Annotated in this window: 53 protein-coding genes and 2 tRNA genes (2 of these 55 cut by a window edge); 29 read left to right on the plus strand and 26 right to left on the minus strand. The window is 74.4% G+C overall.

Annotated elements, in window-relative coordinates; translation table 11 throughout:
* The 6 genes in view from OOT42_RS12705 to OOT42_RS12730 are tightly spaced (at most 34 nt apart) and all read right to left on the minus strand, a layout consistent with a single transcriptional unit that may run on beyond the window.
* A protein-coding gene (locus OOT42_RS12705; RefSeq protein WP_273651570.1) for an ABC transporter permease crosses the window boundary here: on the minus strand, positions 1-397 show its 5' portion. It extends 380 nt beyond the left edge of the window; the window shows 397 of its 777 coding nt (coding positions 1-397); its start codon is at positions 395-397; the stop codon falls past the left edge of the window.
* Positions 394-1,281: an ABC transporter ATP-binding protein gene (locus tag OOT42_RS12710; RefSeq protein ID WP_273651571.1), complete on the minus strand. Its 888-nt coding sequence runs from the start codon at positions 1,279-1,281 to the stop codon at positions 394-396. The genes OOT42_RS12705 and OOT42_RS12710 overlap by 4 nt, the downstream gene beginning before the upstream one ends.
* Positions 1,278-2,156 carry an ABC transporter permease gene (locus tag OOT42_RS12715; protein WP_273651572.1) on the minus strand — a complete coding sequence of 293 codons (879 nt, stop codon included), beginning with the start codon at positions 2,154-2,156 and terminating at the stop codon, positions 1,278-1,280. Before OOT42_RS12715 ends, OOT42_RS12710 begins: the two co-directional genes overlap by 4 nt.
* A complete protein-coding gene (locus tag OOT42_RS12720; RefSeq protein ID WP_273651573.1) occupies positions 2,153-3,184 on the minus strand; it encodes a TIGR03842 family LLM class F420-dependent oxidoreductase in 1,032 nt (343 codons plus the stop codon). The genes OOT42_RS12715 and OOT42_RS12720 overlap by 4 nt, the downstream gene beginning before the upstream one ends.
* A gap of 34 nt (positions 3,185-3,218) precedes the next feature.
* Positions 3,219-4,643, minus strand: coding sequence for a dihydropyrimidinase (gene hydA / locus OOT42_RS12725; RefSeq protein ID WP_273651574.1), 1,425 nt, complete (start codon positions 4,641-4,643; stop codon positions 3,219-3,221).
* Positions 4,644-4,669: 26 nt separating this feature from the next.
* Positions 4,670-5,518 carry a nitrilase-related carbon-nitrogen hydrolase gene (locus OOT42_RS12730; RefSeq protein WP_273651575.1) on the minus strand — a complete coding sequence of 283 codons (849 nt, stop codon included), beginning with the start codon at positions 5,516-5,518 and terminating at the stop codon, positions 4,670-4,672.
* A 259-nt stretch (positions 5,519-5,777) separates the two neighbouring features.
* Between OOT42_RS12730 and OOT42_RS12735 the strand changes: the two genes are divergently transcribed.
* From OOT42_RS12735 to OOT42_RS12765, 7 genes are all read left to right on the plus strand, one after another.
* On the plus strand, positions 5,778-7,115 hold the full coding sequence (locus tag OOT42_RS12735; RefSeq protein WP_273651576.1) for an aminotransferase class I/II-fold pyridoxal phosphate-dependent enzyme: 1,338 nt from the start codon (positions 5,778-5,780) through the stop codon (positions 7,113-7,115).
* Between the two features lie 434 nt (positions 7,116-7,549).
* Entirely contained in the window at positions 7,550-8,563 is a 1,014-nt protein-coding gene (locus OOT42_RS12740; protein ID WP_273651577.1) for a putative F420-0 ABC transporter substrate-binding protein, read from the plus strand.
* Positions 8,560-9,639, plus strand: coding sequence for a putative F420-0 ABC transporter permease subunit (locus tag OOT42_RS12745; RefSeq protein WP_423775896.1), 1,080 nt, complete (start codon positions 8,560-8,562; stop codon positions 9,637-9,639). Before OOT42_RS12740 ends, OOT42_RS12745 begins: the two co-directional genes overlap by 4 nt.
* Complete coding sequence (locus OOT42_RS12750; RefSeq protein ID WP_273651578.1) at positions 9,630-10,442, plus strand: putative F420-0 ABC transporter ATP-binding protein; 813 nt, start codon at positions 9,630-9,632, stop codon at positions 10,440-10,442. Before OOT42_RS12745 ends, OOT42_RS12750 begins: the two co-directional genes overlap by 10 nt.
* On the plus strand, positions 10,439-11,425 hold the full coding sequence (cofD, locus tag OOT42_RS12755) for a 2-phospho-L-lactate transferase (protein WP_273651579.1): 987 nt from the start codon (positions 10,439-10,441) through the stop codon (positions 11,423-11,425). Before OOT42_RS12750 ends, cofD begins: the two co-directional genes overlap by 4 nt.
* Entirely contained in the window at positions 11,422-12,051 is a 630-nt protein-coding gene (cofC, locus tag OOT42_RS12760; RefSeq protein ID WP_273651580.1) for a 2-phospho-L-lactate guanylyltransferase, read from the plus strand. Before cofD ends, cofC begins: the two co-directional genes overlap by 4 nt.
* Positions 12,048-12,623 carry an HhH-GPD-type base excision DNA repair protein gene (locus OOT42_RS12765; protein WP_273651581.1) on the plus strand — a complete coding sequence of 192 codons (576 nt, stop codon included), beginning with the start codon at positions 12,048-12,050 and terminating at the stop codon, positions 12,621-12,623. The genes cofC and OOT42_RS12765 overlap by 4 nt, the downstream gene beginning before the upstream one ends.
* A gap of 158 nt (positions 12,624-12,781) precedes the next feature.
* On the opposite strand, the gene OOT42_RS12770 is transcribed toward OOT42_RS12765, so the two are convergent.
* Positions 12,782-14,884, minus strand: coding sequence for a carbohydrate-binding module family 20 domain-containing protein (locus tag OOT42_RS12770; protein WP_337251871.1), 2,103 nt, complete (start codon positions 14,882-14,884; stop codon positions 12,782-12,784).
* Between the two features lie 260 nt (positions 14,885-15,144).
* Here OOT42_RS12770 and OOT42_RS12775 point away from each other — a divergent pair, with 260 nt between their 5' ends.
* Positions 15,145-15,531: a YbjQ family protein gene (locus OOT42_RS12775; RefSeq protein WP_273651582.1), complete on the plus strand. Its 387-nt coding sequence runs from the start codon at positions 15,145-15,147 to the stop codon at positions 15,529-15,531.
* A 12-nt stretch (positions 15,532-15,543) separates the two neighbouring features.
* On the opposite strand, the gene OOT42_RS12780 is transcribed toward OOT42_RS12775, so the two are convergent.
* The 3 genes from OOT42_RS12780 to OOT42_RS12790 are packed head-to-tail and all read right to left on the minus strand — an operon-like array spanning position 15,544 to position 18,616.
* The gene (locus OOT42_RS12780) at positions 15,544-16,722 is read right to left on the minus strand and encodes a glycoside hydrolase family 3 N-terminal domain-containing protein (RefSeq protein WP_273651583.1); all 1,179 of its coding nucleotides are present in this window, start codon (positions 16,720-16,722) and stop codon (positions 15,544-15,546) included.
* A gap of 44 nt (positions 16,723-16,766) precedes the next feature.
* Positions 16,767-17,645, minus strand: a complete 879-nt coding sequence (locus tag OOT42_RS12785; RefSeq protein ID WP_273651584.1) for a coenzyme F420-0:L-glutamate ligase — start codon at positions 17,643-17,645, stop codon at positions 16,767-16,769.
* Positions 17,645-18,616, minus strand: a complete 972-nt coding sequence (locus OOT42_RS12790) for a TIGR03557 family F420-dependent LLM class oxidoreductase (RefSeq protein ID WP_423776015.1) — start codon at positions 18,614-18,616, stop codon at positions 17,645-17,647. The genes OOT42_RS12785 and OOT42_RS12790 overlap by 1 nt, the downstream gene beginning before the upstream one ends.
* Positions 18,617-18,824: 208 nt before the next feature.
* Between OOT42_RS12790 and valS the strand changes: the two genes are divergently transcribed.
* Positions 18,825-21,494, plus strand: coding sequence for a valine--tRNA ligase (gene valS, locus OOT42_RS12795; RefSeq protein ID WP_273651586.1), 2,670 nt, complete (start codon positions 18,825-18,827; stop codon positions 21,492-21,494).
* A 48-nt stretch (positions 21,495-21,542) separates the two neighbouring features.
* Positions 21,543-23,360 (plus strand): AMP-dependent synthetase/ligase, encoded by a 1,818-nt coding sequence (locus OOT42_RS12800; protein WP_273651587.1) that lies wholly within the window; start codon positions 21,543-21,545, stop codon positions 23,358-23,360.
* 36 nt (positions 23,361-23,396) lie between these two features.
* Here the strand turns inward: OOT42_RS12800 and OOT42_RS12805 are convergent, their stop codons facing one another.
* On the minus strand, positions 23,397-24,596 hold the full coding sequence (locus tag OOT42_RS12805) for a hypothetical protein (protein ID WP_273651588.1): 1,200 nt from the start codon (positions 24,594-24,596) through the stop codon (positions 23,397-23,399).
* Between the two features lie 138 nt (positions 24,597-24,734).
* The gene (locus OOT42_RS12810) at positions 24,735-25,061 is read right to left on the minus strand and encodes a chorismate mutase (protein WP_273651589.1); all 327 of its coding nucleotides are present in this window, start codon (positions 25,059-25,061) and stop codon (positions 24,735-24,737) included.
* A 374-nt stretch (positions 25,062-25,435) separates the two neighbouring features.
* Here OOT42_RS12810 and OOT42_RS12815 point away from each other — a divergent pair, with 374 nt between their 5' ends.
* Positions 25,436-26,443: an ABC transporter substrate-binding protein gene (locus OOT42_RS12815; protein ID WP_273651590.1), complete on the plus strand. Its 1,008-nt coding sequence runs from the start codon at positions 25,436-25,438 to the stop codon at positions 26,441-26,443.
* A gap of 79 nt (positions 26,444-26,522) precedes the next feature.
* A complete protein-coding gene (locus OOT42_RS12820; protein ID WP_273651591.1) occupies positions 26,523-29,240 on the plus strand; it encodes a cation-translocating P-type ATPase in 2,718 nt (905 codons plus the stop codon).
* Positions 29,241-29,336: 96 nt separating this feature from the next.
* Here the strand turns inward: OOT42_RS12820 and clpX are convergent, their stop codons facing one another.
* From clpX to OOT42_RS12855, 7 genes are all read right to left on the minus strand, one after another.
* Positions 29,337-30,614, minus strand: a complete 1,278-nt coding sequence (gene clpX / locus OOT42_RS12825; protein WP_273651592.1) for an ATP-dependent Clp protease ATP-binding subunit ClpX — start codon at positions 30,612-30,614, stop codon at positions 29,337-29,339.
* A 236-nt stretch (positions 30,615-30,850) separates the two neighbouring features.
* Complete coding sequence (locus tag OOT42_RS12830; RefSeq protein ID WP_273651593.1) at positions 30,851-31,558, minus strand: ATP-dependent Clp protease proteolytic subunit; 708 nt, start codon at positions 31,556-31,558, stop codon at positions 30,851-30,853.
* Between the two features lie 49 nt (positions 31,559-31,607).
* Positions 31,608-32,225: an ATP-dependent Clp protease proteolytic subunit gene (locus tag OOT42_RS12835; protein WP_423775897.1), complete on the minus strand. Its 618-nt coding sequence runs from the start codon at positions 32,223-32,225 to the stop codon at positions 31,608-31,610.
* A gap of 240 nt (positions 32,226-32,465) precedes the next feature.
* On the minus strand, positions 32,466-33,866 hold the full coding sequence (gene tig / locus OOT42_RS12840) for a trigger factor (RefSeq protein ID WP_273654838.1): 1,401 nt from the start codon (positions 33,864-33,866) through the stop codon (positions 32,466-32,468).
* Between the two features lie 175 nt (positions 33,867-34,041).
* Positions 34,042-35,382: a glycosyltransferase gene (locus OOT42_RS12845; protein WP_273651594.1), complete on the minus strand. Its 1,341-nt coding sequence runs from the start codon at positions 35,380-35,382 to the stop codon at positions 34,042-34,044.
* A 93-nt stretch (positions 35,383-35,475) separates the two neighbouring features.
* Positions 35,476-36,360: a DUF6234 family protein gene (locus OOT42_RS12850; RefSeq protein WP_273651595.1), complete on the minus strand. Its 885-nt coding sequence runs from the start codon at positions 36,358-36,360 to the stop codon at positions 35,476-35,478.
* A 113-nt stretch (positions 36,361-36,473) separates the two neighbouring features.
* Positions 36,474-36,547, minus strand: a tRNA-Pro gene (locus OOT42_RS12855).
* Positions 36,548-36,644: 97 nt separating this feature from the next.
* On the opposite strand from OOT42_RS12855, the gene OOT42_RS12860 reads away from it, so the two are divergent.
* The 4 genes from OOT42_RS12860 to OOT42_RS12875 all read left to right on the plus strand — a co-directional run bounded on the left by OOT42_RS12860 (position 36,645) and on the right by OOT42_RS12875 (position 38,986).
* Positions 36,645-36,715 (plus strand) — tRNA-Gly (locus OOT42_RS12860).
* Between the two features lie 94 nt (positions 36,716-36,809).
* Entirely contained in the window at positions 36,810-37,634 is an 825-nt protein-coding gene (locus tag OOT42_RS12865) for a toxic anion resistance protein (RefSeq protein ID WP_273651596.1), read from the plus strand.
* 2 nt (positions 37,635-37,636) lie between these two features.
* Complete coding sequence (locus tag OOT42_RS12870; RefSeq protein ID WP_273651597.1) at positions 37,637-38,425, plus strand: hypothetical protein; 789 nt, start codon at positions 37,637-37,639, stop codon at positions 38,423-38,425.
* Positions 38,426-38,569: 144 nt separating this feature from the next.
* Entirely contained in the window at positions 38,570-38,986 is a 417-nt protein-coding gene (locus tag OOT42_RS12875) for a CBS domain-containing protein (RefSeq protein ID WP_273651598.1), read from the plus strand.
* Between the two features lie 64 nt (positions 38,987-39,050).
* Here OOT42_RS12875 and OOT42_RS12880 read toward each other — a convergent pair whose 3' ends face one another.
* Both OOT42_RS12880 and OOT42_RS12885 read right to left on the minus strand, forming a co-directional pair.
* Positions 39,051-40,424: a GntP family permease gene (locus OOT42_RS12880; protein ID WP_273651599.1), complete on the minus strand. Its 1,374-nt coding sequence runs from the start codon at positions 40,422-40,424 to the stop codon at positions 39,051-39,053.
* 23 nt (positions 40,425-40,447) lie between these two features.
* Entirely contained in the window at positions 40,448-40,963 is a 516-nt protein-coding gene (locus OOT42_RS12885) for a gluconokinase (RefSeq protein ID WP_273651600.1), read from the minus strand.
* 135 nt (positions 40,964-41,098) lie between these two features.
* Here OOT42_RS12885 and OOT42_RS12890 point away from each other — a divergent pair, with 135 nt between their 5' ends.
* The 8 genes from OOT42_RS12890 to OOT42_RS12925 all read left to right on the plus strand — a co-directional run bounded on the left by OOT42_RS12890 (position 41,099) and on the right by OOT42_RS12925 (position 47,809).
* Positions 41,099-41,533, plus strand: a complete 435-nt coding sequence (locus tag OOT42_RS12890) for a YdeI/OmpD-associated family protein (protein WP_273651601.1) — start codon at positions 41,099-41,101, stop codon at positions 41,531-41,533.
* 279 nt (positions 41,534-41,812) lie between these two features.
* Positions 41,813-42,205, plus strand: a complete 393-nt coding sequence (locus OOT42_RS12895; protein WP_273651602.1) for a PASTA domain-containing protein — start codon at positions 41,813-41,815, stop codon at positions 42,203-42,205.
* 130 nt (positions 42,206-42,335) lie between these two features.
* Positions 42,336-42,977 carry an SGNH/GDSL hydrolase family protein gene (locus OOT42_RS12900; RefSeq protein ID WP_273651603.1) on the plus strand — a complete coding sequence of 214 codons (642 nt, stop codon included), beginning with the start codon at positions 42,336-42,338 and terminating at the stop codon, positions 42,975-42,977.
* Between the two features lie 410 nt (positions 42,978-43,387).
* The gene (gene cysK, locus OOT42_RS12905; protein WP_273651604.1) at positions 43,388-44,323 is read left to right on the plus strand and encodes a cysteine synthase A; all 936 of its coding nucleotides are present in this window, start codon (positions 43,388-43,390) and stop codon (positions 44,321-44,323) included.
* Between the two features lie 40 nt (positions 44,324-44,363).
* Complete coding sequence (gene epsC / locus OOT42_RS12910; protein WP_273651605.1) at positions 44,364-44,948, plus strand: serine O-acetyltransferase EpsC; 585 nt, start codon at positions 44,364-44,366, stop codon at positions 44,946-44,948.
* Positions 44,949-45,032: 84 nt separating this feature from the next.
* On the plus strand, positions 45,033-45,380 hold the full coding sequence (locus OOT42_RS12915) for a GntR family transcriptional regulator (protein ID WP_273651606.1): 348 nt from the start codon (positions 45,033-45,035) through the stop codon (positions 45,378-45,380).
* Positions 45,377-46,363: a DUF1648 domain-containing protein gene (locus tag OOT42_RS12920; RefSeq protein ID WP_273651607.1), complete on the plus strand. Its 987-nt coding sequence runs from the start codon at positions 45,377-45,379 to the stop codon at positions 46,361-46,363. The genes OOT42_RS12915 and OOT42_RS12920 overlap by 4 nt, the downstream gene beginning before the upstream one ends.
* Positions 46,364-46,450: 87 nt before the next feature.
* On the plus strand, positions 46,451-47,809 hold the full coding sequence (locus OOT42_RS12925; protein ID WP_273651608.1) for a GntR family transcriptional regulator: 1,359 nt from the start codon (positions 46,451-46,453) through the stop codon (positions 47,807-47,809).
* Positions 47,810-47,879: 70 nt separating this feature from the next.
* Here OOT42_RS12925 and OOT42_RS12930 read toward each other — a convergent pair whose 3' ends face one another.
* Entirely contained in the window at positions 47,880-48,887 is a 1,008-nt protein-coding gene (locus OOT42_RS12930; RefSeq protein ID WP_273651609.1) for a hypothetical protein, read from the minus strand.
* A 145-nt stretch (positions 48,888-49,032) separates the two neighbouring features.
* Here OOT42_RS12930 and OOT42_RS12935 point away from each other — a divergent pair, with 145 nt between their 5' ends.
* From OOT42_RS12935 to OOT42_RS12945, 3 genes are read left to right on the plus strand one after another with little or no spacing between them, the layout of a single operon-like run.
* Positions 49,033-49,344 carry a hypothetical protein gene (locus OOT42_RS12935; RefSeq protein ID WP_273651610.1) on the plus strand — a complete coding sequence of 104 codons (312 nt, stop codon included), beginning with the start codon at positions 49,033-49,035 and terminating at the stop codon, positions 49,342-49,344.
* Positions 49,345-49,394: 50 nt separating this feature from the next.
* Complete coding sequence (locus tag OOT42_RS12940; RefSeq protein ID WP_273654839.1) at positions 49,395-50,438, plus strand: LLM class F420-dependent oxidoreductase; 1,044 nt, start codon at positions 49,395-49,397, stop codon at positions 50,436-50,438.
* Position 50,439: 1 nt separating this feature from the next.
* Positions 50,440-50,769 carry an MGMT family protein gene (locus OOT42_RS12945; protein ID WP_273651611.1) on the plus strand — a complete coding sequence of 110 codons (330 nt, stop codon included), beginning with the start codon at positions 50,440-50,442 and terminating at the stop codon, positions 50,767-50,769.
* 54 nt (positions 50,770-50,823) lie between these two features.
* Here the strand turns inward: OOT42_RS12945 and OOT42_RS12950 are convergent, their stop codons facing one another.
* Entirely contained in the window at positions 50,824-51,909 is a 1,086-nt protein-coding gene (locus tag OOT42_RS12950; RefSeq protein ID WP_273651612.1) for a PP2C family protein-serine/threonine phosphatase, read from the minus strand.
* A gap of 107 nt (positions 51,910-52,016) precedes the next feature.
* Here OOT42_RS12950 and OOT42_RS12955 point away from each other — a divergent pair, with 107 nt between their 5' ends.
* Entirely contained in the window at positions 52,017-53,285 is a 1,269-nt protein-coding gene (locus OOT42_RS12955) for a GNAT family N-acetyltransferase (RefSeq protein ID WP_273651613.1), read from the plus strand.
* Between the two features lie 27 nt (positions 53,286-53,312).
* Here OOT42_RS12955 and OOT42_RS12960 read toward each other — a convergent pair whose 3' ends face one another.
* Positions 53,313-53,765, minus strand: coding sequence for a ribose-5-phosphate isomerase (locus OOT42_RS12960; protein WP_273651614.1), 453 nt, complete (start codon positions 53,763-53,765; stop codon positions 53,313-53,315).
* Positions 53,766-53,824: 59 nt separating this feature from the next.
* On the opposite strand from OOT42_RS12960, the gene OOT42_RS12965 reads away from it, so the two are divergent.
* Positions 53,825-55,810, plus strand: coding sequence for a M13 family metallopeptidase (locus OOT42_RS12965; RefSeq protein WP_273651615.1), 1,986 nt, complete (start codon positions 53,825-53,827; stop codon positions 55,808-55,810).
* A gap of 99 nt (positions 55,811-55,909) precedes the next feature.
* On the opposite strand, the gene OOT42_RS12970 is transcribed toward OOT42_RS12965, so the two are convergent.
* Positions 55,910-56,416, minus strand: a complete 507-nt coding sequence (locus tag OOT42_RS12970) for a hypothetical protein (RefSeq protein WP_273651616.1) — start codon at positions 56,414-56,416, stop codon at positions 55,910-55,912.
* A gap of 148 nt (positions 56,417-56,564) precedes the next feature.
* Positions 56,565-56,812, minus strand: partial view of a DsbA family protein gene (locus OOT42_RS12975; RefSeq protein ID WP_273651617.1) — the 3' portion only. 367 nt of this gene lie beyond the right edge of the window; only the last 248 of its 615 coding nucleotides appear in the window; the start codon falls outside the window, past its right edge; it ends in the stop codon at positions 56,565-56,567.

Consider the following 56,812-nt stretch of genomic DNA (forward strand, 5'->3'; position numbering starts at 1 on the left):
ACACCACGACCGCGACGACGAGCCGGCGCGGGGTCGTCGACGTCGTGCCGAACAGCGTGTTGAGCGCCGGGGCGAGCGCGACGATCGGCATGACCGACAGCGCGGCGGCCGTGGGCGACATGAGCCCGTCGACGATGCGGCTGCGTGCCGCGACGATCGCCGCGAGCACCGCTGTCACCGCACCGACCAGCAGCCCGACCAGCACGTTCGCGCCGGTCGCCAGCGCCGCCGACCACACGAGCGGCACGACCTGGCGCAGCTGCTCGACGATCGCCGTCGGGCTGGGCAGCAGGTACGGCGGCAGGTCCGCGGCGACGACGACGACCTGCCACGTGACGAGCGCGAGCACGCCGACCAGGACGGGTGCGACCCACCGGCCGACCCGGGCGGCGGTCACCGGACGTCCACGCCGCGCGTCGGGACGCCGGACCCGTGGCCGCCGTGCAGCGCCTCGCGGACCGCGGTGACCGCCGCGAAGAACGCGGCGTCCTCGCGCAGGTCGTCGGTGCGCTCGTCGGCCCGCGCGAGGTCCACGGGCACGACCTGCGCGATCCGGCCCGGCCGCGGCGACATGACGACGACCCGCTGGGACAGGAACACGGCCTCGGGGATCGAGTGCGTGACGAACACGACGGCCGCCCCCGACTCGGCGCACAGCCGCACGAGCTCGGTCTGCATGCGTTCGCGCGTCATCTCGTCGAGCGCGCCGAACGGCTCGTCCATGAGGAGCAGGCTCGGGCTCTCGGCGAGCGACCGGGCGATCGCGACGCGCTGCTGCATGCCGCCCGAGAGCTGGTGCGGGAAGTGCCCCGCGAACTCGGTGAGCCCGACGAGTGCGAGCAGCTCGGCGGCCCGCGCGGCGCGCTCGCGGCGGCCGACGCCGTGCAGCTCGAGCGGCAGCTCGACGTTGGCGGTGACGCTCCGCCATGGCAGGAGCCCGGCCTGCTGGAACGCGATCCCGTAGTCCTGGGCCTCCCGAGCGACGCGAGGTGAACGGCCGAACACCGCGATCTCGCCCGACGTCGGCTGGTCCAGGTCCGCGACGAGGCGCAGCAGCGTCGACTTGCCGCACCCGGACGGGCCGATGAGGGACACGAACTCCCCCGCGGCGACGGTCAGGTGGATGTCGTCGAGCGCGGTGACGGTGCCGGCCTTCGTGCCGAACACCTTGGACACCCCGCGCACGTCGACGGCGGTGGCGGGTCCGGCAGGCGTCGGCCCGGCCGACACGGCGGACGGCGACGCGCCGGTCGCATCGGGGGCGGTGGTGACGTCGCTCATGAGACCTCCGCGTGGCGGTAGCGGCCCAGGCCGAGCCCGAGCAGGGTGACGAGTCCGGCGGCGACGAGTCCGAGCACCGCGGCGGCGAGGATGGCCGCCCACGGCTTGGCGGGGTCACCGCTCGCCGCCTGGGCGTACGCGATGACGAGCCGCCCGATGCCGCCCTTGGTGCCGGTGGACACCTCGGCGACGATGGCGCCGACAACGGCCGTGGCTGCCGCGAGCCGCAGCGCGGGCAGCAGGTACGGGACGGACGCGGGCAGCCGCAGCGAGACGAGCGTGCGCCCCCACGAGGCGGCCTGCGCCCGGAACAGCTCGACCTGCGCCGTGGTCGGCGACTGCAGGCCGCGCAGCATCCCGACCGCGACGGGGAAGAACGCGAGGTAGGACGCGATGAGGGCGACCGACATCCACTTCTGCCACTCGAGCGCGCCGAGGTGGATGCGCCCGCCCCACCCGACGACGAGCGGCGCGAGCGCGACGAGCGGCACGGTCTGCGACAGCACGACCCACGGCAGCAGCGCGGACTCGACGAGCCGCGAGCGCTGCATGACCACCGCGACCACGACCCCGCCGACGACGCCCAGCACCCACCCGGCGGCGGCGACGCGCAGCGTGAACCAGCACGCCTGGAGCATTGCTTCGAGCACGGTCGGCGCGCCGGTCGCGGACGTCTCGGGCTCGCCGATGCGGGCGACGACGTCCCACACGTGCGGCATCGCGACGTCGTCGGTGCGCGGCAGGACGCTCGCCTCGCCGACGTGCCACCCGGTGTCGGGCACGACGGCCTTGACGACCTCCCACAGCACGACGAGGAGCACGAGCGCCGCGGCGCCCCAGAGCGCCGACCGGGCGGCGCGCGGGCCCGTCGTCATGCGGTCGCCACGACGGTGTCCGCGAGCGCGGGGATGACGCGCTCGCCGTAGAGCCGCATGGTCTCCTCCTTGTTGTCGTGCTGGAGGTAGGCGGCGAACTGGGTGACGCCGAGGTCGCGCAGAGCCTCGAGCTTCTCGACGTGCTCGCGCGGGCTGCCGAGCAGGCAGAACCGTTCGACGATCTCGTCGGGCACGAACGACGTGTGCGAGTTCCCGGCACGGCCGTGCTCGTTGTAGTCGTAGCCCTCGCGCGCCTTGATGTAGTCGGTGAGGGCCTTCGGGACGGTGCTGTCGCTGCCGTAGCGGGCGACGATGTCGGCGACGTGGTTGCCGACCATGCCGCCGAACCAGCGGCACTGCTCGCGCATGTGCGCGCGGGCGGCGGGCGAGTCGCCGTCGCCGACGTACGCGGGTGCGGCGACGCAGAACTGGATCGCGTCGGGGTCGCGCCCGGCGGCCTCGGCGGCGTCCCGGACGACCTTGATCGTCCACGCGGCGATGTCGGGGTCGGCGAGCTGGAGGATGAACCCGTCGCCGACCTCGCCGGTGAGCTGGAGCGCGAGCGGCCCGTACGCGGCGACCCACACGTCGAGCGCGGAGCCCTTGGCCCACGGGAACCGGACGGTGCGGCCGTTGACCTCGACGGCCCGGTCGTTCGCGAGCTCGCGGATCACGTGGATCGACTCGCGCAGCGTCGCGAGGTTCGACGGTCGGCCGTTGAGCGTGCGGACCGCGGAGTCGCCGCGGCCGATGCCGCACACGGTCCGGTTGCCGAACATCTCGTTGAGCGTCGCGAACAGCGAGGCCGTGACGGTCCAGTCCCGCGTCGCGGGGTTGGTGACCATCGGCCCGACGACCACCTTGCGCGTCGCGGCGAGGATCGCGGAGTACACGACGAACGGCTCCTGCCACAGCAGGTGCGAGTCGAACGTCCACACGTAGTCGAAGCCGTGCGTCTCGGCCTGGCGGGCGAGCTCGACGGTGCGCCAGGCGGGCGGGTTGGTCTGCAGGACGACACCGAAGTCCACGGGCGGTCCTCCTTCCGGGGCGTGGGGACGCGGGTCAGACGAGGTACTGCGAGAGGTCGCGCTTGAGGTAGCGCCCGTGGCCGGCCCGGCCGTGGTACCCGTCGGCGTCGACGACCACCGACCCGCGGGACAGGACGACGTCGACGTGCCCGTCGACCTCGAAGCCCTCCCACGCGGAGTGGTCCATGTGCATGTGGTGCGTCTTGCCCTCGCCGACCCCGATGGACGTGTGCCCGGCCGGGTCGTACACGACGACGTCCGCGTCGGCGCCGGGCGCGATGACGCCCTTGCGGCCGTACAGCCCGAACATGCGCGCGGGCGTCGTCGAGGTGAGCTCGACCCAGCGCTCGAGCGTGATCTGGCCCGTCACGACGCCCTGGTACATGAGGTCCATGCGGTGCTCGACGGACCCGATGCCGTTGGGGATCGCGCGGAAGTCGGACAGCCCGAGCTCCTTCTGGCCCTTCATGCAGAACGGGCAGTGGTCGGTCGACACCATCTGCAGGTCGTTGGTGCGCAGCGCCTGCCACATGTGGTCCTGGTGCCCCTCGGCCCGCGAGCGCAGCGGCGTCGAGCAGACCCACTTCGCCCCCTCGAAGCCCGGCGCGCCGAGCTGCTCCTCGAGCGACAGGTAGAGGTACTGCGGGCAGGTCTCGCCGAACACGTTCTTGCCGTTGTCGCGCGCCCAGGCGAGCTGCTGGACGGCCTGCTTGGCGCTCACGTGCACGACGTAGAGCGGCGCGTTCGTGAGGTCGGCGAGCATGATCGCGCGGTGCGTGGCCTCCTCCTCGAGCTGCCAGGCGCGGGCGATCCCGTGGAAGTAGGGGTCGGTCTTGCCCTGCTCGACGAGCTGCGCCGCGAGGACGTCGATCGCCGGACCGTTCTCGGCGTGCATCATCGTGAGCAAGCCGAGGTCGGCGGCCTTCTGCATGGCCCGGACGATCTGCGCGTCGTCGGCGTAGAAGACGCCGGGGTACGCCATGAAGAGCTTGTAGCTCGTGACGCCCTCCGCGACGAGGCCCTCCATCGCCTTGAGGCTGTCGTCGTCGACGCCGCCGACGATCTGGTGGAACGCGTAGTCGACCGCGCACTTCCCGGCCGCCTTGTCGTGCCAGGCGGCCAGCCCGTCCATGACCCGCTCCCCCGCCCGCTGGACCGCGAAGTCGACGATCGTCGTCGTGCCGCCCCACGCCGCGGCGCGGGTGCCGGTCTCGAACGTGTCCGACGCGGCCGTGCCGCCGAACGGCAGCTCCATGTGGGTGTGCGCGTCGACGCCGCCCGGGATCACGTACTTGCCGGTCGCGTCGATCACGCGGTCGACGTGCGCGGCCAGGTCGAAGCCGAGCAGCGTCGAGCCGGGTGCGAGCACCGCGGCGATCGTCTCGCCGTCGACGAGCACGTCGGCCGGGGTGCGGCCCGTCGCGCTGACGACGGTCCCGCCGATGATGAGGGTCTTCACTCGTGGTCCTCTCCGCTGCGTCCGGGTCAGGGGGCGACGATCGCGCCGTAGGCGTCGGGCCGGCGGTCGCGGAAGAACTGCCAGCGCTCGCGGACCTGCCGGATCTGGTCGAGGTCGAGGTCGCGGATCAGGAGCTGGTCCTCGGTCGAGGAGCCGACCTCGCCCACGTAGTTGCCGTCCGGACCGACGGCGTACGACGAGCCGTAGAACGCGACCGCCTCGTCGCCGTACTCGTTGTCCTCGCGGCCCACGCGGTTGTTCGCGACGACGAAGTACCCGTTCGCGACGGCTGCCGCGGGCTGCTCGATCTCCCACAGCTTGTTGGAGATGCCGGGCGCGGTGGCGTTGGGGTTGAAGACGATCTCGGCGCCGTTCAGCGCGAGCACGCGCCAGCCCTCGGGGAAGTGCCGGTCGTAGCAGATGTTGACGCCGATCTTCCCGACGGCCGTCTCGAACACCGGGTACCCGAGGTTGCCGGGCCGGAAGTAGAACTTCTCCCAGAACTTCGGCAGGTGCGGGATGTGGTGCTTGCGGTACTTGCCGAGGTAGGTGCCGTCCGCGTCGATCACCGCGGCCGTGTTGTAGAGGACGCCCGGCTGGTCCTCCTCGTAGACCGGCAGCACGATCACGATGCCGAGCTCGGCGGCGAGCGACGCGAACCGCTCGGTCGTCGGGCCCGGGACGGACTCCGCGTAGTCGTAGTAGGCGGTGTCCTGCGTGATGCCGAAGTACGGCCCGTAGAACAGCTCCTGGAAGCAGATCACCTGCGCGCCGGCCGACGCGGCCTCGCGCGTCCAGGCCTCGTGGAGCGCGATCATCGACTCCTTGTCGCCGGTCCAGGTGGCCTGGGTGAAGGCGACGCGTACGACGGTCATGGGGTTCCTCCGGTCCTCGGTCGGCCGGCGGCGGGAACCCGGCCGCGGTGCCGCGGTCCCACGTCGTGCGACGGGTCCTGCCTGCCGGGCCGGGCCCCGTCGCCTGGAATGTGACTGTCGGCGTTGAACATTTCTGCGGGGTTACCCCTCGTTTCCGCCGCGCGAACAACGACGGGCCGCGTGTAAACACCTGCGACCGGCGCCCGGTTCGTCCGGTGCTTCGTCCGGTCAGCGTCGTCGCCCCGGGCATGCTGCGGCCATGGACCTGGCCACCCACGTCGACGACCGGTCGCCGCGCGGCATCGCGGCCGCGGTGGCGCGGCTGGTCCACGGCGGCGAGCTCGTCCCCGGCGACCGCCTGCCGACCGTGCGCGCGCTCGCCGTCGACCTCGGCGTGAGCCCCGCGACGGTGAGCGGCGCGTTCCAGGCGCTCGCGACCGTCGGGCTCGTCGCGTCGCGCGGGCGCGCAGGCACGTTCGTGCTGCCGCCGCCCGCCGCGTGGCTCCCCCCGCGCTACCGCGACCTCGCCGGGGGCGCACCCGCCCGGCTCGACCTGTCGACGGGCACGCCCGACCCCGACCTGCTGCCGCCGCTCGGCCCGGCGCTCGCGCGCGTCGCGGCCCGGACGCCCGCCGCCGAGGCCGGCACCTACCTGTCGACGCCGCTCGTGCCCGAGCTCGAGTCGCTGCTGCGCGAGTCGTGGCCGTTCGTGCCGCAGCGGCTCACGGTCGTCGACGGTGCGGTCGACGCGATCAGCCGCACGCTCGAGCAGGTCGCGTCGTTCGGCGACCGCGTCGCCGTCGAGGACCCCGGCTTCCCGCCGCTGTTCGACCTCCTCGACCAGCTCGGCCTCCAGCGCGTGCCCGTCGCGCTCGACCGCAACGGCATGCGCCCCGACTCGCTCGCGCGCGCCCTGGCCGCCGGCGCGAGCGTGGTCGTGCTGCAGCCCCGCGCCCAGAACCCGACGGGCGTCTCGCTGACCCCGACCCGGGCCCGTGAGCTCGCGGCCGTCGTCCGGCGCGTCCCCGCCGCGACCGCCGTGACCGTCGTCGAGGACGACCACTGCGGGCAGATCTCCTCCGCGCGCGACGTCTCGCTCGGCACCTGGCTGCCCGACGCGACCGTGCACGTCCGGTCGTACTCGAAGTCGCACGGTCCCGACCTGCGGCTCGCGGCCGTCGGCGGGCCCGCCCGCGTGCTCGACGCGCTCGTCGCGCGCCGCATGCTCGGCCCCGGCTGGACGAGCCGCCTGCTGCAGCACGTGCTCGTCGACCTGCTGACCGACCCCGCCGCGATCGACGCCGTCGAGCACGCGCGCCGCGTGTACTTCGCGCGCCGCCGGGCGCTCACGACCGCGCTCGCGATGCTCGACGTGCACGTCGACGGCGGCGACGGCATCAACCTGTGGCTGCCCGTGCACGACGAGCGCACGGCGCTCCTGCGACTCGAGGCCGCCGGGATCCGCGCCGCGCCGGGTACGCCGTTCGTCGCCAACGGCGCGGAGGACGGGACCGCGCACCTGCGCGTCACCGTCGGCCTGCTGTCCGCCGACGTCGCCGAGGTCGCCCAGGCCCTCGCCCTCGCCGCCCGCCCCTGACTCCTCACGGACGTCACCGTCGACCCGGGTCTGGTGACCGGAGACTCCTTCTGGGCGGCAACCAGACCCGGGTCGTGCGCACACGGCCGGCCGTTGCGCGCGTCGACCCGGGGCTCGTGACCGGAAGGGACGGTTGAGCGGTACCGAGACCCGGGTCGTCGGGTGACGGGTCGTCCGAGGGGCGGGTCGCGTGCAGCGGCGTCCCGTCAGGTCGCAGGGTGGCGGGTGTGCAGGTCGGCGCGTGGACGCCGGGTTGCGGAACCGGTGCGGGAGCGGCCTAGGGTGGGATCCGGAACCTGGTCGTGCTGACCGGGTCGAGCCGCCCGGCACTCGGCGGCCCTCCGGGGTGCGACGTGCACCCGTCCCGTCGTGCGCACCGCCGCGCACCCCCGCCCGCGCAGGGGTCGCCGCCTGCGCCCAGCCCCGGAGTGTCGATGCCCCGCACCACCCGTCGTCCCCTCGTGCCCCTCGTCGCCGTCGCCGCGCTCGCCCTCGGGCTGTCGGCCTGCGCGTCCGACGCGTCCGGCAGCGCGTCCTCGCCGACCGCCGCCGCGTCGCAGCCCGGCGGGTTCGCGCCCGTCGAGCTCGACAACTGCGGCACGCCCGTGACCGTCGACGCCCCGCCGGAGCGTGTCGTGACCGTCAAGTCGACGTCGACCGAGATGCTGCTCGCCCTCGGCCTGGAGGACAGGCTCGTCGGCACCGCGTTCGCCGACGGTCCCGTCCCGGAGCAGTGGGCCGACGCGTACGACGCCGTCCCCGTGGTGTCGGACAAGGTCCCCGGCCAGGAGGCGCTGCTCGCGCTCGAGCCGGACTTCGTCTACGCCGGGTGGGAGTCGAACTTCTCCGCCGACGGCGCCGGCGACCGGTCCGGTCTCGCGGCGCTCGGCATCGCCACGTACGTCTCGCCCGCGGCGTGCAAGGAGGAGGGCTACCAGCCCGACCCGCTGACGTTCGACGTCGTCGAGGACGAGATCCGCGAGGTTGCGTCGCTGTTCGGCGTGCAGGACCGCGCCGAGGAGCTGATCGCCGCGCAGCGCGACACGCTCGCGGAGGTCGAGCAGCCCGCCGAGGCGACGACCGCGCTCTGGTACTCGTCGGGCACGGACAGCCCGTACGTCGGCGCCGGGATCGGCGCGCCGCAGATGATCATGGACGCCGCCGGGCTGACGAACCTGTTCGCCGACGTGCACGACACCTGGACGTCGGTCGGCTGGGAGCAGGTCGTCGCCGCCGACCCCGACGTCATCGTCCTGGTGGACGCGTCGTGGAACACTGCGGACAGCAAGATCGCGCTGCTCGAGTCCAACCCCGCGACGTCGCAGCTCACCGCGGTGCGCGACGGCCGGTACGTGACCGTGCCGTTCGCCGCGACCGAGGCGGGCGTGCGCAACGCCGAGGCCGTCGCGTCGATCGCCGAGCAGGTCGCCGCGCTGGACGAGGGGTGACGACGACGACCGCCACCGTCCCCCGCACCGCCCCGTCCGCCGCGCCACCCGCGGCGGCCCCGGCGCGCACCCGGCTCGCGCTGCTCGTCGCCGTGGGCGTGGCGGCGCTCGTCGGCACGGTGCTCGTGACCGTGACGATCGGACCGGCCGACCTGGGAGTCGGCGAGGTCGCGCGCAGCATCGCCGCGCACCTCGGGTTCGACGTCGCGCCCGTCGCGCCGCTGCACGACGCGATCGTCTGGGAGCTGCGACTCCCCCGCGTGCTGACGGCTGCCGCGGTCGGCGCGGGTCTCGCGCTCGCCGGGGCGGTCATGCAGAGCCTCACGCGCAACCCGCTCGCCGACCCGTACCTGCTCGGGCTGTCGTCGGGCGCGTCGCTCGGGGCGGTCGCGGTGCTCGTCGTCGGCGTCGCGGTGCTGCTGCCGGTCGCCGCGTTCGTCGGGGCGATGGCCGCGCTCGTCGCGACGCTCGCGCTCGCCCGCTCGGGCGGCACGCTCACGCCCGGCCGCACGGTGCTCGCCGGCCTCGCCGTGTCGCAGCTGGCCGCGGCGGGCACGTCGTTCGTCATCTTCTGGACCGCGACCGGCGACTCGTACCGGGAGATCCTGTCGTGGCTGCTCGGGTCGCTCGCGGGCGCGACGTGGACGTCGGTCGCGATCGCCGGGGGTGCGGTGCTCGTCGTCGGGACGCTCGTCGTGCTCGCCGGCGTCCGGCTCGACGCGTTCGCGTTCGGCGACACGGCCGCGGCGGCGCTCGGCGTCGGTGTCGACCGGACGCGGTGGACCCTCATGACGCTCGTCGCGCTGCTCACGGGCGCGATGGTCGCGGTCAGCGGCGCGATCGGGTTCGTCGGGCTGGTCCTGCCGCACGCGGTCGGGTCGCTCACGGGTCCCGCGCACCGCCGCCTGCTGCCCGTCGCGGCGCTGGCCGGCGCGGTGTTCCTCGTGTGGGCCGACACCCTCGCCCGCACGCTGTTCGACCCACGCGAGCTGCCCGTCGGCATCGTCACGGCCCTCATCGGCGTGCCGGTCTTCGCGGTGCTCCTGCGCCGGGGACGGGGGTCGGCGTGGACCTGACGATCGACGGTGTCGGCACGCGGCTCGGCGGCCGGTGGGTCGTCGACGGCGTCGACGCGACCCCGCCGCCCGGACGGCTCACCGGGCTGCTCGGCCCGAACGGCGCGGGCAAGACGACGCTGCTGCGCCTCGTCGCCGGGCTGCTGACGCCCGAGCGCGGCGCGGTGCTCGTCGGGTCCGGACCGAGCGCGACGCCCGTCGCGGCGATGCCCCGCCGCGAACGCGCGCGCCGCATCGCGCTGCTCGAGCAGGAGTCGTCGAGCAGCGTGCCGCTCACCGTCCGCGAGGTCGTCGCGCTGGGCCGCATCCCGTACCGGTCGCTGTGGGGCGCCGACCCCGACGACGACGCCGTCGACCGTGCCCTCGTGGCCGCCGACGCCGCGCACCTCGCCGGTCGCGCGTGGTCGTCGCTGTCCGGCGGAGAGCGTCAGCGCGTGCACGTCGCGCGCGCGCTCGCGCAGGAGCCCGAGCTGCTGCTGCTCGACGAGCCGACCAACCACCTCGACGTGAGTGCCCAGCTCGCGCTCCTCGCGTTCGTCCGCGACCTCGGCACGACGACGGTCGCCGCGCTGCACGACCTCAACCTCGCGGCCGCGTTCTGCGAGCACGTGATCGTGCTGTCGGACGGTCGGCTGGCCGCGGCGGGCCACCCGCGCGAGGTGCTGCGGCCCGGGCTGCTGCGCGACGTGTACGGCGTCGACGCCGACGTCCTCGAGCACCCCCGCACCGGGCGGCCCGTCATCGCGTTCCACGAGCCCGCGCCCCGCCCGGCGCCGGCTCCCGTCACCGCGGGAGAAGCATGAGGATCACCGTCCTGTCCGGTGGCGTCGGCGGCGCGCGCTTCACGCGCGGGCTGCTCGCGCTGCTGCGCGACCGGCTCCCCGACGGCTCCGGCGGCACGACCGCGCAGGTCACCGTCGTGGCGAACACCGGCGACGACCTGTGGCTGCACGGCGTGCGCGTCTGCCCGGACCTCGACACCCTCATGTACACCCTGGGCGGCGCGGTGCACGAGGAGCAGGGCTGGGGCCGCCGCGACGAGAGCCGCCGCGTGTCCGACGACCTTGCCGCCTACGGGCTCGGCTGGGAGTGGTTCACGCTCGGCGACCTCGACCTCGCGACGCACCTGGCCCGCACCGAGCTGCTGCTGTCGGGCGTCCCGCTGTCGACCGTCACGGCCCGCCTTGCGGAGCGGTGGAAGCCCGGCGTGACGCTGCTCCCGATGACGGACAGCGAGGTCGAGACCTCCGTCGAGACCGTCGACGGGCGCACCATGCACTTCGAGGAGTGGTGGGTGCTGCACCGCGCCGGGATCCCCGCACGTGCGTTCCACCAGGCCGATGTCACCGTCGCCGAGCCGGCGCCCGGCGTGCTCGACGCGCTCGCCGACGCCGACGTCGTCGTCGTGCCGCCGTCGAACCCTGTGGTGTCCGTCGGCACGATCCTCGGCGTGCCCGGCATCCGCGACGCTCTGCGCGTCACGCCCGCGCCGGTCGTCGGGGTCAGCCCGGTGATCGGCGGCGCGCCCGTGCGCGGCATGGCCGACGCGTGCCTCACGGCGATCGGCGTCGAGACCGCCGCGGACGCGGTCGCCCGCCACTACGGCCGCCGGGCCGACGGCGGGGTGCTCGACGCGTGGCTCGTCGACGACGCCGACGCCGCGGTCGTCGAGCCGCTGCGCGCCGAGGGCTGGCGCGTCGAGTCCGCGCCGACGCTCATGACCGACGTCCCCGCGACGGCCGCGATCGCCGCCCGCGCGCTCGCCCTCGTGGACCGGGCGCCGTGACCGGCTGGTGGGTCGTCGTGCCCGTCAAGGACGCCGACCGCGGCAAGTCCCGGCTCGCCGACGTGCTCGGGCCCGGCGAACGCGGTCGGTTCGTGCGCTCGATGGCCCTCGACACGCTCGCCGCGGCGTCGGCGGCGGACGCGGTCGCGGGGGTGGTCCTCGTGACGCCCGACCGCGTCCTCGCGTCGTGGGCGCAGCGCGGCGGCGCTCTCGTGGTCGACGAACCCGCCGGCGGCGGTCTCGACGCGGCGGTCGTCGCGGGCGAGGCGTTCGTGCGCACCCGCACACCCGACGCACCGGTCGCCGCGCTGCTCGGCGACCTGCCCGGCCTGCTGCCCGCCGACCTCGACGCGGCCCTCCGGCTCGCCTCGGCGCACCCCCGCGCGCACGTCCCCGACGTCGCCGGCACGGGGACGACGCTGCTCACCGCGGTCGCCGGGTCGACGCTGCGACCTGCCTTCGGGGCGGGGTCGTCCGCGCGGCACGCCGCAGCCGGGCACCTCGCCCTCGACGTGCCGCCCGACTCCTCGCTGCGGCACGACGTGGACGAGCCCGCCGACCTCGACACGCTGCTCGACACCCCGGGTGCCCGCGCACCCGGTGCGCACGCCAGGATGGGGGCATGACGCTCTGGCTGACCGGCGACGACGCCGCCGACCGACTGCTCTCCGAGGACCCGTTCGCGCTCCTGATCGGCATGCTGCTCGACCAGCAGGTGACGATGGAGAGCGCGTTCGCGGGTCCCGCGAAGATCGCCGAGCGGATGGGCGGTCTCGACGTCCACGAGGTCGCGGACGCCGACCCCGAGCAGTTCGCCGCGCTCTGCGCGACCCCGCCCGCGGTGCACCGCTACCCGGGCTCGATGGCGGGCCGCATCCAGGCGGTCGCGCGCGAGGTCGTCGAGACGTACCACGGCGACGTCGCTCGCATCTGGACGACCGGCGACCCGGACGGCGCGACCGTCCTCCAGCGCCTCAAGGCGCTGCCCGGGTTCGGCGACCAGAAGGCGCGCATCTTCCTCGCGCTGCTGGGGAAGCAGTACGGCGTCGAGCCCGCGGGCTGGCGCGAGGCGGCCGGCGCGTACGGCGACGTCGACGCGCGCCGGTCGATCGCCGACGTCACGGACCCGACGTCGCTCGCCGAGGTCCGGGCCACGAAGCAGGCGGCCAAGGCCGCCGCGAAGGCCGCGAAGGCCTGAGCGCCGGCGCGGGCACGTCACCTCGGACGCGCGCGTGGTCGGGCGCCGGCCCGCGTGGGCCTGACGGCGCTCGGCACGTCGTCCGCCCGGGACCTCCGCGCAGGGCCGTCCCGCGAGCGCGCGGCCCGCCCGAGCGAGGGCGGGCCGCGCGTCGTGCGTCAGCGCCAGGTGTCGTTCAGCGTGAGCGTCCCCGACGACGGCACGGTGACCGTGCGGTTCGCCCCGCTCTCCCACGTCACGACGCCCGCGGCGTCCTTGCGGACGTACTTGTACTGGACCGTCGAGCCGGCAGGCAGCGTGACCGACGCCCGCCACACGGGGTAGGCCGCCGACGAGAGCGGCACGGCACGCGCCGGGTCCCAGCCGCCGAGCACGGCCGCGTCGCCGACGACGAACACGTTCTGGCCCCAGGCCGTCGTGGCCTGCACGCCGAACGACACGGCGGCCGTCGACGACGTCGGCGTGGACGTCGGTGTGGGCGTCGGCGTCGGGGTGGTGCCGCACGGGCTGCCCGGCGTGACCACGCCACCCGCGACCCGGACGGCCGCACCGGTGAGCGTGTAGTCCCGCCCGCCGTTGTTGTCCCACGTCCCGGTGCCGTCGGTGAACGCGGCCGTCAGGGCGGCGCCGCCCGTCGACACCTCGCGCGACACCCACCCGCCGCACGCGGGGGTCATCTCGACCCCGGGCACCGCGGTCCAGGCGCCGGAGCCGACGCGGTAGTGGATCCGGTACGCCGACCAGCCGGGCGTCGTGGCGTAGTAGACGGTCGTGGTCGCGGTGGGCTGCCCGCCCGGCCGTCCGACGTGGATCGCGAGCGCGCCGTGCGCCGGCACGGTCGCGGTGAACGTCCCCGACGACGAGACGGTGACGGTCGACGCGCACGTCGCGGACGCGACGACGTCGCAGTACGTGCCCGCGGGCATCGACGTCTGGAACGTGCGGGTGACCGGCTGGTCGTGGTCGTTGAGCGCGACGTACCCGCGGTCGCCGCGGCCGAACCCGACCAGCTGCGAGCCGTCGTCGGTCCACTGCACGAGCGGTGCGCTGCCGACGCTGTTGTGGAAGCCGACCATGCCCTGCACCTCGGTCCACCGCTGCGTGCAGACCCAGCGGCTGTCCGCGCACGACGCGTCGGGCACGCTCGTGGCGCTCGCGCCGGGTGCACCGGCGTCCTTGTCGTCCCACGTGTAGCCGCTGTACACGGACGGCGCGCCGTACGGGTGCGCGAGGAGGAACACGTTCGCGAGCCGGTACTCGGCGCCGCGCTTGTAGCTGAGCGTCTCGCCGTTGCGCTCGGTGTCGTGGTTGTCGACGAACGTCCCGGCGGACGCGGAGGGCAGCAGCCCGTCGGCGATCGTGCGCAGGTTCGCGAGGTTCCCGTCGAACGCGGCCTTGAGCCGTCGGCCGTAGAAGAACTCGTGCGAGTCGCCGCTGCCGAGGTACTCGGACGGCTGGACGGGCTCGCCGCTCGCGCCGATGACCTCGTGCACCCAGAAGACGTCGGGGTTCGTGAGCCGGCTCTTGATCGCGGCGAGGTCGGCGGCGGGGATGTGCTTGGCGGCGTCGATGCGGAAGCCCGCGACGCCGAGGCTGAGCAGGTCGTTCAGGTAGGCCGCGAGCCGGTCCCGCACGTACGCGGAGCCGGTGCGCAGGTCCTGCAGCGAGACCAGGCGGCAGTTCTGCACCTGGTAGCGGTCGCCGTAGTTCGAGATGTTCGACCGGCAGTCGTTGAAGTCCGCCGCGCCGTAGATCCCGGGGAACGAGTCGACGCCGAACGACGACCCGGCGACGCCCGTGCCGCTCGCCCGGTCCGCCCCGGTCGTGTGGTTGAGCACGGCGTCGGCGACGACGCCCACGCCCGCCGCGCGGCAGGTCGCGACCATCGCGCGGAACTCGTCACGTGTGCCGAGCTTCGACTCGATGCGGTAGCTGACGGGCTGGTACGACGTCCACCACTGCGCGCCGGTGACGTGCTCCTGCGGCGGCGACACCTGCACGTACCCGAACCCGGCAGGCCCGATCGTCGAGGTGCACTCGCGCGCGACGGCGTCCCAGGTCCACTGGAAGAGGTTGAGGATGACGTCGCCGCGCCCGTTCGCGGACGGGACGACGGGCTGCGGGACGGGCGGTGCCGCGCCGGTGGGTCCGGCGGCGACGGCCATGCCGGCACCCGCGACGAGGAGCGCGGCGAGGGCGGCGACGGTGCGGCGCAGGCGTGGTCGGACGGCACGCGCGGGCGTGCGGGGGGTGGCGGTCACGGAGGGGCTCCGATCGGGCTCGGCGCACGTCGTCGTGCGCGGTCGTGGCGTGGGCGGGCGGTCCGGACGTCGAGCTGCGCTGCTCGCCGGGTGGGCGTGGCGTCGGACCGGTTCCGGGTCGCGGAACGGCAGCAAACTCTTGCTGCAACTTGCAACAACGCGTTGCGAGCGAACGTACCACCGGGTCAGCGCCGCGGACAGGGGATGAATCCGGGCCGTGGTCCTGCCGCACCGCGGCGCTCGCGTGGCACGATGCGCGCGTGATCGTGGTGACGACGAACGAGATCCCCGGCTACCGCGTGCAGGCCGTCCTCGGCGAGGTCATGGGCCTGACGGTCCGCTCGACGAACATCGGCGGCAGCTTCACCGCGAGCCTGCGCTCGATCGGCGGCGGCGAGATCCCCGAGTACACCAAGATCATGTACGAGAGCCGGCACGAGGTGATGCGCCGCATGGTCGACGAGGCCGCGCAGCGTGGCGCGAACGCGATCGTCGCGATGCGGTTCGACACCGGCTCGGTCGGGCAGTTCAGCGAGGTCTGCGTCTACGGCACGGCCGTGGTCGCCGAGCCGATCCCGGCGGGCGAGGCGGGCGCCACCGCCCAGTCCGCGCACGTCGCCGCCGGTCAGGCGTCCCCGACCGCCTGACGTGCACGCGGCTCACGACGCCGGCGGCCACGCCCCCTTGGCCCGCAGCACCCGCTCCGCGGACGCCCGCACCTGCGCGGCGAACACGTCGTCGTCACGCGCCCGCTCGACGACCGCCTCCACCATCTCGTGCGCGACGTCCGGCACCTTCGACACCAGGACGAGGTCGACGCCCGCCTCGATCGCGCGGACGGCACGCTCCCCGGGCTCGACGTCCGCCACCTGCTCCGCACCCGACAGGTCGTCCGTGACGACGACCCCGTCGAAGCCCAGGTCACCACGCAGCAGGTCGGTGACGACGGTCGACGAGAACGCGGCCGGCACGTCGGGGTCGATCCGCTCGTAGACCGCGGTCGAGACCATGACGTACCGCGCACCGGCCTCGATGCCGTCGCGGAACACCCCGACCGCGGCGTCGTCGCGCGTCGTCACGGTGTCGGTCACGTCGGCGGTCGTGTCGGGGTTGGCGTCGACGCGCCCGAGCCCCGGGAAGTGCTTGATCGCCGTCTCGACACCCGCGTCGCGCATCCCCGCGGAGAACGCCTCGGCGTGGCTCGTGACGCTCTGCGGCGTGAAGCCGTACGCACGGTCCAGCGCACCGACCGGTGGGTTGTCCGCGGGGTCGCCGTCGACGAGGTCCATGACGGGCGCGAGGTCGAGGTCGACCCCGACCGCGGCGAGCTCGGCACCCCACGTCGCGGCCTGCACGCGGAGGTTCGCCGGGTCGGTCGACGCCTGGTCGAGCGCCGACGGGATCGCCGAGAATCCCGGACCCTGCAGGACCTGGACCCGGCCGCCCTCCTGGTCCGTGGCGACCAGCAGCGGCGCCCGTCCCGCGCGCGCGGTGAACGAGTCGACGAGCGCGCGCACGGGTGCGGCACCGTCACGCGTCCGCCCGTGCAGGAACAGGTTGCCGACATGGTCGTCGACGACGGCGTCGGTGCTGACCTGCGCCGGCGACGTCACGTCGACGCCGACCATGAACACCTGCCCCACCTGCTCCTCGAGCGTCCACCCGGCCCACGGGTCGGCGGACGCCGAGGGTGTCGGCGACGACGACGGCGTCCGGGTGCCCGTCGCGACCGGCGACGCGTCGCCCGAGCCCTCGACCGGACTGCGCAGCGCCGCCCACAGCGCGACACCACCCCCGGCCAGCAGCACGACGGCGATCCCCGCGACCCAGGGCGCCACCCGACGGGGTCCCGGGCGGGCGTGCTCGGGCGTCACCCGACGTGTCACTGCGCGCTGCCGCCCGGCGCGCCCGGGACGTCACCGCCACGGACGCCCGGGACGTCGTCGTCGCCACGCTCGCCCGGGACGTCGTCGCCGAGCGCGTCCTTCCAGCCCTGCGCGTACGCCTCGGCGCTGCCGAGCCGGAACATGTCGTCGTCACCCACGCGCACGAGCACCCGTGCACCGGGCCCGTCGTCGGTCGTCACGGAGTGCGCGAGCCCCCGCACGACGGCGAGCGGCCGGCCGCTCGCCTTGCCCTTGACGAGCTCCGCCGCCGCGGCGATCTCGTCGGCGACCGCCGTCACGGTCATGGTCAAGGACCGTCCGAACGAGTCGACCTGACCGCGCAGGTCCTCGAGCACCGCGACGCCCGCCGCGCCGATCGCAAGGTCCGCGACGCCCTGCCGCCACGGCCGCCCGGCGGTGTCCGACACGACCACCCCGACCGTCACCCCGAACGCGCCCGTGACGGCCGCGCGCACCGCCCGCGCCGACGCGTCCGGGTCGACCGGCAGCAGCAGCACCGTGCCCTCGGGGGTGTTGCTCGCGTCGACCCCCGCGGCCGCCATCACCAGGCCGAGCCGGTTCTCGACGATCCGCGTGACCCCCGCCGCGTGCTCGCGCGTCGCGACGACGCGCACCGTCTCGTCGGTGATCGCCTGCTCGCGGTCGGTCGCGGCGACGACGCGCCCCTCGGCCTTCGACACGACCTTGCTGGTGAGCACGAGCACGTCCCCGTCGGCGACCGCACGGTCCGGGCGGGCCGCGGCGTCCGCACGCAGCAGGTCGACGAGCAGCGCCGGCAGGTCGTCGCCCGGCCGCACCTCGCCGAGCCCGTCGGGCGCCCAGACCCGCAGCTCGTCCGTCGGCCCCGTCGGCATCAGCGCACCAGCTTCGGCAGCACGTCGGCCCCGAAGACCTCGATCCACTCGCGCTGGTTGCGGCCCACGTTGTGCAGGTAGACCCGGTCGAAGCCGAGGTCGACGTACTTCTGGATCTCGGCGCGGTGCACGTCGGGGTCGGACGAGATGACCATGCGGCCCTCGAAGTCCTCGGGGCGCACGAGCCGGGCCATCTGCTCGAAGTCGAACGGCGACCGGATGTCGGCCTTGGGGAACTTCATGCCGCCGTTGGGCCACTCGCGCATCGCGTTGGCCAGGGCCTCCTCGTCGGTGGGCGCCCAGGACATGTGCAGCTGCAGCACCTTGGGCATCGCGTCGGCGTCCCGCCCGGCCTCCCGCGCACCCTCCTCGAACTTGCCGAACAGGCCGCTGATCTTCTCCAGCGGCGCACCGACGGTGATGAGGCCGTCGGCGTGCTTGCCGGCGCGCTTGGCGGTGACGGGACCGGCCGTGGCGACGAGGATCTCGGGCGCCTCCTCCGGCATGGTCCACAGGCGCGTCGACTCGAGCTTGTAGAACTGCCCCGCGTGCTTGACGTCGCGGCCCGCGAGCGACGCGGTGAAGAGCTTCTTGATGATGTCGATGGCCTCGAACATACGGTTGATCCGCTCAGGCGCCTCGGGCCAGTACTCGGCGATGATGTGCTCGTTGAGCGCCTCGCCGGACCCGAGACCCAGCCAGTGCCGGCCCGGGTACATCGCCGCGAGCGTCGCCGACGCCTGCGCGACCATCGCCGGGTGCCACCGGAACGTCGGCGCCGTCACGCCGGGCCCGAAGTCGCCGCGCGTGCGCTCGCCGACCGCCGTCAGCACGTTCCACACGAACGAGGACTGCCCCTGCGCGGGCACCCACGGCTGGAAGTGGTCGGCCGCCATCACCCCGGAGAAGCCGTGCTCCTCCGCGTACGCCGAGAGCGCCACCGCCTCCGTGGGGTGGAACTGCTCCAGCATCGCCGCGTAGCCGACCGTCAGACCGTTCGCCGTCACACCGCTCACCCGCGTCGCTCTCCCTCGTCGTGCCGGGCGGCCCGCCTCGTGCGGGTGGCCCTCCGGCGACACTAACCCCGCCATGTGTCGCGCGTGTTCCCCCGCGCACAGGCGGGCCGGGCTGTGGAAACCCGCACGGGACGCGGTCGCGGATCTGGGAGGATGTGTGCCCATGAGCGACCTGAACCCGACCGCCCCCTCGACGACCCCTGGCACCACGGGCACGCGGGCGGTACCGGACAAGGTCTCGCTCGACGGGCTGGAGGACCGCTGGGACGCCGCGTGGACGGCCCAGGGCCTCTACGCGTTCGACCGCTCGCGGACGCGCGAGGAGATCTACTCGATCGACACCCCGCCCCCGACGGTCTCCGGCTCGCTGCACGTGGGCCACGTGTTCTCGTACACGCACACCGACGTCGTCGCGCGCTTCCGCCGCATGCGCGGGCGCGAGGTGTTCTACCCGATGGGCTGGGACGACAACGGCCTGCCGACCGAGCGCCGCGTGCAGAACTACTTCGGCGTGCGCTGCGACCCGTCGCTCCCCTACGTCGAGGGCTTCGTGCCGCCGCACGAGGGGACCGACGGCAAGCCCGTCAAGCCCGCGGACCAGGTGCCCGTGAGCCGCCGCAACTTCGTCGAGCTGTGCGAGCGCCTGACGGCCGACGACGAGCGCCAGTTCGAGGCGCTCTGGCGTCACCTGGGCCTCTCGGTCGACTGGTCGATGACCTACCAGACGGTGTCCGCGGAGGCCCGCGCGGTCGCGCAGCAGGCGTTCCTGCGCAACCTCGCGCGCGGCGAGGCGTACCAGGCCGAGGCCCCGGGCCTGTGGGACGTGACGTTCCAGACGGCGGTCGCGCAGGCCGAGCTCGAGGCCCGCGACTACCCGGGCGCGTTCCACCGCGTGGCCTTCCACCGTGCTGGTGCGGCTGACGCCGCCGAGCCCGTCTACATCGAGACCACGCGCCCGGAGCTGCTGCCCGCGTGCGTCGCGCTCATCGCGCACCCCGACGACGAGCGCTACCAGCACCTGTTCGGCACGACGGTGACGTCGCCGCTCTTCGGCGTCGAGCTGCCCGTCCTCGCGCACCCCGCCGCCGAGCCCGACAAGGGCGCGGGCATCGCGATGTGCTGCACGTTCGGCGACCTGACCGACGTGCAGTGGTGGCGCGAGCTCCAGCTCCCCACGCGCTCCGTCGTGGGCCGCGACGGCCGGATCGTCCGGGAGACACCGGAGTGGCTGACGACCGCCGAGGGCCGCGCCGCGTTCGACGAGCTCGCGGGCAAGACGACGTTCTCCGCGCGGGAGGCCGTCGTCAACGGGCTGCGCGCGTCGGGCGACCTCGACGGCGAGCCGCAGGCGACGCAGCGCAAGGCGAACTTCTACGAGAAGGGCGACAAGCCCCTCGAGATCGTCACGAGCCGCCAGTGGTACATCCGCAACGGCGGCCGCGACGCCGACCTGCGCGAGGGCCTCCTCGCGCGCGGTGCCGAGCTCGACTTCCACCCGGACTTCATGCGCGTGCGCTACGAGAACTGGGTCGGCGGCCTCAACGGCGACTGGCTCATCTCGCGGCAGCGGTTCTTCGGCGTCCCGTTCCCGGTCTGGTACCGGCTCGACGAGAACGGCGATCCCGACTACGACGCGCCGCTGCTGCCGTCCGAGGACCAGCTCCCGATCGACCCGTCGTCCGACGTGCCCGCGGGCTACACGGCCGACCAGCGCGGCGTGCCGGGCGGCTTCGTCGGCGACCCGGACGTGATGGACACCTGGGCCACGAGCTCGCTGACCCCGCAGATCGTCGGCGGCTGGCGCACCGACCCCGACCTGTTCGCGCGCGTCTTCCCGATGGACCTGCGCCCGCAGGGCCAGGACATCATCCGGACCTGGCTGTTCTCGACGGTGGTCCGCTCGCACCTGGAGCACGGCACGCTGCCGTGGACGGACGCGGCGATCAGCGGCTGGATCCTGGACCCCGACCGCAAGAAGATGTCGAAGTCCAAGGGCAACGTCGTGACGCCCATGGGCCTGCTGGAGGAGCACGGCTCCGACGCCGTCCGGTACTGGGCGGCGTCCGCGCGGCTCGGCACCGACGCGGCGTTCGAGGTGGGCCAGATGAAGATCGGGCGCCGGCTCGCCATCAAGATCCTCAACGCGTCGAAGTTCGCGCTGTCGTTCGGCACCGCGGAGCTCGACCCGGCGCTGGTGACCGTGACGCTCGACCGCGCGATGCTGGCCGGCCTGGCGGACGTCGTCGAGAAGGCGACGGAGGCGCTCGAGTCGTACGACCACACGCGCGCGCTGGAGCTCTCGGAGACGTTCTTCTGGACGTTCTGCGACGACTACCTCGAGCTCGTGAAGGACCGCGCGTACGGCGCGGGCGCCGAGCAGGTGTCGGCCGAGACCGCGTCCGCCCGGGCGGCGCTCGGCATCGCGCTCGACACGATGCTGCGCCTGTTCGCACCGGTCCTGCCGTTCGCGACCGAGGAGGTCTGGTCGTGGTGGCGCGAGGGCTCCGTGCACCGCGCGCCGTGGCCGGACGCCGCGCCGCTGCGCTCGGCCGCGGGCGACGCCGACCCGGGCGTGGTCGCCGCCGCCGGCGCCGCGCTCGCCGCGCTGCGCAAGGTGAAGTCCGAGGCCAAGGTGTCGATGCGCACCGAGATCACCGCGGTCACGCTCGCGGTCCCGGCGGCGCTCCGCGCCGGCGTCGACGTCGCGTTGGACGACGTGCGGGCCGCGGGCCGTGCGGTCGGCGCGCTCGACGTCGTCGAGCAGGACGGTGAGCAGGTCGTCGCGCGCGACGCCGTGCTCGCCGACCCCCAGCCCAAGGCCGCGCAGGTCTGACCCGCTCGACCACCACCGCGACCAGCGACCACCGACAGGAGCGCCGACGTGCGCGAGTTCTCCTCCCCCAGCCCGGTCGACCTCGACCCGCGCGCCAACATCCCGGGCCTGCTCGCGCAGCGGCTCGCCCGGGACCCGGACGGCGTGCTCATCGAGCGGTCCACGGGCCTGGGCGGCACATGGGCGCCCGTGACGGTCCGGGCGTTCGCGGCCGAGGTGCGGGCCGTCGCCAAGGGTCTCGTCGCGCGCGGGCTCGAGCCCGGCGACCGCGTCGCGCTCATGTCACGGACCCGCTACGAGTGGACGCTGCTCGACTTCGCGATCTGGGCCGCGGGCGGCGTCGGCGTCCCCGTCTACGAGACGTCGTCACCCGAGCAGGTGCGGTGGATCGCCGCCGACACCGGCGCGCGCATCGCGCTCGTCGAGACCGCGGCGCACGCGAGCGTCGTGGGGCAGGTCCGCGACGACCTGCCGGGGCTCGCGCACGTGCTCGTCATCGACGAGGGCGCGGTCGACGGGCTCGTCGCCGAGGGCGCCGACGTGCCGGACGCGGAGATCGAGCGCCGCTCCACGCTGGCCGGTGCGGACGACCTCGCCACGGTCATCTACACGTCGGGCACGACCGGCCGCCCCAAGGGCGTCGAGCTGACGCACGGCAACTTCGTCGCCCACACGCTCAACGGCGCATCGGGGCTCGCCGAGGTCTGCGCGCAGCCGCACTCCCGCACGCTGCTGTTCATGCCGCTCGCGCACGTCTTCGCGCGGTACATCGAGGTGCTGTGCATCCCGTCGGGCGCGGTGCTCGGCCACACGCCCGACACGCGCAACCTGCTGCCCGACCTCGCCGCGTTCCAGCCGACGTTCGTGCTGGCCGTGCCCCGCGTGTTCGAGAAGGTCTACAACTCGGCGGAGCAGAAGGCCGGCGGCGGCACGAAGCTCCGCCTGTTCCGCTGGGCCGCGAAGGTCGCGATCACGTACTCGCGCGCGCTCGACACCCCGGCCGGGCCGTCCGCGGCCCTGAAGGCCCAGCACCGCCTCGCGGGCTCCCTGGTGCACACCAAGCTGCGCGCCGCGCTCGGCGGCAGGGCGGAGTGGGCGATCTCCGGGGGCGCGCCCCTCGGCGAGCGGCTCGGGCACTTCTACCGCGGGATCGGCGTGCGCGTGCTCGAGGGCTACGGGCTGACGGAGACGACCGCGCCGACCACCGTGAACCGCCCGGGACTGACGAAGGTCGGCTCGGTCGGGCCCGCGTTCCCCGGCACGTCGGTGCGCGTCGACGACGAGGGCGGCATCTGGATCTCCGGCCCGCACGTATTCCGCGGCTATCGGCACAACGCCGATGCCACCGCGGAGGCGCTGGTCGACGGCTGGTTCCGCACCGGTGACCTGGGCACGCTCGACGACGACGGCTACCTGCGCATCACGGGCCGCACCAAGGAGATCATCGTGACCGCGGGCGGCAAGAACGTCGCCCCCGCCGTCCTCGAGGACCGGCTGCGCGGCCACCCGATCGTCAGCCAGGTCGTCGTCGTCGGCGACCAGCGCCCGTTCATCGGCGCGCTCGTGACGCTCGACCCCGAGATGCTGCCGGGCTGGCTCTCGAACCACGGCCTGCCGCCCATGGACACCGTCACCGCCGGCTCGGACCCCCGCGTGCTCGAGGCGCTGGACCGGGCCGTCGAGCGCGCCAACGAGGCCGTGTCGCGCGCGGAGTCGATCCGCAAGATCCGCGTCCTGCCGACGGACCTGACCGAGGCGAACGGCTACCTGACGCCGTCGCTCAAGGTGAAGCGCGCGCTCGTGCTCAAGGACTTCGCCGCGGACATCGACGCGCTGTACGTCGACACGCGCGAGCACGGCGCCTGAGAGCCTCGACCGCCGCGACGCGACGGCGTCGCGTCGTCAGACCACGTTGCGGAGCCTGCGCTGGTCCGCCGACTGCGTGGGCACGGACTCGCTCGGCGTCGACCCGTCCGACCACCGGAGCACCGCACCGATCCCGTCGACGAGCTCCGCGCTGCCGTCCTCCGCGAACGTGACGCCCGCGTCCTGACCGAGCGCGGCCCGCAGGAGCGCGACGCCGGCGGGGAGCTTGCGACGTGCGTCCGCGGCCACCCCGAGCGCGTCGAGGTCGCCGCTGCTCGTGCCGAGCTGCAGCGGCTCGGGGCCGACCCACAGCTCCTTGTCGGCGAGCCCGCCGGACAGCGTCGACTCGTGCAGGACGAGCTCGTCCACCTGCCCACGACGCAGCACCTCGATGACGTCGACCAGCGCGGTCACGGCCCCGCCGCCCCGACCCTGTCCCTCGCGGAACCGCGACAGCACGGCCTCGCGACGCCGGTTGCGGAACGAGTCGAGCGCGTCCGCGACCTTCGCCGCGAAGGCGTCGCGCTTCACGCCCTCACCGCGCGCCCCGCCGGGCACCTCGACGAGCACCGACCGCACGTGCTGGTCCACCTCGTCCCGCACGAGCGCCACGGCGCGCACGTCGCCCGTGAGGACGACGAGGTCGGGCGACCGCTCCGCCACGCGCCGCGCGAGCACCGCCGCGACCGCCTCCGCGTTGCGCTCCCAGGAGTCCTCGGCACGCGTCTGCGTCCGTCGCGACAGCGCACCGTCCTTCACCTTGTGCACGTCGTCGTGCCCGCCCTCGACGTGCTCGACCTCGTCGGCGTCACCGGTGCGGGCGCTCTCGCCGGTGTGCCAGGTGAGGTCCGCGCCGTTGCGGTCGACCTCGACGAGCACGTGATGCACGACCTCTTCGGCCGCCCGGACGGCGGGGAGCAGGGCGGGGGCCGGGCCGAACACGGCGCTGGCCTGAGCCGGAGGCTCGGAGAGCACGCGGTCGACGCGCACGCCCTCCGCGTCGGCGACGATGACACGCCCGTGCGGGCCCTTCACGCCGGTCGGCACGGCGAACCGCTCGCCGATCTCGTCCAGCACGGCCGCGGGAGCACCCTCGCGCTCGAGCGTCCGGCGGACGGCCTTCCAGCGGTCGGCCGCCTCGGCCTCCCCCGCGACGTCGGCGCGCGTCACGTCCAGGTAGACGGTCGTGAACGGCTCCGGGCGCCCGAGGAGGGGCTTCAGCCAGTGCAGGTCCATGCAGCACCTCGTGAGTGGGTCGGCGGTCCCCGGCGACCGCGGGCGCAGCGGACCCGCGCGTCGTGCCGGGGCTGACGTTCCTACCCTCGTCCGGATGCGCGCGCAGCGCCACCCCGGACGACCCGCGGGCGGCGCGCGTCAGGCCTGCTGCGCGCGCTCGGCGGCGTGGTCCTGGGCGATCGCCTCGTGGTGGCGGATGACCTCCTCGACGATGAACGCGAGGAACTTCTCGGCGAACACCGGGTCGAGGTCGGCCTGGTGCGCGAGGTCCCGCAGGCGGGCGACCTGCTGCTCCTCGCGGCCCGGGTCCGACGGCGGCAGCCCGCGCTCGGCCTTGAGCACCCCGACCTGCTGCGTCGCCTTGAACCGCTCGGCGAGCAGGTAGACGAGCGCCGCGTCGATGTTGTCGATGCTGTGGCGCAGCCGCGCCAGCTCGGTCGGGATCGGTGCCGGCAGGTCGCTCACGGTCGCGATCCTAGGCGCACGGTCCCGGTCGGCGCCGGGCGGTCCGCGGTGACCAGCACCTGGGACGACTTGCGGCTTTCGTCCGTTTCGCCGCTACCGTCGCGCGACCGACCGGTGCAGGGGGATGCGATGGGTGGGGCGGCGATGCCGCGCGCGCGAGCGGTGCTCGTGGTGCGCGGAGCAGTGGTCGGAGCGGGCGCTGGGCGCGCCGCTCCGGCGACGCCCCGCCGACCCGTCGCGGGCGACGTCACGGACGTCACAGCCGGCACGGCACTCCCCCGCCCGGCGCGGTCGACCCGTCGCCCGCCGCCGTGGCGCTCCTGCGCGCGGCCCCGCCGCCGGCCCGTCCGGCCCACCGCACGAAGGAGCACGTCGTGAGCCGACGTCGACCCGTCCTCGCCGCCACCGCCCTCGCCGCCGCCACCCTGCTGGCCGCGTGCGCCGCCGACGACGGCGCAGCGGCCGGCGCCGCGGGCTCCGCGGCCGACACCTCAGCGGCCGTCCGCGTCGCCGACGTGTCGAGCGCGAACCACCTCACGCTCGGCCGCACGTCCGGGCTCGTCGACGACGCGCTCGACGAGGCAGGCCTGGCGGCGGAGTGGTTCGGCCCGTACACCGTCCCGACCGTCGCCTACGACGCGCTGCTGACCGACCGGGCCGACGTGACGACGACCGACGCGTCGCAGCTGCTGTCGTGGGCGGCCGAGGACCGTGACGTCGTCGCGTTCGCGCTGGAGACGACGTCGGGTGACGACCAAGGCGTGGTCGTCGGCGCGAACGTCCCGGTCTCCGGCGTGGCGGACCTGCGCGGCCTGACGGTCGCGGTCGGGCCGACGCCCGGGGGCGTCGGCGACTACGTGCTCGCGAAGGCGCTCGCGACCGTCGGTCTGACGAGCGACGACGTGCAGCGGGTCTACCTGAGCGAGTCGGACGCGACGGCCGAGTTCGTCGCCGGCACGGTCGACGCGTGGGCGACGGAGGACCAGTACTTCGCGACCGCGCAGAGCCTGCCCGGCGCGGTCGTCGTGGCGCGCGGCGACCAGGTCGGGTCGAACGACGCGACGGTGCACGTCGTCTCGCGCGCCTTCGCGCACGAGCACCCGGAGGTCGTCCGGGCCCTGTACGACGGCCTGGTCGCGCAGGCGGCCGCGGTGCACGAGAAGCCGTCCGCCGTGACCGACCTGTACTCGCGCGCCGGGGCACCCGGGGACGCGATCAAGGTGATCGGCACCTTCGACGTGCCGGACGTCGCTCCGCTGGACGACGCCGGCGTCGAGCGGCTGCGGGCGTTCGCGGACGACCTGGTCCGGCTCGGGTTCCTCGGTGTGGAGCCGCACATGGCGCACGTGGCGTACGACGTGACGGCGGGGTCGGGCTCGTGATCCGGCGGCGCTGACCTGCGCCCGGGCGGAGGTTCGTGCCACGATGCGAAGCACCGGCCACCACGCCTGAGGTGAGGACATGAGCCTGGCGCCCACCGTGCCCGACCAGCGACCGTACGCCCAGGAGCCGGGCGAGGTGCTCGCCTCGCTCGGCACCGACGCGCGGGGTCTGACCGCGTCCGACGCCGCACGACGTCTCGCGGAGACGGGGCCGAACCGGCTGCCGGAGCCCGCACGCGCCCACCCGGTCGTGCGGTTCCTCGGGCACTTCGACGACGTCCTCATCTACATCCTGCTCGCCGCTGCGGTCCTCAAGGCGTTCCTCGGCGACTGGGTCGACTTCACCGTCATCCTGTTCGTCGCCGTCGCGAACGCCGTCGTGGGGTTCCTCCAGGAGGGCCAGGCGGAGCGCGCCCTCGACGGGATCCGCACGATGCTGTCGCTCGAGGCGACCGCGCTGCGCGACGGTCAGTGGTCGACGGTCACCGCCGAGAGCCTCGTGCCGGGTGACGTGGTGCGCGTGCGGTCGGGCGACAAGGTGCCGGCGGACGCGCGCCTGCTGGAGGAGACGAACCTCCAGGTCGACGAGTCGGCGCTGACGGGCGAGTCGGTCCCGGCGGTCAAGGACGTGACAGCCGTCGGCGCGGACGCGGGCGTCGGGGACCGGTCGAGCATGCTGTTCAGCGGGACGATCGTCGCCGCGGGCACCGCGACGGCCGTGGTGACGGCCACCGGCGGCAGCACCGAGATCGGCCGCATCCAGGCGCTCGTCGCGGACGTCGACCACCTGGACACGCCGCTCAAGCAGCAGCTCAACCGGCTCGGGACGCTGCTGTCGCGCGGCATCCTCGTGATGGCCGCGCTCATGCTCGTGATCGGCCGCGTCATCCACGATTGGGACCCGCCGGAGCTCATCTCGGCCGCCATCGGCTTCGCCGTCGCCGCCGTGCCGGAGGGTCTGCCGGCGCTCGTGACGATCACGCTCGCCCTCGGCGTGCAGCAGATGGCCCGCCGCAACGCGATCACGCGCAAGCTGCCCGCGGTCGAGGTCCTGGGGTCGGTGACGACGATCTGCTCGGACAAGACCGGCACGCTGACGAAGAACGAGATGACGGCCCGCACGGTAGTGACCGCACAGCACGCCTACGACGTCGAGGGCCTCGGGTACGAGCCGACGGGGCGTGTCACCCGCGACGGCGCCGCCGCGGCGCTGGCCGACCACCCCGACCTGCGCGCGCTCGTCGAGGCCGCGGCGCTGTGCAACGACGCGCGGGTCGTGGCGGACGACGCCGGGCACTGGCGCGTCGTCGGTCAGCCCACCGAGGGGGCGCTGACGACGCTCGCGCTCAAGACCGGTGCGGAGGTCGGCGGTGCGACGCGCGTCGCCGAGGTGCCGTTCGAGTCGGCGAACAAGCTCTCCGCGACGCTCGACCGTCTACCGGGCGACGGACCGGGCGACGACCTGCTCCGGGTGCACGTCCTCGGCGCTCCTGACCGGCTGCTCGACCGGTCGACCGCGCAGCGCGGACCCGACGGCCGGCCCGAGCCACTCGACGTCGCCCGGTGGGAGGCGACCGTCGACGCGCTCGGCGCGCAGGGTCTGCGCGTGCTGGCCGCGGCGGTCCGTCCCGCCGACCCCGGGGCGTCGGCGCTGGAGCTCGACGACCTGCACGACCTCGTCCTGCTCGGCGTCGTCGGCATCGTCGACCCGCCGCGGCCCGAGGCCGTCGCGGCGATCGCCGAGTGCCACCGCGCCGGCATCGGCGTCAAGATGATCACGGGCGACCACGCGGGCACCGCCGTCGCGATCGCCCGCGAGCTGGGCATCGTGCGGCCCGGCGAGGACGTCCAGGCGCTGACGGGCGCCGAGCTCGAGGCGATGAGCCAGGAGGAGCTGCGCGTGCACGTCCGCGACGTCGACGTCTACGCGCGCACGAGCCCCGAGCACAAGATCCGCATCGTGCGCGCGCTGCAGTCGCACCGCGAGGTCGTCGCGATGACCGGCGACGGCGTCAACGACGCGCCCGCGCTGACCCGCGCCGACGTCGGCATCGCGATGGGCATCAAGGGCACCGAGGCCACCAAGGAGGCGGCCGAGATCGTCCTCGCCGACGACAATTTCGCCACGATCGAGCGGGCCGTCGAGGAGGGGCGGCGGATCTACGACAACATCCGCAAGTCCGTCGTCTTCCTGCTGCCGACCAACGGCGCGCAGTCGCTCGTCATCCTCGTCGCCGTCCTGTTCGGCCTGGCGCTGCCCCTGACGCCGGTGCAGATCCTCTGGGTCAACCTCGTCACCGCGGTCACGCTGTCGCTCGCGCTCGCGTACGAGCCCGCCGAGGCCGGGATCATGGACCGCCCGCCGCGCTCACCGGCGGAGTCCGTCCTGTCGGGACGCTCGCTCGTCCTCGTGGTGTGCGCGTCGCTGCTCATCGGCGGCGCGACCCTCGCCGTGTACCTGCTGGAGAAGAACCTCGGCGCGGACGACGGCGTCGCGCAGACCAGCGCGGTCACGATGCTCGCGCTCGGGCAGGTCGCGTTCCTCTTCTCGTGCCGGTTCCTGCACGCGTCGAGCCTCACGCCGCGCGTGCTCGTCGGGAACCGCGTCGTGTGGATCGCGGTCGGCGCGCTGCTCGCACTGCAGGTCGTGTTCGTCTACGCGCCGTTCATGCACGACTGGTTCGACTCGGCGCCGATCCGGCCGCGCGACTGGGCCCTGACGGCGGCGATCGCGGTCGTCGTGCTCGTCCTCGTCGAGGTGGTCAAGGCCGTGAGCCGCCGCCCGACGCGCCGCTGACAGGCCACCGCCCCGGGCCCGTCGTGCGCCCGTGCACGACCGAGCCCCCGGCGGGACGACCGCCGGGGGCTCGGGTGGACCGTGTCGGGTCGGTGCTCAGGCGCTCTTCTCGCGGGGCGTCCGCTTGTCGCGCGGCTCCTCGCGCGGCACGAGCGTCGGGTTGACGTTCTCCAGCACGACGTCCTGCGTGATGACGACCCGGGCGACGTCGTCGCGGCTCGGCACCTCGAACATCACCTGCTGGAGGACCTCCTCCATGATGGCCCGCAGGCCGCGCGCACCGGTGCCGCGCATGAGCGCCTGGTCGGCGATCGCGGCGACCGCGTCGTCCTCGAACTCGAGCTCGACGCCGTCGATCTCGAACATCCGCTGGTACTGCTTGACGAGCGCGTTGCGCGGCTCGGACAGGATTCGCACGAGCGCGCTCTGGTCGAGCCGCGAGACGGCCGCGACGACCGGGAGACGCCCGATGAACTCGGGGATCAGCCCGTACTTCTGCAGGTCCTCGGGACGGACCTCGGCGAACAGGTCGCCCTCGTCGTGCGACTCGAGCAGCGGGGCGCCGAAGCCGACGACACGCTTGCGGGCGCGCGCGGCGATGATGTCGTCCAGGCCGGAGAACGCGCCCGCCACGATGAACAGGACGTTCGTCGTGTCGATCTGGATGAACTCCTGGTGCGGGTGCTTGCGGCCGCCCTGCGGCGGGACCGAGGCCGTCGTGCCCTCGATGATCTTCAGCAGCGCCTGCTGCACGCCCTCGCCGGAGACGTCGCGCGTGATCGACGGGTTCTCGCTCTTGCGGGCGATCTTGTCGATCTCGTCGATGTAGATGATCCCCTGCTCGGCCTTCTTGACGTCGTAGTCGGCGGCCTGGATGAGCTTGAGGAGGATGTTCTCGACGTCCTCGCCGACGTACCCGGCCTCGGTCAGCGCCGTGGCGTCCGCGATCGCGAACGGCACGTTGAGCATGCGGGCCAGCGTCTGCGCGAGGTACGTCTTGCCGGTGCCCGTCGGGCCGACCAGCAGGATGTTCGACTTGGCGATCTCGACGTGGTCGTCCGAGCTGCGCCCGAGCTCACCGGCCTGGACGCGCTTGTAGTGGTTGTACACGGAGACCGACAGCGCCCGCTTCGCGGACTCCTGGCCGATGATGTACTGCTCGAGGAAGTCGAAGATCTCCTTCGGCTTCGGCAGCTCGACCATGCCGACCTCGGTGGCCTCGGCGAGCTCTTCCTCGATGATCTCGTTGCACAGCTCGATGCACTCGTCGCAGATGTACACGCCGGGGCCCGCGATGAGCTTCTTGACCTGCTTCTGGGACTTCCCGCAGAACGAGCACTTGAGGAGATCGGCTCCGTCCCCGATTCGAGCCACGCGTGTCCCCTTCCTCCGTGTCCGCCCTCCGCCCGTCGGGCGGTGCGTCGTCCCCGTCGCACCCGCGGGTGCGACGTCCTCCCATTGCACACCACCGGGGGCCCGATGTCAGCCGAACCCCGCCGTGGCGCGCGGCGTGTCCCTCGGACGGTCGTCCGGAATGTCGGACCGTCGGGACCTGCGTCCCGCGCCCGGACGCCGCCGGACCGGGTGGTCGCGGCGGCGTCCGTGAGGCGTCAGGTCGTCGTCGGCTGCACCACCGTGGGGTGCGCGCCCTTGCGGCTCGCGAGCACCTGGTCGACGATCCCGTACTCCAGCGCCTGCTGCGCGGTGAGGATCTTGTCGCGCTCGATGTCCTTGCGGACGAGCTCGATGTCGCGGCCGGTGTGGTGCGCGATCGTCTCCTCGAGCCACTCGCGCATGCGGATGAGCTCGTTGGCGTGGATCTCGATGTCGGACGCCTGCGCGTAGCCGCCACCCTCCATCGCGGGCTGGTGGATCAGCACGCGCGCGTTCGGCAGCGCGAGTCGCTTGCCGGGCGAGCCCGCCGCGAGCAGCACGGCCGCCGCCGACGCCGCCTGCCCGAGGCAGACCGTCACGAGCTGCGGCTTGATGTACTGCATCGTGTCGTAGATCGCCGTGAGGGCCGTGAACGAGCCGCCGGGCGAGTTGATGTACAGCGTGATGTCGCGGTCCGGGTCCGTGCTCTCGAGCACGAGCAGCTGGGCCATGACGTCGTCGGCGGACGCGTCGTCCACCTGCACACCGAGGAAGATGATCCGGTCCTCGAACAGCTTGGTGTAGGGGTCCTGGCGCTTGAACCCGTAGGCCGTGCGCTCCTCGAACTGCGGCAGCACGTAGCGGCCGACGGGCCCCTGCGGGGCCTGGCCGCCCGGACCGGCGAGCCGGCCCGCACGGGCGATGAACTGGGACTCGATGCTCACGAGGGTCTCCTCAGAAGGTCGCGGAAGGGTCGTCGGGTCGGGGCGCCGCTCAGGCGGTGCCGCCGCCGCCCGTGACGGACCCGGCCGTCTCGACGACGTGGTCGATGAAGCCGTACTCGAGGGCCTCGGGCGCCGTGAACCAGCGGTCGCGGTCCGCGTCGGAGTTGATCTGCTCCACGGTCTTGCCGGTCTGCTCGGCCGTCAGCTCGGCGAGCACCGTCTTCATGTGGAGGATCAGCTGCGCGTTGATCCGCACGTCCGTCGCGGTGCCGCCGATGCCGCCCGAGGGCTGGTGCATCATGACGCGCGCGTGCGGCGTGGCGTAGCGCTTGCCCTTCGCGCCCGACGAGAGCAGGAACTGCCCCATCGACGCGGCCATGCCCATCGCGATCGTCGCGACGTCGGGCTGGATGTACTGCATGGTGTCGTAGATCGCCATGCCCGCCGTGATCGAGCCACCCGGCGAGTTGATGTACAGCCAGATGTCCTTCTCGGGGTCCTCGGCGGCCAGGAGCATCATCTGCGCGCAGATCGCGTTCGCGTTCTCGTCGCGGACCTCGGAGCCCAGCCAGATGATGCGCTCGCGGAGCAGTCGGTTGTAGATGGAGTCGTTGAGGCCGAGACCCGGGGAGTCTGCCCGGGCCATCGCCGGCACCTGCACGTTCACGAAGGCTCCTTCGTCTGGCGTTCGCGTCCTTCGACGCACTGTCCTGCGGGTGGTGCTGCACCGGGCCGTCGGGACGTCCCCTCCCGGCCGTGCGCTGCTGCGACCCTAACGCGCACGAGGCGCCGGTCAGGGCCCCCCGGCCGGGGGTTTCGCTGTCGGCGCAGCCCTGACGCCGAGGGCCCCGCACCGACCTGCGGTGCGGGGCCCTCGACGGGTGCGTCCGGTCGCCCGGACGGCGGATCAGGCCTTGGCGTCCTCGACCTCGACGGGCGCGTCCGCGAGCCCCGAGATGTCGGTCGCGGCGTCGGTCGTCGCACCGGTCGCGACCTGCTCGGCGGCGTCGGCCGCGGCGTCCTCCTCGTCCGTGCCGATGAACTCCGACAGGTCGACGGCCGTGCCGGCGTTGTCGGTGACCGCCACGCGGCGCAGCGCGACCGCGAGGGCCTTCGAGCGCGCGACCTCGGCGACCATGGCCGGGATCTGACCCTGCTGGTCGACGGTCTGGATGAACGTGTTCGGGTCCATGCCGTACTGGCGCGACGCGCTCACGAGGTAGTCGAGCAGCTCCTGCTGGCTGATCTTGATCTCGAGCTGCTCGGCGAGCGTGTCGAGGAGGATCTGGTTGCGCAGCGCGGTCGTCGCCTGCTCGCCGACCTCGGCACGGTGCTCGTCGTCCTCCAGGCGGCCCTCGCCCTCGAGGTGACGGTGCACCTCGGCGTCGACGACGCCCTGCGGGACGGGGATCTCGGTGCCCTCGAGGAGCTTCTCGAGCAGCAGGTCGCGCGCCTGGACGGCCTGGTTCGACGCCTTGATGCGCGACGCCTGCTCGCGCAGGTCGGCCGTGAGCTCGTCGAGCGTGTCGAACTCGGAGGCGAGCTGCGCGAAGTCGTCGTCCGCGTCGGGGAGCTGGCGCTCCTTGACGTTCGTCGCGGTGACGGAGACCTGCGCCTCCTCGCCCGCGTGCTCGCCGCCCGCGAGCGACGTGACGAACGTCGTCGTCTCGCCCGCCGACAGGCCGGTGAGCGCCTCGTCGAGACCCTCGAGCATGTTGCCCGAGCCGATCTGGTAGCTCACGCCGGAGACCGAGTCGACCTCGTCGCCGTTGATCGTGGCGGTGAGGTCGAGCACGACGAAGTCGCCCTCGGCGGCCGGGCGGTCGACGCCGACCAGCGTGCCGAAGCGCTCGCGCAGCGCGTCGAGGCGGCCCTGCACGTCCTCGTCGGAGACCTCGACGTCGTCGACCGTGAGCGTCAGGCCGTCGAGCGCCGGGACCGTGATCTCGGGGCGGACCTCGACCTCGGCGGTGAAGTGCAGCTCGCCCTCGTCCTCGCCGGCGACGAGGCCCGGGACCTTGGTGACCTCGACCTCGGGCTGACCGAGCGGGCGCAGCTTGTTCTCGCGGACGGCCTCGGCGTAGAAGCCGGACAGGCCCTCGTTGACGGCGTGCTCGATGACGGCCGGACGGCCGACGCGCTGGTCGATGATGCGCGGGGGCACCTTGCCCTTGCGGAAGCCCGGCACGTTGACCTGCTCGGCGATGTGCTTGTACGCGTGCTCGATGCTCGGCTTGAGCTCGTCGTACGTCACCTCGACGGTCAGCTTGACCTTGGTGGGCTCCAGGGTCTCGACGGCGCTCTTCACTTCGATGGTCTCCAACTGATTCGGGTGGGTACCGGCGAGTGCGGCGCCGGACGGTTCGGGCGGCGCTGCCTGACGGCACGCGCACGCGACCCTCGATGGTACGCCACCGCGACGAGCCGCCGCCAAAGCCGCCCGCCGTCACCGGCCCGCCACGGGCCGCCGCGGCGGGCTGTGCTCAGGCCGCCGCCGGCGCCCCCGTCGCCGTCGCGCGCTCCCCCGCCAGACCCTCGACGACCTCGACGACGCGCCCGACGGCGTCGTACCGCGCGTACTCCGCGGCGAGCTCCCGCGCACGCTCCGCGAACGACCCGTCGGCGAGCACGCGCCGCACGCCGTCGGCGACCGCCCGTGACGTCGTCACGTCGGTCGTCGGGTCGGTCGGCAGCGCGACCCCCACCCCGGCCCACGTGACGCGCGCCGCGACCTCCGCCTTGTCCTCGGTGCGACCGGCGACGACGAGCGGGACGCCGGCCGCGAGCGCCTGCTGCACGCCGCCGAACCCGCCGTTGGTCACCATGACGTCGACGAGCGGGAGCAGGTGCTCGAACGGCACGAACCGCGCGGCGCGCACGTTCGGCGGCAGGTGACGGGGCAGCACCTCGTCGGGCTCCGCGGTGCCGGTGGTGAGGACGACGAGCGCGCGCGTGCCCGTGAGCGCCTCGAGCGCCGGGTAGAGCAACCGCTCCGGGTCGGTCGCGACGGTGCCCTGCGTGACGAGCACGACGGGCCGCCCGGCGGCCTTGGCGGCGAGGACGTCGCCCCACCACGCCGGCGGCTCGAACAGGTCGACGCCCCGCGGCAGCACCGCCCCGACCGTCTCGACGTTCCCGGGGAGGTCGCTGCGGGGGTACTCCAGCGACGGCACGGACAGGTGCAGGACGCGGGTCGCGAACGTCGGCATCCAGTTGAGGAAGAACCCGTCGGGGCGCTCGACGCCCGCGTCGTCGACGAGCGCGAGCGCCGCCCGCTGCGCGTCCTTGAACACGACTCTCGTGATGAACGTGCCGAGCAGGCGGTACCGCAGCGCCTGCAGGCCGGTGCGCGGCGGCTGCAGGCCGGTGCCGAAAGGCGCGGTGTCGCGGCTCGACACGGGCAGCGGCGTGACGGTGAGCTGCACGGACGGGATGCCGTGGCGCCGGGCGAGCAGCGCGCCCGCGATGCCGGTCGTGTCGGTCACGACGACGTCCGGACGCCATCCCGCGACGACAGCCTCCAGGTCCGCGAGGTCGCCCGGCACCGGGCCGAGGAAGTGGTGCAGCACGTCCCACTGCAGCCGCCTCACGCCGGGCTCCGGGGCGCCGTGCGCGACCGACCACGCGTCGAGCTCGGCGTCGTCCAGGTCCCGCCCGTGCACGACCGGTGCGACCCGCGCCCCCGTCGCCGCGACCGCGCGCGCGTACTTCGTGCCCGTGTGGACGACGACGTCGTGGCCCGCGTCGACGAGCGCGCGCACGACCGGCAGCGCCGGACGGACGTGGCCGGTGATCGGCGTGAGGGAGAACAGGATCCTGCTCATGCGAGCGCTCCGGGGGTGCGGCGTCGGCCGGGATCTCCGGCCTGCCGACTCAGGGGCCGCCCGGCGCTCCCCTGATACCCACGCGCCCGCCGCTCAGCCGCCGCCCTCGCACTCGCCGCTGCCGCTGTAGCAGGGCTCGAACGCCGGTCGGGGCCGCTCGGCAGGAGGACCCGGGTCCGTCCAGCGGCCCTCCGGGACGGCGAAGACCGCCGCCGCCACGACGGCCACGACGAGCACGACGATCGCCACGTTGAGCACGCCTCGGTGGTGCGCGACCGCGGCAGCGACCAGGCCGGCCAGCACGAGCGCGAGGCACGTCCCGGCCGTCACCAGGTAGCGGACGCCGTCCGCCGCCGTCGGCTCGGGCACCTCCCCGAAGAACGTGAGGTAGACCTGCAGGTACTGCAAGAACAGGGCACCGACCAGCACGACGCCCAGCCCCAGACCCAGCACCTCGACGACGCGCGCGACGTACGAGCGGTCCCGTGGCTCCCCGACCCGCCACCGCTCGACGAAGCCGACGACCAGCGCGGCCGCGGCGAGCACGACGACGAGCGTCGGCAGCACGCTCAGCACGGGCGAGGCGACGAGCAGCGGGTGCCACGGCCGGCCTCCGGACGCGCGGACCACCGCCTCGACCAGGTGCGCGAGGACCTGCGGGACCAGCGCCGCGAGCACGTACCGGCCGATCCGCCGGCGAGGCGACTCCCGGCGCGACCACCACGCGACCGGGACGAGCAGCACGAGCGACAGGACCAGGCTGTTCGGACCGACCCGGCCGAGCAGCGCGAGCGGCACCGTCAGCACGCCGGCGCCGGACCCGGTGGACGCCGCCAGCGCGCCGAACGCCACGACCGCCAGCAGGATCGTCGCGACGGTCACCGCGACACCCTCGGCTAGCCACGGCACGTCCCGCCGCGCCACCGTCGTCCCGCCCGCGGGCCGCCCGTCGCCCCCGTCGGTCGTCACGTCCGTCATCGCGCCCCCTCGCGTCGTCGAGGGACCGAGAGTGCCACGCCGCAGGTGCCGCGCGGGCCGGTTCGGCGGATCGACGTCACGGCCGGGGGCCGTGGCTGCCGGGTGGATCAGGGTCGGGATGGCGGGATTCGAACCCACGACCTTCCGCTCCCAAAGCGGACGCGCTACCAACCTGCGCCACATCCCGTGCGCACCCCGGTACGGCCGGGTGGCCGGGAGGGGTGCACGATCCGCTGCTGCGCACCCGGTACCCTGGGTGCCGCGGTCCGGCCTGCCGGACCTGTGCGGACGTAGCTCAATGGTAGAGCCCCAGTCTTCCAAACTGGCTACGCGGGTTCGATTCCCGTCGTCCGCTCCGACACCCGCCCCGGCGGCCCCCACGACGCGCACACGTTCCGGGCGCTGGTTTGAGATGATCGGTCCAGACACCGAGTGCTCGAGGAGGGCACATGTCGGACCCGCGCACCCTCGCCATGGACGAGTCACGAGGCTCGTCGGCGCTCGCGGTGCGGTCGTCGTCACCGGTGACGGGTCGACGACCGGAGGACGTCGGGGGCCTGGCGCTGGTCGACGAGGAGGTGGAGCAGCGGCTCGCGGTGACGGCGCGGTCTCTTCTCGACGACCTGCTCGACGTACCGCTGCACGGCCCAGAGCTCCGGACGAGGCTGACCGGGCTCATCCGGCTGGGCGACGCGCCGATGCACGAGGTCGGCGACTCGGTCGCCCGGGTGCTCCGCCGACCGACGGGGGCACTCTCCGGCGGCGAGGACCCCGTCGCACGCACGGGCGCGGTCCTGGCGGAGGTCCGCCAGCTCGTCGTCGAGCGGGACCTGGCCCGGCACGTCCCGGCGCCGCCGGCAGGTGTCGAGCAGCTCGACGCCCTCACGCGGGACCTCCTGCGAGGCCAGGACGCGCTGCGGCACGACAACGCGGCCCTGCAGACCGAGCGCGACGCCCTCTGGCAGTCGCTGGGCCGGCTCGCGGACACCGCGGTCCTCGTCCGCCTCCTGGGCGACGGCCTCGAGCGGCGGGTCGCCGCGCTGCGCGCCCAGGGCAGGAGCGACGACGCCACGACGCTCGAGTCGGACGCCCTGCTCGCCGTGCGCCGGAACCATCAGGACCTGCTGACCCAGCTCGCGGTCGGGGTCCAGGGCTACCTGGCGCTCGACGTCGTGCGGAGGACCAACGTCGAGCTCGTCGAGAGCGTGGACCGCGCCCTCGACACGGTGGCCGCGCTGCGCGTCGCCGCCATGGTGGATCTCGGGAGGAGCTGACCGTGTCGCGACTCACGCTCGGCAACGTCGTCAAGGTGACGGCCGCCGTCGTCTTCTGGCCGCTGCTCGCCTACCTGGTGCTCGTCGTCGGCGCGGTCCGCAAGGACGTCCGGACGGTGCTCGAGGGCCTGGTCTACGCCGGGGCCTTCTCGGTGGCGGTGTTCGTCCTCGACGGCTTCTGGGGGCTGCCCGCCCTGCTCGCGCTGACGGCCATGGGCGCCTCGGGCGTGCGCGCCTGGCACCTGCGGGACCTGTGGCTGCCGGCTCGACGCCGGTGGTGGAAGCGGGACCCCGTGGTGACGGCCACGGTCGTCGAGGGGGCCCGCGCGCCGTACGCCGTGGCCGTCGAGGGGGCGCAGGACCTGTCCTCGACGGTCGCCCGGGTCCGCACGGTCGCGGACCTGAACAGGCGCCGGCTGCCGGGCGACACCCACCGGACGGTCCAGCGCATCTGCCAGGTGCTGGACGACGTCATCGCGGCCGAGCGGCGCGAGCCGACCGGCGACCCGCGGTTCGAGTACGAGCTGGACGCCATGGCGCGGCGCTACCTGCCTGCCGTCCTCACGCACTACCTGGCGATCGCGCCGAGCAGGGTGCAGGAGCGCCAGCCCGACGGGCGCACACCGGTCGAGGAGCTCACCGAGCAGCTGCGCATCCTCGCGGTCCAGGCCGACGCCCTCGACGCGAGCCGGCACCGTCGACTGACGGCGGAGCTGAGCACCACCGGCAACTTCCTCCGGGAGAAGTACGGGCACCACCAGCCCGAGGTCGTCGAGCACCGCGGCCCCTGACCGCGGGCCGTGACCGTGGGCCCCGGTCGCGCGTCTCGAGATGCGTCGATGGCGGCCGTGACCGACCGTAGGACCGCGGTGCAGACCCTGCCGCGCCCCCGGGCGTGGCACGCATCCGGGTCGTCCACCGACGAGGAGGAACCCATGACTCGCACGGTCTCCGACCACATGACGGCGCACCCGACGGTCGTCGAGGTCACCGACACGCTGCAGGCCGTCGCACAGACGATGGCGACGCAGGACGTCGGCTCGCTCGTCGTCGCCGAGAACGGTGCCGTCGTCGGCATCGTCACCGACCGTGACCTCGTGGTGCGCGGCTTCGCGCAGGGCATCGGCCTCGACGCACCCGTCGGGCAGCTCGCCACGGGCGACCTCGTCACCGTCGGCGCGGACGACGACGTCGACGACGTCGTCCGCATCATGCGGGAGAAGGCGGTCCGCCGCGTCCCCGTCGTCGACGGCGACCGGGCGGTCGGGATCGTCAGCATCGGTGACCTCGCCGTCGACCTCGACCCCGACTCGGCCCTGGCCGACATCTCCGAGGCCCCGCCCAACGACTGACGCGTCCGGGCGACGAACGAGCGAGCGGGTGGGACGGCGAGCACGGCCGTCCCACCCGCTCGCGTCACAGCACGAGACTCAGCAGCAGGACGAACACCAGGCCGGTGACGGACAGGACGGTCTCCATGAGGGACCACGTCTTGAACGTCTGGCCCACGGTCATGCGGAAGTACTCCTTGACCAGCCAGAACCCGGCGTCGTTGACGTGGCTGAGGAAGACGGACCCGGCGCCGATCGCGAGCACGAGCAGCGCGACGTGCGTGGGCGTGAGGTCGGCGGCGAGCGGCGCGACGATGCCCGCGGCGGTGATGGTCGCGACGGTCGCGGACCCGGTCGCGAGGCGGATCAGCACGGCGACGAGCCAGCCCGCGAGCAGCGGCGAGATGGGCGCGTCGGCGAGGGCGTTCGCGATGACGTCGCCGACGCCGGAGTCGACGAGGGTCGACTTGAAGCCGCCGCCCGCGGCGACGATGAGCAGGATCGACGCGATCGGAGCGAAGGACCGGTCGACGAGGGTGCTGACCTGCTGCCGCGTGCGGCCGAGCGCGGTGCCGAGCGCGACGAGCGCGACGAGCGACGTGACGAGCAGCGCGACCAGGGGCGTCCCGAGGAACGCGAGCGCGCGACCGGCGCCGCTCTCCTCCGCCCCGGCGGCCTCGACGACGGTGCGCGCGAGCATGAGCACGACCGGGAGCAGGACGACCGCGAGCGCGGTCGCGAACGCGGGTCGGCGGTGCTCGTCGTCGCGCTCGACCTCGTCGAGGAAGCGCTCGGGGGCCTCGATCGGCACCCACCGGGCCATGGGGCGCGCGAGGAGCGGCCCGCTGATGATGACGGTCGGGACGGCGACGAGCAGGCCGAGCCCGAGGGTCAGGCCGAGGTCCGCGCCGACGGCGTCGATCGCGATGAGCGGCCCCGGGTGCGGCGGGACGAGGCCGTGCAGCGCGGACAGGCCCGCGAGCGCGGGGATGCCGACGAGGATCAGCGGCACGTGCGAGCGGCGGGCGACGAGCATGACGACGGGGATGAGCAGCACGACCCCGACCTCGAAGAACAGCGGGATGCCGATGACGAACGCGATGAGCGCCATCGCCCACGGCAACCGGCCGACGGTCGTGCGGGCGAGGATCGTGTCGACGATCTCGTCGGCGCCTCCGCTGTCGACGAGCAGCTTGCCGATGATCGCGCCGAGCGCGATGAGCAGGCCGACCCCGGCGACGGTCTCCCCCACGCCTTTCACGAAGCTCGCGAACGCGTCGGGGTAGGCGATGCCCGCGACGACGGCGAGGACGCCGGAGCCGATGGTCAGCGCGAGGAACGGGTGCAGCTTGGCCCAGACGATGAGCACGACGATCACGGCGATGCCGATGACGGCGGCGACGACGAGCCGGACGTCGCTGATGCCCTCGGGAGCCGCGGTGACGAGCGCGTGGACCACGGTGCGCCCCCTTTCGGCGTGGGTCAGGCGGGAGCGGACGGGTGCAGCGCGCGCAGCGCGCGGTCGACGACCTCGGCGGGCGGGACGTCGACGACGACGGTCACACCGTCCTCGGCCGCGGTGAGCGGCTCGAGCGTCGCGAGCTGCGACGGGAGCAGCGACGTCGGCATGAAGTGGCCGGCGCGGTGCGTCATGCGCTCGGCGATGAGGTCGCCGGGGCCGGAGAGGTGCAGGAAGCGGACGCGTCCGTCGGCCTCCCGCAGGACGTCGCGGTAGGCGACCTTGAGGGCGGAGCAGGTGACGACGGTGTCCTGCCCGGCGCGCGACCGGGCGGTGAGCCAGTCGCGGATCGCGGCGAGCCAGGGGGCGCGGTCCTCGTCGGTCAACGGTGTGCCGGCGGCCATCTTCGCGACGTTCTCGGCCGGGTGGAACTCGTCGGCCTCGGCGTAGGGCCGTGCGAGCCGTTCCGCGAGCAGCCGGCCGACGGTCGTCTTGCCCGACCCGGCGACGCCCATGACGACGACGTGCTCGACCGGCATCGCTGCCCCCTCGCGACGGTCCGGCGCCGCCGCGCGCTCGACGGTGCGTGTCGAGCCTGGCACGCCGTCGTCCCGTGCGCAGTCCGAGGCGGTGAGCCGCGTGCCTCGCGCGACGGGGTGTGCCACGGTGGCGCGGTGACCACGTTCCGCACCGTGCTGGTCCGGTCCGGCGCCCGCAACGTCGGCATCGACGTCCCCGAGGAGGTCGTGCTCGGCCTGGGCGCGGGCCGGCGCCCTCCTGTGGTGGTGACGCTCAACGGCTACACCTACCGCTCGACGGTGGCGCCGATGGGCGGCCGCTTCCTGGTGCCGGTCTCGGCGGCGGTGCGCGCGGAGGCCGGCGTCGCGGGCGACGAGGAGCACGACGTGACGCTGGTGCTCGACGACCAGCCGCGCACGGTCGAGGTCCCCGACGACCTCGCGGCGGCCCTGGAGGGTGCTGGCGTGCGGGCGGCGTTCGACGCGTTGGCGCCGTCGCACCGCAAGGAGCACGTGCGCAGCGTGGTCGAGGCCAAGCAGCAGCCGACGCGCGAGCGACGGGTCGCGAAGCTCGTCGACGCGCTCCGCTGACGGGTCCCCACCGGGTCCGCACCGACGGTCGGGGGGCCCGCGACCGCGCGACGTCGCAGGTCGCGGCCGTGGGTGTGGCGGAACGCACACCTCGTCGCCGGGGGCATTCGTCCCACGTCGCCCGTTATGCACGAGACGCGTGTCAGTGGTCGGGCCTACGGTCGTGGAGGACTCGCGAGCCGCTCGGGCGGCCCGCACGTGGGGGGATGCCACGACGAGGGGTCTCGTCGTCATGCCCGCACACCGGTGACACCTGCGAACACACCAGGGGATGGACCCATGAAGCTGCCCGCCACCCGCACGCGACTCGTCGTCGGCGCCGCGTCCGCCGCGCTCGCCGCGACCGCGTTCCTCGCCGGCTGCTCGGACTCCGGCTCGGACGACGACGCGACGCCGACCGGCACGAGCGCGGAGGTCACCTCCGGCGCCGACGAGGAGGCGTCCGGCACGGTCGAGGTCATCGACCAGACGCACCTGCTGCTCACGACCGCGCAGGACACGCTCGAGGCGCGCGGCCTCACCGTCGAGACGGTCGACGCGACGGGCCAGGGCCGCACGGTCGACGACCCGACGCTCTGGGTCGTCGTCGCGCAGGACCCGCTGTCCGGCGAGGTCGAGGCCGGCTCCGTCGTGACGCTCGACGTGCGTCGCACGGACGACCCGGCGTCCTGACACCACCGCTCCTGGGCGGCCCCCGCGACACGCGGTGGGCCGCCCTCGGTGTTCCCGGGCACGCGCCCCGAGGTCGCCCACCCTCCTGACCGCGAGCCGGGGGCGAGCCGCGGTGTGGTGGGATGCGCGGGTGACGACGACGTTCCTGCGCCCGGGCGACCGGGTCCTGCTCACCGGCGACTCCGTGACGGACTGGGGGCGCGACCGCTCCGACCCCGCGAGCCTGGGGCACGGGTACGCCGGGATCGTCGCCGCCCTGGCGGGGGCCCGCCGCCCCGACCTCGGCCTGGGGTTCCTCAACCGCGGGGTCGGCGGCGACACGTCCGCGATGCTGCGGGCCCGGTGGGAGGTCGACGCGCTCGCGCTCGAGCCGCAGGTGGTGTCCGTCCTGGTCGGCATCAACGACACGTGGCGGCGCTACGACTCGGGCGTCCCGACGTCGACCGCGGAGTACGAGGACAACCTCTCAGCGATGCTGTCGTCCGCCGCCGACCGTCTCGGGGCGCGCTTCGTGCTCGTCGAGCCGTTCCTCGTCCCCGTCACGCCCGACCAGCACGCGTGGCGCGCGGACCTCGACCCGAGGATCGCGGTCGTCCGGCGGCTGGCCGCCGAGCACCGCGCGGTGCTCGTCCCGGCCGACGGGCTGTTCGCCGCCGCCGCGGTGCGCACGGCACCGGCGGCCTGGGCCTCCGACGGCGTGCACCCGACGCCCGCAGGCTTCGGGCTGCTCGCGGAGGCGTGGCTCGACGCCGTCGGGCTGGGTACGCGCTGACCAGGGGTGCGGCGTCGTCCGAGGGGTGGAGGGCCTTTGCGCGGGACCGGGCTTGGGGATAACGTCGGCGCGACTGCGGTCGCCCGTCGGCGGCCCCGCGCGCTCGACCCGAGCCGTCGCGGTGAGCGGTCCGCGACCGGAGGAGAGCGATGAGCGCGCAGAGCCGCACCGCCGCCTCCGTCGCCCCCGCGCAGGCCGCGCGCTGCTGTCGCTGTCGGTAGAGCACTGGCGACCCTCGCGCGCGAGGATCACCTGACCGGGGCGTGCGCCCCGCCCCGCCAGTGCTCGCCCCGCCGCACCACCCACCGGCCGCGCGACCTGCCCCGTCGCCCGGTCCGGTGGACCGCACGCTGTCCCCCACCCCTGCACGCCGCCCGACCCGGACGAGGCGGCTCGACCGAAGAGGAACCATGGCCCGCATCTACGACGACGCGACCGCGCTGATCGGCAACACCCCGCTGGTCCGCATCAACAAGATCACCGACGGCGCCCCCGCCACCGTGGTCGGCAAGCTCGAGTTCTACAACCCGGCCAACTCCGTCAAGGACCGCATCGGCGTCGCGATCATCGACGCGGCCGAGGCGTCGGGCGACCTCAAGCCGGGCGGCACGATCGTCGAGGCGACCTCCGGCAACACGGGCATCGCGCTCGCGTTCGTCGGTGCGGCGCGCGGCTACAAGGTCGTGCTGACGATGCCGGAGACGATGTCGAAGGAGCGGCGTGCGCTGCTGCGCGCGTTCGGCGCCGAGCTCATCCTCACGCCCGGCTCGGAGGGCATGAAGGGCGCGGTCAACAAGGCCGACGAGATCGTGAAGGAGCGCGAGGGCGCCATCCTCGCCCGCCAGTTCGCGAACGAGGCCAACCCCGCGATCCACCGCCGCACGACGGCCGAGGAGATCTGGGCCGACACGGACGGCGAGATCGACATCCTCGTCGCCGGCATCGGCACGGGCGGCACGATCACGGGCGTCGGGCAGGTGCTCAAGGAGCGCAAGCCGGGCGTCAAGATCGTCGGCGTCGAGCCGGCCGAGTCGCCGATCCTCAACGGCGGCGCCCCCGGCCCGCACAAGATCCAGGGCATCGGCGCGAACTTCGTGCCGGAGATCCTCGACACGTCCGTCTACGACGAGATCATCGACGTCGACGCCGAGACGGCCGTCGCGACCGCTCGCCGTGCCGCCGCCGAGGAGGGCCTGCTGGTCGGCATCTCGTCGGGTGCCGCGCTGCACGCCGCGAAGCTGCTCGCGGAGCGCCCGGAGAACGCCGGCAAGCTGATCGTCGCGATCATCCCGTCGTTCGGCGAGCGCTACCTGTCGACGATCCTCTACGCCGACCTGCTCGACTGAGCCTCCGCTCCCCCGTCCCCCGCACCAGACCGGAAGGCTCATGACCGCACCCCTGCGCCTGCTGGACCTCCTGAGGGAGGACCTCGACGCCGCCCGCCACCGCGACCCCGCGGCGCGCTCGGCCCTCGAGGTCGCCCTCGGCTACCCCGGCGTGCACGCGGTGTGGGTCTACCGGGTGGCGCACCGGATGTGGCGGGAGCCCGGTCTCCGGCTGCCCGCGCGACTGCTGTCGCAGCTCGCGCGGGCAGCCACCGGGATCGAGATCCACCCCGGGGCCCGGCTCGGGCGACGGCTGTTCATCGACCACGGCATGGGCGTGGTCGTCGGCGAGACCGCCGAGGTCGGCGACGACGTGGTGCTGTTCCACGGGTCGACGCTCGGGGGCAAGTCCATGCGGCGCGGCAAGCGCCACCCCACGCTCGGCGACGGCGTCGTCGTCGGCGCGGGCGCGAAGATCCTCGGACCGGTGTGGGTCGGCAACGGCGCGCAGGTCGGCGCGAACGCGGTCGTGATCCACGACGTGCCTGCCGACGCGATCGCCGTCGGCGTCCCAGCGCAGATCCGGCTCCGCCCGAAGGCGGCACCGTTCGACGTCGAGGTCGACGACCCCGCGATCTACATCTGACACCGATCGGCACCTGACGCCGATCTGCGCCTGACACACGGCCGGCAGTTGTTCTAGTTGTCTGCAAACAACTAGAGTTGTCATATGCTCCTGCGCGTCGACCCCTCCTCGCCCGAGCCGCTGTTCCAGCAGCTCGCGGACCAGGTGCGCCGCGCCGCGGCCCGCGGCGAGCTGACCGCCGGCACCCGCCTCCCCGCGGCCCGCGAGCTCTCCACGTCGCTCGACATCAACCTGCACACGGTGCTGCGCGCCTACCAGGAGCTGCGCGACGAGGGCGTCATCGAGCTGCGCCGCGGCCGTGGCGCCGTCGTCGCGCGCACCGACGACCTCGCCGCGCTGCACGAGGCCGTCGACCAGGTCGTGCAGACCGCGCGCCGCCTGCGCGTCCCGCCCGCCACCACGCTCGCCCTGCTGAAGGAGGCCCTCCGGTGACCACCACCCGCCGCCCGACCATCCCTCACCGCCGCGCGACGACGCTGCTCACGCTCGTGGCACCGCTCGCGCTCGCGGGCCTCGCCGTGGCCGTCGCGCTGACCTGGGCCGACGACCTCCCGGACCCGGTCGCCACCCACTGGGGGCCGGGCGGCACGCCCGACGACTTCTCGTCGCTCACCGGTGCGCTCACGCTCCTCGTCCTGACGTCGGCGTTCCTCTCCCTGTCCTGCTGGCTGCTGGCCCTGCGGCTCGGGGCCGAGGCGACGACGCGACGCATCGCCGCCGGGACGTCGGTCGGCGTCACGGCGCTCCTCGCGGTGGTCGTCGTCGGCTCGCTCGCCCAGCAGCGCGGTCTCGCCGACGCGCGCGACGCGGGTCCCGTGACGGGCGTGCTCGTCGGCGCCTTCGCGGCCGGGATCGCCCTCGGCGTGCTCGCGGCGCTGCTCGTGCCCGGCGACCCCGACGTCACCGCGACCGACGCACCCCCGGCAGACGCCGCCCGGCTGCCCCTCGCTCCTGGCGAGCGCGCGGCGTGGACCGCCACCGTCTGGTCGCCGGCGGCGGTGGGCGTCGCGCTGCCCGTCGTCGCGCTGCAGGTCGTGCTGTCGATCCTGCTGGACACGTGGGTCCTGATCGCCGTCGCCGCGGTCATCGCCGCGCTGCTCGCGACGATGCTCGTCCTGCGGGTCACGGTCAGTGCCGCGGGGCTCGTCGCACGCTCCCCGCTGGGCTGGCCGCGGGTGCACGTCCCCCTCGACCAGGTCGTGGCGGCCCACGCCGAGGCCGTCAGCCCACTGCGGGACTTCGGCGGCTGGGGCTACCGCGTGGCGCTCGACGGTCGCGCGGGGTTCGTGCTGCGTGCGGGCGACGCGATCGTCGTCGAGCGCACGGGCGGACGCACCACCGTCGTCACGGTCGACGACGCCGCGACGGCCGCGGCCCTGCTCAACACGCTCGCGGAACGCGCCCGCGTGTCCTGACCCCGCGCGGGCCCCGCCGTCACCCGGACGGCACGCGGGCGGGGCCGGGTGTGCACGTCAGGGCTCCGAACCACGGTTGAATGACGTGTGCCCATCCCCACCGGCCCCGCGCGGGCCCCGCGCGGCCCGCTGCGGGACGTCGTCTACGCCACCCTGCTCGACGAGATCGTGACGGGCGTCCTGCCGCCCGGCTCGGACCTCTCCGACGAGCAGGTCGCGCAGCGGCTCGGGGTGTCGCGGACCCCGGTCCGCGAGGCGCTCGACCGGCTCGCCGCGATCGACCTCGTCCGCGTGGCGCCGCGCCGGTGGACGCAGGTGGCCCCGCTCGACGTCCGCGACGCGCACGACGCGCTCGACGTGTCGACGACGCTGCTCGGGCACGTCCTGCGCGGCGTGTCCGCGCGGCTCACGCCGGAGGACCGCGAGGTGCTGCAGGCCTACCTCGACGACGGGCTGCGCGACGCCGGCACGTACGCGGCGGCGCTGCGCCAGCGGGAGCCCGAGCGCACCGTGCTGCCCGTCGTGCTCGAGCGGCACGGGAACGTCGCCGTCGCGCGCGCGCACGGCATCCTCATGCCGACCGTCCGGCGGTACCTCATCCAGCGCCACGACACGCTCGACCTCGACGCGGCCCTCCCCCCGTTGCGGCAGTCGCTGCGCGGGGCGATCGACGGCGACGGGCGGGCGGCGCGCGACGGGATCGTCGGCTGGGCGCGCGCGCTCGTCCCCGAGGCGTACGCGCCTCGCCCGGTGACGGTCGACGCCGAGACGGAGCGGCCGCAGCCGACGCTCGCGGGCGAACCGGCGACGGGTGACCGCACGACGACGCTCGCCGCCCGGACGGCCGCCGACCTGCGCGCGGCGATCCTCGACGGCACGCTCGAACCGGGCGAGGTCCTGCGGGAACAGCCGCTCATGGAGTGGCTGGGCGTCTCGCGGACGCCGCTGCGCGTCGCGCTCACGCAGCTCGAGTTCAGCGGGCTCGTCGAGCTCACCCACCACCGGCTCACGCGCGTCTCGGGTCTCGACGAGCGGCTCGCGGCCGACCGCGCGGAGCTCATGTGGCTGCTGCACCGCCGGGCGGTGGACCTCGCCGTCCCGCGCCTCTCGCCCGTGCGGCTCAGCCGGCTCGACGCCGCGGTGCGCGTGATGGACAGTGCGGTCGACGCCGGCGACCTGCGCACCGCGGCGGCGTACGCGGTGCACTGGACCGGCCTGCTCGACGACGCGTCGGGCAACCGGGTCCTCGTCCGGCTGACCGACCTCGTGCGCCCGACGGTGCAGCGGCACATCGCGATGGCGTGGGACGCCGCCCGCTGGCGGACGATGGTCGCCGTCCTGGCCGCCGCGACCCGCGCGCTCGCCGACGGCGACGGCCCGCGTGCGCGCGCGGCGCTCGACGAGATGCACCTCGTCCCGCCGTACCCGGACGGGCCGGCCGACTGACGGCTCGCGCACGGCCCGCGGCGCGGTGCCGGGTGGGTCCGGCTGCGGCGTGCCGTGCGCCGCGCGGGCGTCAGGCCCCGTAGGTCCGGCCGGCGCAGGCGAGGGCCGACTCCCAGAGGTCCCCGGCGTGCGCGGCGTACCGGCGGAGCTGGTCGACGACCGCGGCCTGCTCGGACCTGTCGAGGGCGGCCCACGGGAGGAAGAGCGCCTCGGTCCGGGCGTCGGCCTCACCCTGCTCCCACGCCGCGACCGCGTCGCGCACTCCTGCCGCCGTCCCTCCGGCCCGCCGCCGCATGAGGGCGCGCGCGGCCGTGACGCGGTGCTTGCTGAGGTCGGCGCTCACCTTCGGTGCGCCGGTGACGTCGGCGAGCGCGTCCCAGGTCCGTCGCCGGATCGCGAAGCGCTCGGCCTTGCCGTGCGCACGGGTGCACGCGTCGAGCAGCGCGAGCACCGCGGCGTCGTCGGTGAGCTCCTCGCGCGCGGGTTCACCGGCGACGGCGTGCGTCTCCAGGTCGGCCGGGACGACCTCCGTGCGCCGGTGGAACGCGCGCGACGGCCGCCGCCCGGACGACCAGCCGGCGAGGATCCGGCCCGCGAGCTCGCACCGGTCCCGGTCCGTGGCGCTGCGCCCCAGCTCCTGCTCGCGCTCGGCGGTCGCGGCGTGCAGGAGACGCAGCGCGCGGGCGTCGGCGGACGACAGGTCGCGGTCGCGGCCGACGAGGTGGCGCGCGACGCCGTCGACGTAGCCGGCGTGGACGGTCTGGCCGCGGCGTCGGGCTCGCAGGCACGCCTCGACCACGTCGCCGACGAGGTCGTCGTCGTCGCCGCGCACCCAGGCGGGCGTCGCGCGGCGCGCACGGGCGCGGTGCACGGAGCGCCGGGCCGTGTCGAGGAGCTCGGCGGGTCCGAGGTCGGCCGGTCCGAGGTCGGCGGGTCCGAGGTCGGCAGGGCCGAGGTCGGTCGTCTCCTGCTCGGGCACGGGTCGTGGGCTGGGGATCAGGGGCGCGGACGCCGGTCGTGGCGGTGGCACGAGCGGGCCCGGCGCCGCGGTGGCGTCGGGATGCATGATCCGGCTCATGGGTCGAAGATATTTCAGTGTCAGTGCTGAGTCGCAGGACGATCGTCCTCGCGACACGCTGACCGGCGCCGACGCCCGGAGTTCTCACCCTCGGTGTCCCGCCTGGGGCCGAGAGTTCTCGACCTCGGTGTCCCACCTGCAGGGCATGGTCACCACCACCTGCCGCGCGGACGCGGCGCACCCGACCGACGCCGACGTCGTCCACGCCGCCGACGCCCTGCTCACCTACCGCTCGGGCACGAGCCCCGCCGACGGACCGGCCGACGCCGCCCTCGTGCTCGGCCTGCTCGACCTCGCCGCGACCCTGGCCGCGATGGCCGCGCGCACGCGACCGGACGGCGCGACCGCCGACGACGTGGTGCGCGCCGTCGCACACGCGCACGTGCTCATGGCCGAGGCCCGGACCTCGTCGGCCGCGCCGTGCCGGGGTGCGCCGCCGGAAGCGACTCACCGGTAACCTGACCGCCGCGCGTCACCGCGGACGCGCAGGTCGAGCGGAGGGTGACGATGCGCCTCGGGTACTACGTCGGGTACTGGTCGGCCGGTCCGCCGCCGGGCGCGCAGGAGGCCGTGCTGGCCGCCGAGCAGCTCGGCTTCGACTCGGTGTGGACGGCCGAGGCCTACGGCTCGGACGCGCTCACCCCGCTCGCGTGGTGGGGCGCGCGCACGTCGACGATCCGCCTCGGCACCGCGATCGCGCAGCTCTCGGCCCGGACGCCCACCGCGACCGCGATGGCCGCGCTCACGCTCGACCACCTGTCGGGCGGCCGGTTCGTGCTCGGGCTCGGCGCGAGCGGCCCCCAGGTCGTCGAGGGCTGGTACGGGCAGCCGTACCCGCGACCCCTCGCCCGTACGCGCGAGTACGTCGACGTCGTCCGTCAGGTCCTCGCGCGCGAGGCGCCCGTGACCTACGACGGCGACTTCTACCGCCTCCCGCTGCCCGCCGACGAGGGCACCGGCCTCGGCAAGCCGCTGCGCCCCACCGTGCACCCCCTGCGCGCCGACCTGCCGATCCACCTCGCGGCCGAGGGCCCGCGCAACACCTCGCTCACCGCCGAGATCGCCGACGGGTGGCTGCCGATGTTCTACTCCCCGCGCATGGACGGCGAGCACCGCGCGCTGCTCGCCGAGGGGTTCGCCCGCCGGTCCGGTGCGCTGCGCCCCCCGGAGGAGTTCGAGGTCACCGCCGCGGTCCCCGTCGTCCTGGCCGACGACGTGGAGCAGGCGGCCGACACGATCCGGCCGCACGTCGCGCTCTACGCGGGCGGGATGGGCGCCAAGGGTGCGAACTTTCACCGCAACGTCCTCGACCGGCTCGGCTACGGCGAGGCGTGCGACGAGATCCAGGCCCACTACCTCGCGGGCGACAAGGCCCGCGCGGTGGCTGCGGTGCCGACCGAGCTCGTCCGCGAGATCGCGCTCGTCGGCACGGCCGACGACATCCGTGCCCAGCTCCCGGCGTGGCAGGGCACCGCGATCACCACCATGCTCGTCCAGACCGACCCGCGGGCGCTGCCGGCGGTCGCCGCGCTCCTCACGGACGCCGTCTGACGTGGACGACGACTACGTCGAGGCCGTGCTCGACCTCGTCGCGACCATCCCGTCCGGCCGGGTCATGACGTACGGGACGGTCGCCGACGTGGTCAACGAGCAGGCCGTGCGCGCGGGAGGCAGTCCGCGCGGCGGGCCGCGCCAGGTCGGCCAGGTGATGAGCCGTGCCGGGTCGGGCGTCCCGTGGTGGCGCGTCGTGAACGCGCAGGGCGCGCCGCCCGCCCGGCACCGCGTCCGCGCGATGGAGCAGCTCGTCGCGGAGGGGACGCCGCGCACCGCCGACGGGTCGCGCGTCGCGCTGCGGCGCGCGATCTGGTTCCCCGACGACTGACACGTGGCCACGGCCCCGCCGCGCGGGCGCGCGGCCGGCCCCCGTCGAGCGGCGTCAGTCGCGCCGGACCAGCAGGAGCGCGCGGTCGTCGGAGTCGTCCGCCCGCACCGCCGCGACCACCGCCGCGGCACCGCCCGCACGGGGCGCCAGCACCCGGTCGGCGGCGCCCATCAGGCGGTCGAGCCCACGGTCGAGCGACGTGCCGGGCGCGTCGACGAGCCCGTCCGTGTACAGCAGCAGGACGTCACCCGGCTCGAGCCGGCCGAACCGCGGCCGGTACGGCAGGTCGTCGACGACCCCGAGGGCGGGGCTGCCGACGGTGTCGACGACGTCCAGGCGCCCGGCCCCGGCGTGCAGGTGCAGCGGTGGCGGGTGCCCCGCCGACGCGACGGTGTAGTCCCCCGACGTCAGGTCGACGGCGAGGTGTACCGCGGTCGCGAAGCCCTCCTCCCAGTCCTGGTCGAGGACGTACGCGTTGGCCGCCTGCAGGAACGACTCGCTGGGCAGCGCCCCGAGCAGCCCGCCGAACGCGCCCGACAGCTGCAGCGAACGCACGCCCGCGTCGAGCCCCTTGCCGGAGACGTCGACGAGCACGACCTCCAGCACCGCGCCGCGCCGCAGCCGGGCGACCATGAAGTCGCCCGAGAACGCGTCGGCGTGCGCGGACCGGATGTCGGAGTCGACGGACCAGCCGGACGGCAGCGCGGGGACACGACCGTGCGCCGACAGGCGGTCGCGCAGGTCGACGAGCATGTGCCCGCCGGGCGCGCCGCGCAGCCCGAGCCGGTCGCGCTCGTTCGCGAACACCAGCGCCACGACCGTGCCCACCCCGACGATGACGACGACGCCGGGCACCATCGCGGGCACGTCGGACAGCATGAGGACCAGCGCCTCGACGAGGATCACGACGCACAGCGCCGCGAGGGGGCGGAGGCGCAGGAGGAGCACGCCCGCGAGCAGGAGCAGCAGGAACGTCGACGGCGGCACCCACCGCGACTGCAGCACGATCCCCGCCACGACGGCACCGGACAGCAGGACCAGCAGCCCCGCGAGGCCGGGCTGCGAGCGCAGGACGCGCCGCCGCACGGCGAGCACGATCCGCGTGAGGGGTCCCGGGCCGACCGGCGTGCCCGTCGTCATCGCCCGAGCGTATCCGCAGGTCGGGGACGCCGACAGGGGCGCACAGGCGCGCTCGCGGCCGAGAATCCGCTCGCGCGCGCGGTGCGTCGCCCGCGACGATGGCGGCCATGAGCAGCCTGCCCGAGGGGTACCGCGTCGTCGAGGTGCCCGAGAGCCGCCGGTCCGAGTTCCTCGACACCGACCGCCTGGCCTTCGCGTTCGACTCCACCCCCGAGACGGACGCGATCGTGCCGCTCACGGTGCCCTGGGACCGCACGATGGGGGTCGAGACCCCCGACGGGTCGCTCGCCGCCGTGCACGGGTCGTTCCCGTTCACCCTTCCCGTCCCCGGTGGGAGCGTCCCCTGCTCGGGGCTGACGTGGGTCGGCGTGCGGCCCGACCAGCGTCGTCGCGGCCTGCTGACGGCGATGATCGACACGCACGTCGCGCGCTCGCTCGACCGTGGCGAGCCCGTCTCCGCGCTGTTCGCCGCGGAGCACGCGATCTACGGGCGGTTCGGCTACGGGTCGGCCGCCGACGACCTGCGGGTCACGCTCTCGCGCGGCGCCGCGCTGCGCGACGTGCCCGGCTCGACGGACCTGACGGTCCGGTTCGCGACGCTCGACGCGTTCGCCCACCGCGACGTGCTGGACGCGGTGCACCGCGCCGCCGGCGCCGGTCGTCCGGGGTGGATCACGCGCGACACCGAGGTCCTGCGTCGCCGGCAGCTCGTCGACCCGCCTGCGTGGCGCGACGGCGGCGAGCCCCTGCGCGTCGCGACCGTGCACGACGCCGCGGGCGACGTCCGCGCGTACGCGGTGCTGCGGCGCAAGGCCGTGTGGACCGAGGGCGGGCCGAGGTTCGAGGTGCGCGTCCGCGAGGCCGTCGCCGTCGACGCGGCCGCGACGCACCGCCTGTGGTCGTTCGTGCTCGACCTCGACCTCACCTCGTCGATCGAGGGGCCCATGCTCCCCGTCGACGACGCGCTGCTGCACCAGCTCGTCGACCCGCGCGGCATCGTGCCGAAGATGGTCGACAACCTGTGGGTCCGCCTGCTCGACGTGCCGACGGCGCTCGCGGCGCGCCGGTACGCGGCCCCCGTCGACGTGGTGCTCGACGTGCGCGACGCGCTCCTGCCCGCGAACGCCGGCCGGTGGCGTCTCACCACCGCGACGACGCCCACGGACGGAGCGTGGGAGGCCCGCGTCGAGCGGACCGACGACGACGCCGACGTCGCGCTCGACGTGCGCGAGCTCGGCGCGCTCTACCTCGGCGGGCGCTCGCTCGCCGCGCAGGTCCGGGCCGGCCTCGTCACGCCGGTCCGCGCGGAGGCGGTGCAGGGGGCCGCCTCGGCGTTCGGCTGGCCGGTGGCCCCGGTCTGCAGCTGGGTGTTCTGACCGCGAGGACGGGCGCGCCCGAGGGCGTCAGCCGCGGGCGCGCTCGTACTCGGCGAGCTGGTCGATGCGGCGCTGGTGGCGCGGGTCCTGGCTGAAGGGCTCGGCGACGAACGCGTCGACGAGCTCGATCGCCTCGTCGACCGAGTGCTGGCGGGCACCGATCGCGACGACGTTCGCGTCGTTGTGCTGGCGGCCGAGGCGCGCGGTGTCGAGGTTCCACGCGAGCGCGGCGCGCACCCCGGCGACCTTGTTGGCGGCGATCTGCTCGCCGTTGCCCGACCCGCCGATGACGACGCCGAGACTGCCGGGCTCGGCGACGACGGCCTCGCCCGCGGCGAAGCAGAACGGCGGGTAGTCGTCGAGCGCGTCGTACGTGTGCGCGCCGTGGTCGACGACGTCGTGGCCCTCGGAGCGGAGGTGCTCGACGAGCGCGACCTTGAGCTCGAAACCGGCATGGTCGGAGGCGACATGGATCCGCATAGGGGTCATCCTGCCGCACCGCTCGACGACCGGCGCCCGTGCGTCCGTAGGCTGTGCCCATGACGCGCAGCGGCATCGACCTCACCGCCCTCGACCCCGCCACCCGACCCCAGGACGACCTCTTCGCGCACGTCAACGGGAAGTGGGTCGCGGCCCACGAGATCCCCGCCGACCGTGCGATGGACGGCGCGTTCCGCGCCCTGCACGACCAGGCCGAGGAGCAGGTCCGCGACATCATCGCGGACGCCGCCGCGACCGCCGAGGCCGGTGGCGGCGACGGCGTCGAGGCGAAGATCGGCGCGGTCTACGCGTCGTTCATGGACACCGCCACGATCGAGGCGCGCGGGCTCGCGCCGCTGCGCGAGGACCTCGACCTCGTCGACCGCGCGACCACGCGCGACGAGCTCACCGCCGCGCTCGGCGCGCTGCAACGCACGGGCGCGGCGTCGGCGGTCGGGTTCTGGGTCGACAACGACGCCAAGGACCCCGAGCGCTACGTCGTCTACCTCGCGCAGTCCGGTCTCGGCCTGCCCGACGAGTCGTACTACCGCGACGCCCAGTACGCGCAGGTGCTCGCGGCGTACCGCCCGCACGTCGCGCGCATGCTCCGGCTCGCGGGCGTCGCCGCCGACGAGGCCGCGGCGGACGCCATGGCCGCGACCGTCGTGGACCTGGAGACCGCGCTCGCGTCGCACCACTGGGACGTCGTCAAGGACCGCGACGCCGACCTCACCTACAACCCGATGACGCTCACCGCGCTCGCCGAGCGCGCGCCCGGCTTCGACTGGGTCGCGTGGGCACGCGCGCTGGGTGCCCCGGAGGGCTCGCTCGACGACCTCGTCGTGCGCGAGCCGTCGTTCGCCGAGGGCTTCGCGGCGCTGTGGGCGAGCGAGCCGCTCGACGCGTGGAAGGCCTGGCTGGCGTACCACGTGGTCAGCGACCGCGCGCCGTTCCTGCCCGACGAGATCGTCGAGGCGAACTTCGACTTCTACGGCCGCACGCTCACGGGTGCGCAGGAGCTGCGCGACCGCTGGAAGCGCGGCGTCGGGCTCGTGCAGGGCGTGCTGGGCGAGGCCGTCGGCAAGGTGTACGTCGAGCGGCACTTCCCGCCGAGCCACAAGGAGCGCATGGACGAGCTCGTCGCGCACCTCGTCGAGGCGTACCGCCGGTCGATCGCGCGGCTCGACTGGATGGGCGAGGAGACGCGCGCGAAGGCGCTCGCCAAGCTCGAGGCGTTCACGCCGAAGATCGGCTACCCCGTGCGCTGGCGCGACTACTCGGCGCTCGAGGTCTCCCCCGACGACCTGCTCGGCAACGTCCGGCGGGCGAACGCGTTCGAGCAGGACCGCGAGCTGAACAAGATCGGCAAGCCGCTCGACCGCGACGAGTGGTTCATGACGCCGCAGACGGTCAACGCCTACTACAACCCGGGGATGAACGAGATCGTCTTCCCCGCGGCGATCCTGCAGCCGCCGTTCTTCGACGCCGACGCGGACGACGCGGTCAACTACGGCGGGATCGGCGCGGTCATCGGGCACGAGATCGGGCACGGGTTCGACGACCAGGGCTCGAAGTACGACGGCGCCGGCCGGCTCGAGGACTGGTGGACCGCGGAGGACCGCGCGGAGTTCGAGAAGCGCACGAAGGCGCTCGTCGACCAGTACGGCGAGTTCTCCCCCGCACAGCTGAACGGGTCGCACAAGGTCAACGGTGCGCTGACGATCGGCGAGAACATCGGCGACCTGGGCGGCCTGTCGATCGCGTTGGCCGCGTACGAGATCGCCCTCGGGAAGCCGCTCGCGGAGGCGCCGGTCGTCGACGGGCTCACGGGTGCGCAGCGCGTCTTCCTCGGGTGGGCGCAGGTGTGGCAGTCGAAGGGCCGGGACGAGGAGGTCGTCCGCCGCCTCGCGACCGACCCGCACTCCCCGAACGAGTTCCGGTGCAACGGCGTCGTGCGCAACGTCGACGCGTACTACGAGGCGTTCGACGTGCAGCCCGGCGACGCGCTGTACCTGGACCCGGCGGAGCGCGTCCGGATCTGGTGAACGGTCGACGGGCGGGCCGGTGCGCGGGCAGGCGCCGGCCCGTCCGTCACGTCCGGAGGTGGTCCGGGCGCGCCCGGTGGGGCGTCGACGCCGGAGCCGTCAGGGCAGCTCGGTCCACGATGCCCGGGCCAGGCGGAAGCCGACGCCGTCCGCGTCCGTGCAGGTCACGCCGTCGGTGCCGCTCTTGCACGTGTAGTCGTCGACCCGCGTCTGCGACCCGTACTCGAGCGTCCGGACGTCCGACCCGGCCGCCGTGGGCGCCGGGCCCTCCTCGCACGCGAACGCGACACCGTCGGGACCGAGCGTCAGCACGTGGCCCGTCCGGCCAGTGCAGCCCGCGACCTCCGGTGCCGCGTAGGTGTAGCGAGCGATCGTGCAGGTCACGCCGTCGCTCGACACCGCGCACGCGATGTTGCCGCTCGGCAGCCGGAACTCGTCCGCCGGTTCGCTGGTCGCGGTGGCCGTCGGGGTCGGCGACGACGTCGCCCCCGCACCGGGCTCGCCGTCCGGGCGTGTCGCGAGGGTGACGACGAGGAGCACGAGGAACGCGACGACGAGGACGGCGTCGACGATCATCAGGGTCCGGATCGTCCGCGGCGACGTCATGGTCCTCCTGGTTCCGAGGGCGCGGGCGTCGAACAGGATCACACGGGACGAACCCGACGAGCCACCGGGGCCGGTCGCGCGCGCCGTCCGGAGGCGCGGCCGGCCCCGGCCGAGGGCGGGACCGGCCGGGGACGTCGGCGCGCTCGCGTCAGACGGCGGGGCCGACCGTGCGCGTGCGCTTGAGCTCGTAGAAGCCGGGCACCTGGGTGACGAGCGCGAGCCCGTCGAAGAGCCGACCGGCGGCCTCGCCCGTCGGGGCGGGCGTGATGACGGGGCCGAAGAAACCGACGCCGTCGATCGCCACGACGGGCGTCCCGACCTCGTCCCCGACGAGGGTGATCGCCTCGCCGTGCGAGGCGCGCAGCAGGTCGTCCACCTCGTCGGTGGCGCCCACCT

The organism is Cellulomonas fimi (assembly GCF_028583725.1).
Taxonomy (GTDB): domain Bacteria; phylum Actinomycetota; class Actinomycetes; order Actinomycetales; family Cellulomonadaceae; genus Cellulomonas; species Cellulomonas fimi_B.

Bases quoted from the DNA above. Each gene is read 5' to 3' on its own strand.
- cofD (WP_273651579.1), top strand. From the start codon at position 10,439: ATGAGGATCACCGTCCTGTCCGGTGGCGTCGGCGGCGCGCGCTTCACG.
- OOT42_RS12885 (WP_273651600.1), bottom strand. From the start codon at position 40,963: ATGCCGGTCGAGCACGTCGTCGTCATGGGCGTCGCCGGGTCGGGCAAG.
- OOT42_RS12865 (WP_273651596.1), top strand. From the start codon at position 36,810: ATGTCGGACCCGCGCACCCTCGCCATGGACGAGTCACGAGGCTCGTCG.
- OOT42_RS12735 (WP_273651576.1), top strand. From the start codon at position 5,778: ATGGACCTGGCCACCCACGTCGACGACCGGTCGCCGCGCGGCATCGCG.
- OOT42_RS12730 (WP_273651575.1), bottom strand. From the start codon at position 5,518: ATGACCGTCGTACGCGTCGCCTTCACCCAGGCCACCTGGACCGGCGAC.
- OOT42_RS12935 (WP_273651610.1), top strand. From the start codon at position 49,033: ATGGTCACCACCACCTGCCGCGCGGACGCGGCGCACCCGACCGACGCC.
- valS (WP_273651586.1), top strand. From the start codon at position 18,825: ATGAGCGACCTGAACCCGACCGCCCCCTCGACGACCCCTGGCACCACG.
- epsC (WP_273651605.1), top strand. From the start codon at position 44,364: ATGACCGCACCCCTGCGCCTGCTGGACCTCCTGAGGGAGGACCTCGAC.
- OOT42_RS12805 (WP_273651588.1), bottom strand. From the start codon at position 24,596: ATGGACCTGCACTGGCTGAAGCCCCTCCTCGGGCGCCCGGAGCCGTTC.
- OOT42_RS12710 (WP_273651571.1), bottom strand. From the start codon at position 1,281: ATGAGCGACGTCACCACCGCCCCCGATGCGACCGGCGCGTCGCCGTCC.
- OOT42_RS12820 (WP_273651591.1), top strand. From the start codon at position 26,523: ATGAGCCTGGCGCCCACCGTGCCCGACCAGCGACCGTACGCCCAGGAG.
- OOT42_RS12955 (WP_273651613.1), top strand. From the start codon at position 52,017: ATGAGCAGCCTGCCCGAGGGGTACCGCGTCGTCGAGGTGCCCGAGAGC.
- OOT42_RS12715 (WP_273651572.1), bottom strand. From the start codon at position 2,156: ATGACGACGGGCCCGCGCGCCGCCCGGTCGGCGCTCTGGGGCGCCGCG.
- OOT42_RS12970 (WP_273651616.1), bottom strand. From the start codon at position 56,416: ATGACGTCGCCGCGGACGATCCGGACCCTGATGATCGTCGACGCCGTC.
- OOT42_RS12940 (WP_273654839.1), top strand. From the start codon at position 49,395: ATGCGCCTCGGGTACTACGTCGGGTACTGGTCGGCCGGTCCGCCGCCG.
- OOT42_RS12785 (WP_273651584.1), bottom strand. From the start codon at position 17,645: ATGCCGACGGGGCCGACGGACGAGCTGCGGGTCTGGGCGCCCGACGGG.
- OOT42_RS12930 (WP_273651609.1), bottom strand. From the start codon at position 48,887: ATGAGCCGGATCATGCATCCCGACGCCACCGCGGCGCCGGGCCCGCTC.
- OOT42_RS12740 (WP_273651577.1), top strand. From the start codon at position 7,550: ATGCCCCGCACCACCCGTCGTCCCCTCGTGCCCCTCGTCGCCGTCGCC.
- OOT42_RS12960 (WP_273651614.1), bottom strand. From the start codon at position 53,765: ATGCGGATCCATGTCGCCTCCGACCATGCCGGTTTCGAGCTCAAGGTC.
- OOT42_RS12965 (WP_273651615.1), top strand. From the start codon at position 53,825: ATGACGCGCAGCGGCATCGACCTCACCGCCCTCGACCCCGCCACCCGA.
- OOT42_RS12850 (WP_273651595.1), bottom strand. From the start codon at position 36,360: ATGACGGACGTGACGACCGACGGGGGCGACGGGCGGCCCGCGGGCGGG.
- OOT42_RS12895 (WP_273651602.1), top strand. From the start codon at position 41,813: ATGAAGCTGCCCGCCACCCGCACGCGACTCGTCGTCGGCGCCGCGTCC.
- OOT42_RS12765 (WP_273651581.1), top strand. From the start codon at position 12,048: ATGACGCTCTGGCTGACCGGCGACGACGCCGCCGACCGACTGCTCTCC.
- OOT42_RS12845 (WP_273651594.1), bottom strand. From the start codon at position 35,382: ATGAGCAGGATCCTGTTCTCCCTCACGCCGATCACCGGCCACGTCCGT.
- cysK (WP_273651604.1), top strand. From the start codon at position 43,388: ATGGCCCGCATCTACGACGACGCGACCGCGCTGATCGGCAACACCCCG.
- OOT42_RS12915 (WP_273651606.1), top strand. From the start codon at position 45,033: ATGCTCCTGCGCGTCGACCCCTCCTCGCCCGAGCCGCTGTTCCAGCAG.
- OOT42_RS12875 (WP_273651598.1), top strand. From the start codon at position 38,570: ATGACTCGCACGGTCTCCGACCACATGACGGCGCACCCGACGGTCGTC.
- OOT42_RS12790 (WP_423776015.1), bottom strand. From the start codon at position 18,616: ATGCTGGAGCAGTTCCACCCCACGGAGGCGGTGGCGCTCTCGGCGTAC.
- OOT42_RS12950 (WP_273651612.1), bottom strand. From the start codon at position 51,909: ATGACGACGGGCACGCCGGTCGGCCCGGGACCCCTCACGCGGATCGTG.